The sequence below is a fragment of the Pseudomonas sp. Pseusp88 genome (assembly GCF_047303955.1).
GTDB lineage: Bacteria > Pseudomonadota > Gammaproteobacteria > Pseudomonadales > Pseudomonadaceae > Aquipseudomonas.
On record NZ_JBGLYM010000011.1, the window covers coordinates 113,265 to 156,868 of the forward strand.

The following is a 43,604-nucleotide window of genomic DNA, read 5'->3' on the forward strand; positions in this document are numbered from 1 at the left end:
CAGACCGTGCGCAGCTCACGCTCGACATAGCCAATGGCCTTGAGCTTGCGGCGAATCTGGCTGACGTGCATGTCGAGGCTGCGGTCATGCTGGGAATAGCCGCGTTGCAGCACCTGTTGATAAAGGAAGGGTTTACTCAGGACTTCCTCGGCATTGCGCCAGAGGATTTCCAGCAGGCGGTATTCGCTGCGTGTCAGTTCCGCGCAACACTGCTTGAAACTGACATCGCAGGCTCGCTCGTCGAACGCCAGTTCACCCGAGATAACCTCGGCAGCAGAGTGGGCCGCAGACTCAGCCTGCAGATGACGACGCTCCAGGGCCACCCGCCGTAATACCGCTTCGATACGCACATGCAGCTCGGCGACACTGAACGGTTTGGGCAGGTAGTCATCGGCGCCGTTACGAAAGCCAGTGATGCGATCGGCCTCGGCCCCCAGCGCCGACATCATGATCACCGGAATGCTCTGGTCGCGGCGCAGTTGCAGCAACACCTCCAGGCCGTTCATGCCGGGCAGCAGGATATCCATCAGCACCAGGTCGAAGGCCTGTTGCCGGACCAGCGCCAGGCCGTCGAGACCGTTCTGACACCAGGTCACCTGGAAGCCGCAACGGTCAAGCTGCTCATGCACGTAGGCACCGAGGACGGGATCGTCTTCGATGGCCAGAATGCTGGGCGAGGGGCCGGAACGATGAATGACTTCGGGATTCATTAGCTTTGGCGACTGATTCTCAGTCCGCAATTATTAAAGAATGCGTGAGCGGGAGCAAGCGACACGACCGCACATCCTCGATAACCGTTGCAGGGAACAATCGGCCGCCATTAGGGCCGCGCAAATGGCTACACTGCGCAGACGCGAAAATCAGCGAACATCCCCGGCCGTTGGAGAAAAAGCGTGCTGAACAAGCTCGGAATCAAAGGTCGCGTACTGCTGCTGACCATATTGCCAGCCAGCCTCATGGCGGCCGTGCTCGGTGGGTACTTCACCTGGATGCAGCTGTCGGACCTGCAGGCGCAGCTGCTGCAACGCGGCGAAATGATCGCCGAGGAGCTCGGTCCGCTCTCGGCATCGGCACTGGATCGTGCCGACAAGCCCATGCTTGCGCGCATTGCCGGGCAGGCCCTGGAGCAGGCCGATGTACGCGCCGTGTCATTTCTCGACGCCGACCGCACGCTGCTCGCCCATGCCGGGCCGAGCATGATCAACCAGGCCCCCATCGGCAACAGCACCCATCTGCTGCAACGCACTGGTAACGATGCCACCCGCTACCTGTTGCCGGTGTTCGGCCGCCAGCGTCACCTGACCGGCGACGTCGTGCCGGAAGAGGCCGACCGCCTGCTCGGCTGGGTCGAACTGGAACTGTCCCATAACGGTACCCTGCTGCGCGGTTATCGCAGCCTGTTCGCCAGCCTGCTATTGATCGCCACCGGCCTGGGCCTGACGGCGATCCTTGCCCTGCGCATGAGCCGCACCATTAACACCCCGTTGAGCCGGATCAAACAGGCCGTGGCCCAACTCAAGGACGGTAACCTGGAAACGCGCCTGCCGCCCCTGGGCAGTATCGAACTCGACGAACTGGCCTCGGGCATCAACCGCATGGCCGCGTCCTTGCAGAACGCTCAGGAAGAACTGCAACACAGCATCGACCAGGCCACCGAAGACGTGCGCCAGAACCTGGAAACCATCGAGATCCAGAACATCGAGCTGGACCTGGCCCGTAAAGAGGCCCTGGAGGCCAGCCGGATCAAATCCGAATTCCTCGCCAATATGAGCCACGAGATACGCACTCCGCTCAACGGCATCCTCGGCTTCACTCATTTACTGCAAAAAAGCGACCTGACCCCACGCCAGCTCGACTATCTGGGCACCATCGAAAAATCCGCCGACAGCCTGCTGAGCATCATCAACGAAATCCTCGACTTTTCGAAGATCGAGGCCGGCAAGCTGGTGTTGGACAGCGTGCCGTTCAACCTGCGCGACCTGCTACAGGATACTTTGACCATCCTTGCCCCGGCGGCCCACGCCAAGCAACTGGAACTGGTCAGCCTGGTCTATCGCGACACGCCCCTGGCGCTGCTCGGCGACCCCCTGCGGCTCAAGCAGATCCTCACCAACCTGGTCAGCAATGCCATCAAGTTCACCCGCGAAGGCACCATCGTTGCCCGGGCCATGCTCGAGGACGAAACCGAAGAAAACGTGCAACTGCGCATCAGCGTGCAGGACACCGGTATCGGCCTGTCCAGCCAGGATGTCCGAGCGTTGTTCCAGGCCTTCAGCCAGGCCGATAACTCACTGTCGCGCCAGCCGGGCGGCACGGGTCTGGGCCTGGTGATCTCCAAGCGCCTGATTGAACAGATGGGCGGCGAAATCGGCGTCGACAGCACCCCCGGCGAAGGCTCGGAGTTCTGGATCAGCCTGAATCTGCCCAAGGCCCGGGAAGATGCCGAAGACCTGCCGGCCATCGCCCTGGTCGGTCGCCGGGTCGCTCTGCTGGAAAGCCATCCCCTGACCCGCCAGGCCCTGGAGCATCAACTGGAAGACTGCGGCCTCGACGTGCTGCTGTTCAACAATATGGAGAACCTGCTCAACGGCGTCACCGCCGCGCACCAGACACCCCAGGTCATCGATCTGGCCGTACTGGGCATCACCGTGCACGAGCTGCCGCCGGAGCGTCTGCGCCAGCATGTCTGGGACCTGGAAAATCTCGGTTGCAAGGTGCTGGTGCTGTGCCCGACCACCGAGCAGTCACTGTTCCAGCTGTCAGTGCCGGACATGTACAGCCAGTTGCAGGCCAAGCCCGCCTGCACGCGCAAGATGCGCAGCAGCCTGAGCGATCTGATCAGCCCGCGGCCCTTGCGCAACGACGCTATCGAGCCCCTGTCCAGCCGCGCGCCACGCCTGCTGTGCGTGGACGACAATCCGGCCAACCTGCTATTGGTGCAGACCCTGCTGGAAGACATGGGCGCCGAAGTGGTTGCCGTCGACAGCGGTTACGCCGCCCTGCAAGCGGTGCAGAGCGAAACCTTTGACCTGGTGCTGATGGATGTGCAGATGCCCGGTATGGACGGTCGCCAGGCCACCGAAGCGATTCGCGCCTGGGAACAGGAACGGCAGAGCACAGCCCTGCCCATCGTCGCCCTCACCGCCCACGCCATGGCCAACGAAAAACGCGCCCTGCTGCAAAGCGGCATGGACGACTACCTGACCAAACCCATCAGCGAGCGACAGCTGGCCCAAGTGGTGCTGAAATGGACCGGCCTGGCCCTGCGTACGGTTTCTGCCGAACGCCATGTGGAAAACGTCAGCCACAGGGCCAACCTGCATGTCCTCGACCCTGAAGAAGGCCTGCGCCTGGCGGCAGGCAAGAGCGACCTGGCGGCGGACATGCTGGCCATGCTCCTGGCTTCCCTGGACAGCGACCGCGAAGCCATTCGCCACGCCCGGGAAGCGGATGATATCGCCGCCCTGATCGAACGCGTCCACCGCCTCCACGGCGCCACCCGCTACTGCGGCGTGCCGCAACTGCGCGCCGCCTGCCAGCGCAGCGAAACCCTGCTCAAACAGAACGCCCCGGAAACCCAGGCGGCTCTGGATGAACTGGACAAAGCCATTACCCGACTGGAACAGGAAGCCAGGGTCAGTGCGTGATCGGGATCAAGATGCCTGTCATTAAAGACGCCCAAACTCGACGGTGGGACCGGCTTTAGCCGGGAAGAGGCCAGTAAATCCAATACATATAGTGGGCTTGGAATGCCGCCTTCCCGGCTAAAGCCGGTCCCACACGAATCTCGTCCGCAAGATACCCCGCACTACCCGACAAGGACCCCGCCATGCGCACCCTCCTCTTCAGCAGCCAGACCTACGACCGTGACAGCTTCCTGGCCACCCAGGCCCCCGGCGAGATTGACCTGCATTTCCAGCCGGCGCGCCTGACCCTGGATACCGTCGCCCTGGCCGATGGCTACCCGGTGGTCTGTGCCTTCATCAATGACGACCTCAGCGCCCCGGTACTGGAAAAACTGGCCGCCGGTGGCACGCAACTGATCGCCTTGCGCTCGGCCGGTTTCAACCATGTCGACCTGCCGGCCGCCAAGCGTCTGGGTCTGAGCGTGGTGCGGGTCCCGGCCTACTCGCCCCATGCCGTGGCCGAACATGCGGTGGCACTGATCATGTCCCTCAACCGCCATCTGCACCGCGCCTACAACCGCACCCGCGACGGCGACTTCACCCTGCATGGCCTGACTGGTTTCGATCTGGTCGGCAAAACCGTCGGCGTGGTCGGCACCGGGCAGATCGGCGCCGCCTTTGCGCGGATCATGGCCGGCTTCGGCTGCAAGCTGCTGGCCTATGACCCCTACCCCAACCCCGCGGTCGAAGCCTTGGGCGCGCGCTACCTGAGCCTGCCGCAAGTGTTGGAACAGGCGCAGATCATCAGCCTGCACTGCCCGCTGACAGAACAGAGCAAGCACCTGATCAACGCCGACTCCCTGGCGCGCATGCAGCGCGGCGCCATGCTGATCAATACCGGTCGTGGTGCCCTGGTCGACACCCCGGCGCTGATCGAGTCGTTGAAAAGCGGCCAGCTCGGCTACCTGGGCCTGGACGTCTACGAAGAGGAAGCCCAGCTGTTCTTCGAAGACCGCTCCGACCTGCCCCTGCAGGACGATGTACTGGCGCGGCTGCTGACCTTCCCCAACGTGATCATCACCGCGCACCAGGCCTTTCTGACGCAGGAAGCCCTGGCGGCCATCGCCCGGACCACCCTGGATAACATCCGCGCCTGGCGCCAGGGCACGCCGCAGAACCGGGTCGACGGCTGACAGGCGTCGGTTAATGACGGGCGTGCTAGGATGCGCGCCATTTTGCGGGCTCCTGTCTTTCTGGAAGAACAATGGTCGAACACGATTTTCGCTACAGCATGCTCAACCCCCAGCACACCCTGACGGAATGCCGGACCCTCGGGCCCGGGCGCTATCAGGTCACCGGCAATGGCGGTTCAATCCATAACGACGACACCCTGCTGGTGACGATCAAGGGTGCCAAGACGCTGTTCATGCGTTTGCAGGTAGAGAAGGTCCGTCACTTGATCAACCCGCCGGGGCAATGGGTCGCGGTGGCACGCGGGCCGGTGTTCGATGAACTGGCGATCCACCAGTGGAAGGTCAACTGCGACAGCTGTGGCGCCGAGCTGGATTTCGAGTTTATGGTCGAGAGCAAACTGGGCACCAAAGCGCAGAAACCTGCCGCAGTCGCCCGTATTGCCGAGTTGGGCTGGAAAACCCTCGGCGACAAACACCAGTGCAAGAAATGCCAAGGGACTGCCGCATGAAACGCTTTGCCGCATTAGGGATGATGGGCCCCGCACTCCTGGGGGCGGCACTGCTGGCAGGCTGCACCACCGAGCCGACGCCAAGCCGTGACCATGGCTACCTGCTGGAGTGGATCGGCGAACGACCGCTTATCGACAGCAGCCACCTGACCATGACCCTCGGCGCCGATGGCCGCGCCTACGGCACCGCCGGCTGCAATCACTGGTTCGCGCCGTACACCCTCAAGGACCACAGCATCAGCCTGGGGCCCATCGGCAGCACCCGCAAGCTTTGCGGCCCGGCCCTGATGGAGCAGGAACAGCGTTACCTGCAAGCCCTGGGCAAGGTGCAACGCTGGGATATCTCGCCGATCAACCAGCTGCGCCTGTGGCCTGCCGAAGGCAAGCCGCTGCGGTTCTGGCTGGAAGAATGATCAACCTTCTCCGCGCAGGGCCTTCAGCTTCTGCGTAACCCCGGCGGCGGTCTGCTCGCCGAGCAACTGTTCACGCACCTTGCCCTTGTCGTCGATGATGTAAGTCACCGGCAAGGCTTCGGAGGTGGGCAGGTTGTAGCGCTCGGCCGGGTCCTGGGCGAGCACGGTGAACTTGATGCCCAGGGTATTGCTGGCGTTCTTGAGGTCATCGCCCTGGACATTATCGAAGTTGACCCCCAGCACCGTGACCTTTTGATCCTTGAGCTGTTCGGACAACTTGTTCAGCTCGGGGATTTCCGTACGGCACGGACCGCACCATTCGGCCCAGTAATTGACCACCAGCCAGTGCTTGTCGATACGCTCGCTGGCGACCTTCTGGCCATTCTGATCGGTGCCCAGATCCGCTCCGCAGCCGCTTAGCAGCGCACTGCACAGCAGCGCAAAGGTCGCTGCCCATCGCATTGCCATGTTACTCATCGAACAACCTTTACCCATTTTAAATGTATGAGATTTCACCAAACGACGTGCTTTCTGTTGGACCGGCTTCAGCCGGGAAGGCGTATTCCCGGCTAAAGCCGGTCCCAGATTAATCCTGCGGCATCTGCGACCGATCACCGCGACGGGTTCTGGCGCAGACATCCGGCAGGTAGAATACCCGCCACCTCACGCAAGATGCGACCGCAAATGACCGATCTGACGCTTTATCACAACCCGCGCTGCTCCAAATCACGTGGCGCGCTGGAACTGCTGGAAGCTCGTGGCCTGACCCCGACCATCGTCCGTTATCTGGAAACCCCGCTCGACGCCGCGCAACTGCGTGACCTGCTAGGCAAGCTGGGTGTCAGCGCCCGGCAACTGCTGCGCACCGGCGAAGATGAATACAAGACCCTGAATCTGACCGACGCCAGTCTAAGCGACGAACAACTGATCGCGGCCATGGCCGCTCATCCGAAGCTGATCGAACGACCCATCCTCGTCGTCGGCGACAAGGCCGTGATCGGTCGCCCTCCGGAAAATATCCTGGAGCTGCTACCGTGAGCACACCTTACATTCTGGTCCTGTTCTACAGCCGCAACGGCTCCACCAGCGAAATGGCCCGGCAAATTGCCCGGGGTATCGAACTGGGCGGCATGGAAGCGCGCCTGCGCACGGTGCCGGCGATTTCCAGCGAGTGCGAAGCGGTGGCGCCGAGCATCCCGGAAAGCGGCGCCTTGTACGCCACCCTCGACGACCTGAAAAACTGCTCGGGCCTGGCCCTGGGCAGCCCGACACGCTTCGGCAATATGGCCGCGCCGCTCAAGTATTTCCTCGATGGCACCAGCAATCTGTGGCTGACCGGCGCTCTGGTCGGCAAGCCCGCCAGCGTCTTCACCTCCACCGCCAGCCTGCACGGCGGCCAGGAAACCACCCTGATGTCCATGCTTCTGCCATTGCTGCACCACGGCATGCTGGTCACCGGCCTGCCCTATAGCGAGTCGGCGCTGATCGAGACCGCTGGCGGCGGCACGCCTTATGGCGCCAGTCACCATGCCGGTGCCGACGGCAAGCGTCCGCTGGATCGCCACGAATCGGAACTGTGCCGTGCCCTCGGCCAGCGCCTGGCCAAAACCGCGCTGCTGCTGGAGCCCTCCCGTGGCTAAGAAGCCCAAGGTCCTGCCGCCACTGGAATGGCTGGAACCCCGGGTGCGCATCAGCCGCGTGTTCGCCCTGATCTGCTTTTTTGGCCTGATCGCCCTGCTGTCGATCTATTACCTGCTGATCGCCGATCTGCATGGCGCGCGGCCCTGGGTCATCCTGCTGATCGAACTGGTACCGCTGCTGGTATTGGCGCCGGGCATGCTCAGTGGCAGCCCGCGCGGGCACTCCTGGACCTGTTTCGTGGTCAACCTGTACTTCATCAAGGGCGCCCTGGCGGCCTATGATCCGGGCCGCTCGCTGTTCGGCATCCTGGAAATGCTCGCCAGCCTGGCCGTGTTCATCAGCGCATTGCTGTATGTTCGCTGGCGTTTCCAATACAGCCGCAAACAGGCGGGCGAAGGCCAGCAACCGATTCTGGAGCAGTAATGCACGACTACAAATGGCTGAACGAGTATTGCCTGAACCGCTTCGGTTCGGCCAAAGCCCTTGAAGCCCACTTGCCGGACGCCCGCAGCCCGCAACAACTGCGCGCCATCAGCGACGACCGCTATCTGTCGACCATGGCCCTGCGGGTGTTCCGCGCCGGCCTGAAGCACAGTCTGGTAGACGCCAAATGGCCGGCGTTCGAGCAGGTGTTCTTCGGCTTCGATCCGGAAAAAGTCGTGCTCATGGGCGCCGACCATCTGGAACGCCTGATGCAGGATGCGCGGATTATCCGCCACCTGGGCAAGCTCAAGAGCGTGCCGCGCAATGCTCAGTTCATTCTCGATGTCGCCCACGAACACGGCAGCTTCGGCGCCTTTGTCGCCGACTGGCCGAGCAACGACATCACCGGCCTGTGGCAATACCTGGCCAAGCATGGCAGCCAGATGGGCGGCATGTCGGCCCCACGCTTTTTGCGCATGGTCGGCAAGGACACCTTTATCCCTAGCCAGGATGTGGTCGCGGCTCTCAATGCCCAGGACATCATCGACAAGGTGCCCACCAGCAAGCGCGACCAGGCGGTGGTGCAAGAGGTGTTCAACCAGTGGCAGGCCGAAAGTGGACGCCCGCTCTGTCAGCTGTCGGCGATGCTGGCCTACACCGTCAACCACTGATTTTTGCAATGACTGGCACGGTTTGACATAAATTCGGGCGCACTTCGTATACCATATTCTCCAGTTCCCCTGACCGAGTCATCCGCGTGCCTTTTCGACTGCCTGACGCCCCCAACCTCGGTGTTGCCCCTTCAGCCTCCGAGGTCATCGCCAAACACCTGCGCGAAGCCATAATTTCCGGGCATTTCGCCGAAGATGAGCCGATTCGTCAGGACGACATCGCCAAAGTCTTCAATGTCAGCAAGATTCCCGTGCGCGAAGCCCTCAAACGCCTGGAAGCCGAGGGCCTTGTGCAATTCCTGCGCAACAAGGGCGCGGTGGTCACCCGCCTGTCGGAACCGGAACTGGCGCAGATCTTCGAAGTGCGTGTATTGCTGGAAGTACAGGCGATCCGCCAGGCCGTGCCGAAAATGACTGTCGAGCACATTGCCCGGGCCCGGGCCATCTGTGACGAGTTCGTTGGCGACGATAATGTCGGGCGCTGGTCGGAACTCAACTGGGCCTTCCACACCTGTCTCTATGAGGCGGCACAACGGCCATTCCAGCTCAATCTGATCCGCTCGATCCACGACAAGGTCGAGCGTTATCTGCGCCTGCAGATGAGCTTTGCCGAAGGCAAGCTGCGCGCCGACCAGGAACATCGTGAGATCCTCCAGGCCTGTGCCGATCGCGACGTCGACAAGGCCGCCGAACTGATCGAACACCATATCATCGGCGTTTGCCGGGAGCTGTACGCACACCTGCCCAACGAGTCCATCAGCGAAGCCTGAGGCGCCAACCGGCTGTGCCGATTTCGTCATCGCCCTGGACGAAATCGGTCAAGCCCGACCAGCGCGGCGGCGTCATTCTGTGAGGGTCTTCAAGCCACGGAGTGACCCCATGCAACGCATCAGCATTCTCGACTCCCATACCGGCGGTGAACCGACCCGTCTGGTCCTCGACGGCTTCCCCCACCTGGGCATGGGCAGCATGGCCGAGCGCAAGCAGATCCTCGCCGAGCAGTTCGACGACTGGCGCGCCGCCACCGTGCTGGAGCCCCGTGGCAGCGATGTGCTGGTCGGCGCCCTGCTCTGTGAACCGGTGGACCCGACCGCCAGCGCCGGAGTGATCTTCTTCAATAACAGCGGCTACCTGGGCATGTGCGGCCACGGCACCATCGGCCTGGTGGTGTCCCTGGCGTACCTGGGGCGCATCGATACCGGCGTGCATCGCATCGAGACTCCGGTGGGTACGGTAGAAGCAACCCTGCATGAAGACCGTTCGGTGAGCGTGCAGAACGTGCCGTCCTACCGCTATCGCCAGGCCGTCACGTTGAAAGTCGCCGGCATCGGCAGCGTCACCGGCGATATCGCCTGGGGTGGCAACTGGTTCTTCCTGATTGCCGACCATGGCCTGGCGGTGGACAGCGGCAACCTTGATGCCCTCACCGACTACACCTGGGCGGTGCGCCTGGCCCTGGAAGAGCAAGGCATTTTCGGCGAAGACGGCGGCGTGATCGACCATATCGAACTGTTCGCCGATGACGATGTGGCCGACAGCCGCAACTTCGTCATGTGCCCCGGCAAAGCTTATGACCGCTCCCCGTGCGGCACCGGCACCAGTGCCAAGCTGGCCTGCCTGGCGGCCGACGGCAAACTCGCTGCCGGCGAGATCTGGCGCCAGGCCAGTGTCATCGGCAGCCAGTTCGAAGGCAGCTACGAATGGCAAGGCGAGCGAGTGATCCCGACCATTCGCGGCCGCGCCCATGTCAGCGCCGAAGCCACCCTGTTGCTCGACGCCGATGATCCGTTCGCCTGGGGCATCCGCCCGTGACTGCGCAGCGGGTCGCCGAGGTCATCGTCATCGGCGGAGGCATCATCGGGGCGGCCTGCGCCGATGAACTGGCTCGCCAGGGCCTCGACGTACTGGTCCTCGATTGCCAGCGTCCGGCCGCCACAGCGGCGGGCATGGGTCATTTGGTGGTGCTGGACGACAACCGCGACGAACTGGCCCTGAGCGAATATTCGGTACGCACCTGGCGCGAGTGGGCAGCCGAGCTGCCGCAAGACTGTGCCATGCGCAACAACGGCACCCTGTGGCTGGCCTGCAATGCCGAAGAAATGGCCGCCGCCGAAGCCAAGCACGCGACCCTGCGCGATTACGGCATGGCCTGCGAACTGCTCGACGCCCAGGCCCTGGCCGAGGCCGAGCCGGCCTTGCGCGGCGGACTGTACGGCGCCCTCAGGGTCAGTGGCGACGGTATTCTTTATGCCCCCAATGCCGCACGCTGGCTGCTGCAACGCACCGGCAAGGTCCGCCAGCAACCGGGGCGGGTCGTCGAAGTGCAAGGCAATCGCCTGCGTCTGGACGACGGGCGCTGGCTGCAGGGCGATGCCGTAGTCCTGGCCAATGGCATCTACGCCGCCGAACTGTGCCCGGAGCTGCCCTTGCAGGCGAAGAAAGGCCACCTGCTGATCACCGACCGCTACCCCGTGCAGATCAGCCACACCCTGGTGGAACTGGGCTACGTCACCAGCGCCCATAACGCCAAGGGGCCGTCGGTAGCATTTAACGTGCAGCAACGCCCGACCGGGCAGTTGTTCGTCGGCTCGTCGCGACAGTTCGACAATCACGACCCCGAGGTCGAAGGCTGGATGCTCGGCCGCATGCTGCGCCGCGCCAGTGAATTTCTCCCGGAACTGGGGCAGATGAACGCCATTCGCAGCTGGACCGGTTTCCGTGCCGCCAGCCCTGATGGTCTGCCCCTGATCGGCGAACACCCGCAACAACCCGGCCTATGGCTGGCAGTGGGCCATGAAGGTTTGGGCGTGACCACTGCGCCAGGTACCGCTCATTTACTCGCCGCACAAATGCTGCGCACAGCTGCGCCACTGCCGGTTGAGCCCTATGCGCCGCAGCGGTTTATCGGAGCAGGCCGTCCATGCTGATAGCCTTCATACGCACATTTAGCGCACAACCTGTAAGAGTTGCCGAAGGCTGCGATTCGAGTTGCCTGACACACCGCTTTCGCAGCCTTCGGCAGCTCCTACAGAATCTCATTCCAATTCAGATAGCCCTGTTTGAAAGGAACCCCGCCCATGCCTGAACTAAGCATCGACGGCCACGCCCTGCGCGTCGCCCAAGGCACGACTCTGGCCGCTGCGCTGGCCCTGAGCGGCACCGGTTGCAGTCGTACATCGGTCAGCGGCCAGCGGCGTGCGCCGTTGTGCGGCATGGGCATTTGCCAGGAATGCCGGGTCACCGTGGACGGCCAGCGTCGGCTGGCCTGTCAGACCCTGTGTCGCGACGGCATGCGCGTGGAGACCCGGCCATGAATGCCCATGTCGACCTGCTGATCATCGGCGCCGGTCCCGCCGGCATGTCCGCTGCCCTCGCCGCCGCCAATGCCGACGTGAAAATCGCCATCCTCGACGACAACCCCTTGCCCGGCGGGCAGATCTGGCGCGACGGCCCTCAGGCCAGCGTACCCGTCAAGGCCCGGGACCTGCGTCAGCGCATCCAGGACACCCCCAATATCCAGCTGTACAGCGGCACCAAGGTCATCGCCCGGGCCAAGGCCAGACAGTTGCTGGTAGAAGATGCCGAGCGCGGCTGGCTGATCAGCTACGACACTCTGATCCTTTGCACCGGCGCCCGTGAACTGCTGCTGCCCTTCCCCGGCTGGACCCTGCCCGGCGTTACCGGCGCGGGTGGTTTGCAGGCGCTGATCAAGGGCGGTTTGCCCGTGCAGGATGAGCGCATCGTGATCTCCGGTAGCGGCCCGTTGCTGCTGGCCAGTGCCGCCACGGCAAAAGCCAGCGGTGCGCAGATACAGCACATTGCCGAGCAGGCATCATGGGCTCGAGTGATGGGCTTCGCCGCGCGCCTGGGGCAGTGGCCGAACAAGGCGCTGCAAGCCGTCGGGCTGTTTGACAGCCATTACCGGGCAGGCAGCCACGTTATCGCCGCCCTGGGCCATGACCGCGTCGAAGGCGTGCGCCTGCAAACAGCCAAAGGCATTGAGGAAATTCCCTGTGACCGGCTGGCCTGCGGCTTTGGTCTGGTGCCCAACGTGGAACTGGGGCGCGCCCTGGGTTACGACATCCATCAAGGCGCCTTGAGCGTGGACCAGTGGCAGGCCAGCCCCCTCGCCGATCACTATGCAGCGGGCGAGTGCACCGGTTTTGGCGGCAGCGAACTGGCCCTGGTCGAAGGGCGCATCGCCGGATTTGCCGCCGTCGGCTTGCAATCCCAGGCTCAGGCGTTGTGGCCCGAGCGTCAGCGTTGGCAGCGCTTTGCAGATCGATTGCGCGAGACCTTCGCCCTCAACCCGGCCATCCGCCAACTGGCCAGCCCCGACACCCTGGTCTGCCGCTGTGAAGACGTCTCCTTTGCAGAACTGGCCGCGCACCCGGACTGGAAACAGGCCAAGCTCGCCACCCGCTGCGGCATGGGTGCCTGCCAGGGGAAAATCTGCGCCACGGCCACGCAAACACTGTTCGGCTGGGAACCGCCAATGCCGCGCCCACCGTTCAGCCCGGCACGGGTGTCGACCCTGATTAAACTGGAAGAAATCTGATCCCGTGGGACCGGCTTTAGCCGGGAAGAGGCCGGTACATTCAACACATTCCCCGAATGGCCAAAGACGCCTTCCCGGCTAAAGCCGGTCCCACAATGTCGACGAAGTCTCCTTAAGTACGAAGCACTCGCCAATTCGAATAATATGCCCCCATGATCGAACTCCTGAATTCCCCCGCCCCCGACACCCTCGACCAGTTGCTCGCCACCCTCACCCAGGTTGCGCCGTTATTCGATGCCATTCCGGGGCTGGTGTTTTTCATCAAGGACCCTCAGGCCCGCTACGCTCTGGTCAACCGCACCCTGGCCCAGCGTTGTGGCTTCAAGCACGCCGCAGACATTGTCGGGCGCACCGCCGAAGAAGTGTTTCCAGCGCGCTTCGGCCCGCTGTACACCGAGCAGGATCGCCGGGTCCTGGCCGATGGCCGCCAACTGTCCGATCAGCTGGAGCTGCACCTCTATTACGGCAATCAACCCGTGTGGTGCCTGACCCACAAGCTGGCGCTGCGCAATCAGCAAGGCGCGATCATCGGCCTGGCCGGGATTTCCCGCGATCTGCAAAGCCCACAATCGACCCATCCGGCCTATCACAAGCTCGGCGCAGTAGATGCCTATATCCGCGAGCATTTCGCGCGGCCCATCAGCCTGGCCGAACTGACCGCCATCGCCGGGCTATCCATCGCCCAGCTGGAGCGGCACTGCAAGCGTATCTTTCAGCTCACGCCGCGACAGATGATTCACAAGGCCCGGCTCGGCGAAGCTTCGCGCCTGTTGCAGCACGACCTGTCGATCACCGAGATAGCCCTGCGCTGCGGTTATACCGATCACAGCGCTTTCAGCCGCCAGTTCCGCGCCCTGACCGGGTTTTCACCGAGCCAGTACCGGGAGTCCCATCGCTGAGGCGACTACCCACGATGGCGCAGCCGCCCCACCTTTTGCTCCCTTTTGTAACATGTCGGTGACGGCCTCCTCCCCGTCGCAGCCAACCATCAAATTGCTGCAAGCGCCGCCCCATCACCCTCTCCACCTAAATAACCCGCTGATCAAAAAACAGGCACGCCGGTTGCATAATTAATATCGTATACGAAATTACATATCCGACTTTTTCACTCAGCCCATCACTTGCATATCACGAGGCTTCTATGAAAAACCCAGCTGTTGCCGTAGCCCTCTTTGCCGCAATGAGTGTTTCCCTGATCAACACCGCCCAAGCCGACAAGCTCGATGACATCATCGACTCCGGCAAATTGCGCTGCGCGGTCACCCTGGATTTCCCGCCCATGGGTATGCGTGATGAGAAGAACGTCCCCGTCGGCTTCGACGTGGACTACTGCAACGACCTGGCGAAGGTGCTGGGTGTTACGGCGGAGGTGGTGGAAACACCTTTCCCTGATCGTATTCCGGCACTGGTCTCGGGCCGCGCTGACGTAATCGTCGCCTCGACCTCCGACACCCTGGAACGGGCCAAGACCGTAGGCATGACCGTGCCCTACTTCGCCTTCAACATGGTCGTGCTGACCCGCGACGACACCAAGATCAACAGCTACGACGACCTCAAGGGCAAGCCGGTCGGTAACACCAGCGGCACCTTCGAAGCCATCGCCCTGGAAAAAGACGTGAAAAAATGGGGCAACGGCAGCTTCCGCGCCTACCAGACCCAGAACGACACCATCCTCGCCGTCGCCCAGGGCCATATCGACGCCTCGGTGGTGACCAATACCGTCGCCGCCGCTTCGATCAAGTCCGGTAAATACAAGGGCCTGCGCATCGCCGGTAACGCGCCTTACGTCATCGACTACGTGGCTCTGGCCGCCAAGCGCAACGAATACGGCCTGATCAACTACCTGAACCTGTTCATCAACCAGCAAGTACGCTCCGGCCGCTACGCTGAGCTGTATGAAAAATGGGTTGGCGCCGGCAAGCCTGTGGACCTGACTGTGCCGAACGTTTATCGCTGATAGCCTGAACAGCGCAGACAAGGGTAGGGGCGATCTATGGGCGGCGAATGATGGAGAGAACTCTGCAGGGCCGAATTGTGGGAGCGAATTCATTCGCGAAGAGGCCGGGACATCCGACGCATCTTCGTGTTCTGAAATACCGCTTTCGCGAATGAATTCGTTCCCACTGAATTCGCTCCCACAAATGGTCTCCCACAGAATCTGCTCCTACCCGGTCGCCGCAGTGAGAACAGAAACAGGAACCCACACATGTCAGATGTTTCGTTAACAGGCCGCTGTCTGGTGGCAGGGTCGGCCCAGGGCGAATTGCTCCATGCCGATGTCGGCCTGAGTTTCTGGGGCGGTGTCGATCCCTTTACCGGGGAAGTCATCGACCGGCATCACCCCCTGAGCGGTTCGATCATCAGTGGGCGGGTACTGGCCATTCCCAGTGGGCGCGGCTCCTGCACCGGCAGCAGCGTCATGCTGGAACTTATTCTGAACGGCCACGCCCCGGCGGCGCTGGTCCTGGAACAGATCGACGATATCCTCACCCTCGGCGTATTGATCGCCGAGCAGATGTTTGAGCACTCTATTCCGGTCATCAGCGTCGGCGCCGAGGGCTTTGCCGCCCTGCGCGGGCTGAGCCATGTGCAGGTGGTCGGTGACCAACTGCAGGGTTTCATCGAAAAACCGGTTGCATTGCCGGGCCGGGCCGAAAAACGCCTGCCGTGGACGCCCGACCTGGTCCTCAGTGCCGGCGACCGCGAGATGCTCGAAGGTCGCCAGGGCAAGGCCGCACAGGTGGCCATGGGCATCATCCTGCGCATGGCCGAGCTGCAAGGCGCCAAAGAACTGCTGGACATCAGCCAGGCACATATCGACGGTTGTATCTATACCGGTCCGGCCAGCCTGCGTTTCGCCCAGCAACTGGTGGCCTGGGGCGCCTATGTGCGAGTGCCCACCACTCTCAATTCGATTTCCGTGGACAAACGCCGCTGGCGTGAACTGGGGGTCGCCGCCAGCCTCGGCGAGCCCGCCAGCCAACTCGGCGATGCCTACCTGAACATGGGCGCCCAGGTCAGCTTTACCTGCGCGCCGTACCTGCTGGACAGTGCGCCGACGGTGGGCGAGCAGATCGTCTGGGCCGAGTCCAACGCCGTGGTCTACGCCAACAGCGTGATTGGCGCCCGTACCCTGAAGTACCCGGACTACCTCGATATCTGCATCGCCCTCACCGGCCGCGCGCCCCTGATCGGTTGCCATATCGAACAACAGCGTCTGGCCCGCCTGCGTATCGAAGTGCCGGCGCTGCAGGGCCTGGACGACAGTTTCTATCCGCTGCTCGGCTACCACGTCGGCCTGCTGTGCGGCAGCCAGATCCCGGTGATCTGCGGACTGGAACAGGCAGCACCGACTCTGGACGATCTCAAGGCCTTCGGTGCCGCCTTTGCCACCACCTCGGCCGCGCCGATGTTTCATATCGCTGGCGTTACCCCGGAAGCCGCTACCGCCGAGCAGGCACTCGGTGGTCAGGCGCCTGAGCGGACGTTCCTTGTCACTACAAGCGAGCTGCTGCAAAGCTGGCGCGAACTGGACAGCGCGCCGGACCCGCAGGTGGATCTGGTGTCCCTGGGCAATCCGCATTTCTCCCTGAGCGAGTGCGCAACCCTCGCCGCCCTGTGCCAGGGCCAGCGCAAACACTCGGAAGTTGCCATCGCCGTCACTCTCGGCCGGGCCGTCCTGGAGCAGGCCCGTGCCGCCGGATACGTAGCGACCCTGGAAGACTTCGGCGTGCAGTTCGTCAGCGATACCTGCTGGTGCATGCTCGGCGAACCGGTAGTGCCGGTCAGTGCCCGTACCCTGATGACCAACTCCGGTAAATACGCCCACTACGCGCCGGGTCTGGTCGGACGTCAGGTGCATTTCGCCAGCCTTGCCGAATGCGTCGCCACGGCGTGCAGCGGCCAGGCCAGCGGGCGTCTGCCGGCCTGGTTGAATACCGCGATGGAGCCCGCCCATGTTTGACTACAACTTTCATTGGCGCGCCGCCTTCAAGGCCCTGCCGGACATGCTTGACGGCGCCCTGGTCACCTTCGAGACCGCCGCCCTGTCGATGATCCTCGGCGTGCTGATCGCCCTGTGCCTGACCTTCATGCGCATGGGCAAACAGCCGATATTGCGTGGTTTTGCCGCTGCGTGGATTTCCATTGCACGCAACACTCCGTCGCTGTTTCAGGTCTACATCCTGTATTTCGGCCTCGGTTCGTTCGGCCTGCATATCAGTTCATGGGCGGCATTGCTGGCGGGGATCACCATCAATAACGCCGGTTACCTGGCCGAAAACTTCCGCGGCGGCCTCAAGGCGGTGCCCGACACGCAGTTGCGCGCTGCCCGCTCCCTGGGCATGAGCGCCCCCAAGGCCTACCGGCTGATCGTGATCCCGCAACTGTTGCGCATCGTCTTCTACCCCCTGACCAATCAGATGGTCTGGGCGGTGCTGATGACCTCCATGGGCGTGATCGTCGGCCTGAACAACGACCTCACCGGGGTGACTCAGGACTGGAACGTCAAGACCTTCCGCACCTTTGAATTCTTCGCCATCGCCGCCGTGCTGTATTACCTGATCGCCAAGGCGATCGTGGGACTGGCCCGCCTGCTGTCCTGGCGCCTGTTCCGGTATTGAGGGAGATGACCATGTTCAATACCAGCTTTACCTGGAACGACATGCTGTTCCTGCTCGACGGCGCCAAGGTAACGATCCTGCTGACCATTGTGTCGATGCTGATCGGCACCGTGATGGGTGTCGCCTGCGGCCTGTTCCGTGCCCTGTTGCCCCGTGCATCGATTCCGCTGGCCTGGCTGCTGGATGTGTTTCGCAGCGTGCCGTTGCTGATCCAGTTCGTGCTGTTCAATGCCCTGAAAAGCATTGCCGGCCTGAACTGGAGCGCCTTCAGCGTGGCCTGTGTAGTGCTCGGGCTGTACGTCACCGCCTACTGCACGGAGATCGTCCGTAGCGGCGTGCTCTCGGTGCCGATGAGCCTGCGTCGGGCCAGCCGCTCTCTGGGCCTGACCTACTGGCAGGACATTCGCCGCATCGTCATGCCCATGGCTGCCCGCGTCGCCTTCCCCGGCTGGGTCAACCTGCTGTTGTCGGTGATGAAGGACACCGCCCTGGTCATGTGGATCGGCATCGTCGAACTGCTGCGGGCCTCCCAGACCATCGTTACGCGCATTCAAGAACCGTTGCTGGTGTTGTGCATCGCCGGCGCCATTTACTACGTCATGAGCCTGGTGGTTGCCCGTCTCGGCGCCCGGCTGGAAGCAAGGTGGCAGGAAAATGATTGAGATCGACAACGTACACAAATCATTCGGCGAACTGGAAGTGATCAAGGGCGTCAGCCTGTCGGTGAACAAGGGCGAAGTGGTGTCGATCATCGGCGGCTCCGGCTCGGGCAAATCGACGCTGCTGATGTGCATCAACGGCCTGGAATCGATCAAGAGCGGCAGCATCCGCGTCGACGGCACCGAGGTGCATGCGCCGGGCACCGACATCAACAAGCTGCGGCAGAAGATCGGCATCGTGTTCCAGCAGTGGAACGCCTTCCCGCACCTGACCGTACTGGAAAACGTGATGCTGGCGCCGCGCACCGTACTGGGTAAAAGCAAGGCCGAGGCCGAAGCGCTGGCGGTCAAGCAGCTGACCCACGTGGGCCTGGGTGACAAGCTCAAGGTGTTTCCCGGCAAGCTCTCCGGCGGCCAGCAACAGCGCATGGCCATTGCCCGCGCACTGGCCATGTCACCGGACTACATGCTGTTCGACGAAGCCACTTCGGCCCTGGATCCGCAGCTGGTGGGGGAGGTATTGGACACCATGCGCATGCTCGCCGAAGACGGCATGACCATGGTTCTGGTGACCCACGAAATTCGTTTTGCCCGGGATGTGTCCGACCGCGTGGCGTTTTTCCGCAACGGCCTGATTCATGAAATCGGCACGCCGGAGCAGGTGATTGGTAATCCGCAGCGACCTGAAACCGCTGAATTTCTCAAGTCCATCAATTAGCGCTTATGACAACAATCGTGCGGGCCAATTGTGGGAGCGAATTCATTCGCGAAAGCGGTTTATCCAACGACGAAGATGCGCCGAATGTACCGGCCTCTTCGCGAATGAATTCGCTCCCACAGAAAACGCCATTCAATATTTGACAAGAGGACCATCACTCATGCGTTCATCGAAAGTGATTCACGTGGTCAGCTGCCACGCCGAGGGCGAGGTCGGCGATGTCATCGTCGGCGGCGTCGCGCCACCGCCGGGCGATACGATCTGGGAGCAATCGCGCTGGATCGAGAAAGACAACGTGCTGCGTAACTTCATGCTCAATGAACCGCGAGGCGGTGTGTTCCGTCACGTCAATCTGTTGGTGCCGCCGAAGAACCCCAAGGCGCAGATGGGCTGGATCATCATGGAACCGGCGGACGTGCCGCCCATGTCCGGCTCCAACTCCCTGTGCGTGGCCACAGTGCTGCTCGACAGTGGCATCCTGCCCATGACCGAACCGGAAACCCGACTGGTACTGGAAGCCCCCGGCGGCCTGATCGAAGCCGTGGCCCAGTGCCGCGATGGCAAGGTGCAAAGCGTGGAAGTGCGCAACCACCCGTCCTTCGCCGACAAACTCAATGCCTGGATCGAAGTACCGGGCATCGGCTCGATCCAGGTCGATACCGCCTATGGCGGCGACAGCTTCGCGATTGTCGACTCGACCAGATTGGGCTTTGCCCTGACCGCCGACGAAGCCAGGGACCTGGTTGAGACCGGTCTGAAAATCACCCTGGCGGCCAACGAACAACTGGGCTTCAACCACCCACTGAACGCCGACTGGAAACACATTTCCTTCTGCCAGATCGCAGCGCCCGTGCATTACGAAGACGGCGTTGCCACAGCGGCCAACGCCGTGGTCATCCGCCCCGGCAAGATCGACCGCTCGCCCTGCGGCACCGGCTGCTCGGCACGCATGGCGGTGTTGCATGCCAAAGGACAGCTAGCCGTGGGCGAACGCTTTATCGGCCGCTCGATCATCGGCTCGCAGTTCAACTGCCGGATCGACAGCCTGACCGAAATCGCCGGCCGCCCGGCCATTATCCCGGCCCTGTCCGGCCGCGCATGGATCACCGGCACCCATCAACACATGCTTGACCCGAGCGACCCGTGGCCGGAGGGCTATCAGTTGTCAGATACCTGGCCGGTGGGTTTGCAGCTGGATAAGTAAGGATCCGTGCGAGGAGCATTGCAGGAGCGAGTTGTGGGAGCGAATTCATTCGCGAAAACGGTTTATCCAACGACGAAGATGCGTCGAATGTACCGGCCTTTTCGCGAATAAATTCGCTCCCACATTGGAATATCGAACAACCCGAATGATGTGAAATGAAATCCGCAACCGGGCATTTTTTTGCCCAAACACAAACGTATACGAAATACCCTTTAATCGAACTGGAGTAACTCATGAGCAAACACGTTAACTGGAGCGGCGTCTTCCCGGCCGTCACCACCCAATTCAACGCTGACTTCTCCCTCAACCTGGAAGCCACCCACAAGGTCATTTCCAATCTGGTACGCGATGGCGTGTCGGGTCTGGTGATTTGCGGCACCGTCGGCGAAAACACCTCCCTGAGCGTGGCCGAGAAAATCAGCCTGGTAGAAGTCGCCAAGGACGCCAGCGCCGGTCGTGTGCCGGTGATCTCCGGCATCGCCGAATTCACCAGCGCCAACGCCAGCGACGTCGCCCGTCAGGTAGCCAAGGCCGGTGCGGATGGCATCATGCTGATGCCTGCCCTGGTCTATTCGGCCAAGCCGTTCGAGACCGCCGCGCACTTCCGCACCGTGGCCGCTGCCACCGACCTGCCGCTGATGGTCTACAACAACCCGCCAATCTATAAAAACGACGTAACGCCGGACATTCTGATTTCCCTGGCCGACTGCGAAAACATCGTCTGCTTCAAGGATTCCTCGGGCAACACCAACCGTTTTATCGACGTGCGCAACGAAGTCGGCGACCGCTTTGTACTGTTCGCCGGCCTCGATGACGTCGTCGTAGAAAGCATCGCCGTGGGCGCCGTGGGTTGGGTGTCGGGCATGTCCAACGCCTTCCCGAAAGAGGGCGAGACCCTGTTCCGCCTGGCCAAGGCCGGCCGTTTTGCCGAAGCCATGGCCATCTACGAATGGTTCATGCCGCTGCTGCACCTGGACGCGCGTCCGGACCTGGTGCAATGCATCAAGCTGTGCGAAGCCATCATGGAACGCGGCAGCGCCCTGACCCGCCCACCACGCCTGGCCCTGCCGGACGCTGATCGCGAGTATGTCGAGCGGCTGATGAAGACGGCGTTGGCCAATATGCCGGTATTGCCGGAGGTTGGGCTTTAAGCGATGTAAGACTTACTCAAACCTGTGGGAGCGGATTTATCCGCGAAGACGGTATTCCAGACGACAGCGATGCATGGAATGTACTGACCTCTTCCCGGCTAAAGCCGGTCCCACAAACGCATACATCAGGCCATCAATGCCTGCAAATCTTCATACAGCTTCTCGGTAATTTTCACCCCACCCTTTAGGCTCCTTTCCCGCGCGTCATAACGCCGTTGCGACGGCAACCGCGCGCCCTGCCCCTGAATTCCTTCGAACAAGCTTTCCGCCCGCGCCAGGTGGTGGTCGACGGTATCGCCGAGAAAGCGCTTGGGATCAAGGGCAATGATCAGCTCACCGTGATAAGGCGACGACTTGCTGCCAGCATCGTATTGCTGCGACTCGACGCTCGTCAGGTCGCCAATCAACGGCCCGGCAATCAACTCGACCATGGCCGACAGCGCAGAGCCCTTGTGCCCGCCGAAGGTCAGCATGGCACCGTTGAGCACGGCACTGGGGTCGGTGCTAGGTTGGCCTTCGGAATCGATGCCCCAACCCAGGGGGATCTCCTTGCCCGCACGTTCATGCAGCTGGATTTCGCCACGGGCCACAGCACTGGTGGCAAAGTCGAAAATAAACGGCGATTTGCCCGCTCGCGGCCAGCCAAAGGCGATGGGGTTAGTGCCGAACAGGGGCTTGCTGCCGCCCGCCGGAGCGACCCAGGAATGGCTTGGGGTAAAGGCCATGGCCACCAGTCCGGCCTCGGTCAGCACTTCGATCTCGCTCCACAGCGCCGAGAAGTGCACGCAGTGGTTGATCGCCATGGCAGCAATGCCGCTGTGCCGGGCTTTTTCCACCAGTACCGGTGTGCCCAACTGAAAGGCGCGCTGGGAGAAACCGCCCTTGGCATCAACCCGGACAATCGCCGGGGCCTGATCGATCAACTCGGGCTCGGCATCCGGCACCACCTTGCCATTGCGCAGGGTGGCGATACAGCCAAGCAAACGCCACAGACCATGGGATGCACACTCATCCCGCTCCCCCGCCCAGACCACCTCGGCCACTGCCTTTACATGGGGCTCGCTGAAACCGTTGTGGCGCAGAATCGACTCGGCCAGCGTTCTTGTTTCATCCAGTGTCAGAGCAATCACGACGCAACCCCTTGGCTTATGGCAAAAGCCAAGGGTGGCCTGTTGTGACGGGGGTTTCTTGTCGGCAATCGTCTAGTGGAGTGACGAATTCGGCATAGCATGACGCACGCGAACCTGTAGGAGCTGCCGAAGGCTGCGAACCGGTTGGCCTGACACTCCGCTTTCGCAGCCTTCGGCAGCTCCTACAGGACCGCATCGCTCTGGGTGTTAGATATTCACCACATTGACGAACCGCGACGCCGCCGTCTCGTCAATCCGCAGATTGGTGAAGTCGAACAGATTACGGTCAGCCAGCTGAGAAGGCTGTACGTTCTGCAACGCGCGGAAGATGCTTTCGGTACGGCCCGGCGTCTTGCGCTCCCAGTCCTGAAGCATTTCCTTGACCACCTGGCGTTGCAGGTTTTCCTGGGAACCGCAGAGGTTGCACGGGATGATCGGGAAGCCCTTCATGTCCGAATAGGCCTGGATGTCCTTCTCATGGCAGTAAGCCAAGGGGCGAATCACCACGTTGCGCCCATCGTCGGCGCGCAGCTTCGGCGGCATGGCCTTGAGCGAACCATTGAAGAACATGTTGAGGAAGAAGGTCTCGACAATATCGTCGCGGTGATGCCCCAGGGCCATCTTGGTCGCGCCGATTTCATCGGCAAAGGTGTAGAGGGTGCCGCGACGCAGACGCGAGCACAAAGAACAGGTGGTCTTGCCTTCCGGAACCAGTTCCTTGACCACCGAGTAGGTGTCCTTCTCGACGATGTGGTACTCGATGCCGAGGGTTTCCAGGTAGGCCGGCAGCACGTGCTCGGGGAAGCCGGGCTGCTTCTGGTCCATGTTCACGGCGACGATATCGAACTTGACCGGCGCGACCTTCTGCAGGTGCATCAGCACGTCGAGCATGGTGTAGCTGTCCTTGCCGCCGGACAGGCAAACCATGACCTTGTCGCCCTCTTCAATCATGTTGAAATCGCTGACGGCCTCGCCGGCCAGCCGACGCAGGCGTTTTTGCAGTTTGTTCTGATTGACTGAGAGGGTGCCCATGGCGCTGATATCCGCTAGCGGTGACTCGGGAAAAGGCCGGTATTTTACGCATAAACCTTCGGCGAGGATAACCGGGCGTCCAGAGGTATGAACGGTCATTTTATGATCATGCGGCTATGAACCCGCCCGCTTACATCGCCAAACACTCTAAGCACGCCGGTTTTACACCGGTCTGACTTCCTATACTCGATAAGGTCGCAACCTTGTCACATAAAACGCAATCGAGGCTGTGGCTGTGCCCTGCAAGGCCAATGGTCAGGCAAGGGCAACGGGCCTAACCGAGATAAAGGAGTCAACGCCATGATCAATCACGTCTGGGGTCTGTTCACTCACCCCGATCAAGAGTGGCATCAGATCCGCGAAGAGAAGGAAGAAAGCATCGGCCACATGTACCTCACTCACACCCTGATCCTGGCAGCGATTCCGGCGATTTCCGCCTATATCGGTACCACTCAGATCGGTTGGGTGATCGGCGATCGCGCTGCGGTGATGCTTACCCACGGCAGCGCTGTCTGGATGGCCGTCATGTCCTATATCTCCATGCTCATCGGCGTGGGGGTCATGGGCGGGTTTATCCACTGGATGGCCCGCACCTATGACGCCACTCCAAGCATGGCCCGCTGCATTGCCTTTGCCACCTACACCGCAACGCCGCTGTTCATCGGCGGGCTCGCGGCGTTGTATCCGCATATGTGGCTGGGTCTGGTGGTGGGCACGGCGGCCATCTGCTACACGGTCTATCTGCTGTACGTCGGGCTACCGACTTTCATGAATATCCATTCGGACGAGGGTTTCATGTTCTCCAGCTCCGTACTGGCAGTCGGCCTGGTGGTACTGGTGGCGATCATGGCCTTTACTGTCGTGCTGTGGGGCATTGGCGTCGGCCCCGAGTACACCAACTAAGCACCGGCGGTCGGGTCGCTGCAATGGACGGCGACCCATTCCGTGTATCGGCTTGAGTTTTCGCAATACACCCTCACTACGGCATACTTGGCGCCTCTGGAGAACCAGCAAGCATGCCCGAGCACATCAACGCCCGCGTCGAAAGCTGTTATCAGCAAGCCGAAGCCTTTTTCAAACGCCCCTTCAAACGTCCCGTGGTCAGCCTCAAGCTGCGTGGGCAGAAGGCTGGCGTCGCACACCTGCACGAAAACCTGCTGCGCTTCAATCCGCAGCTGTACCGGGAAAACAGCGAAGACTTCCTGCGCCAGACCGTGGCCCATGAAGTGGCGCACTTGGTCGCCCATCAATTGTTCGGCGGCAGCATCCAGCCCCATGGCGAGGAATGGCAACTGATCATGCGCGGCGTCTATGAGCTGCCGCCCAATCGCTGCCATACCTACGAAGTGAAGCGCCGTAGCGTGACCCGTTACATCTACCGCTGCCCCTGCGCCGACAGCGACTTCCCCTTCTCCTCCCAGCGTCATCAACTGGTGCGCAAGGGCCGCCGGTATCTGTGCCGGCGCTGTCGCGAGACGTTGGTGTTCAGTGGAGAAGTGCGGGTGGAATAATCATCCACATGGGCATGTGAATGATCCTGTGGGAGCGAATTCATTCGCGAAAGCGGCATTTCAAACGCAACACATTCATTGGGTGTACCGACCCCTTCGCGGATGAATCCGCTCCCATAGGACCTAACCCGCTCCATAAAAACAAAACACCCCGCCAAAGCATCGCTCTGGCGGGGTGTCGGGTGACGCGCGGTCTAAGGCTTAGGCCTTCTCGGCAACACCCAGGTCGTCTTCAGGACCCATGGTGGTGAGAGGAGTACCGCCAGAAGCCAACTCGGCAGTCATCTTGTCGCTGTCCAGCTCGCCAACCCACTTGGCCACAACCAGGGTCGCAACAGCGTTGCCCACCAGATTGGTCAGGGCGCGGGCTTCGGACATGAAGCGGTCGATACCCAGGATCAGCGCCAGACCGGCAACCGGCAGGTGGCCGACAGCAGACAGGGTCGCAGCCAGGACGATGAAGCCACTACCAGTCACGCCGGCAGCGCCTTTGGAGGACAGCAGCAGCACCAGCAGCAGGGTGATCTGGTGAGTGATGTCCATGTGGGTGTCAGTTGCCTGGGCAATGAACACGGCCGCCATGGTCAGGTAGATCGAAGTACCGTCGAGGTTGAACGAGTAGCCGGTAGGAATCACCAGACCGACAACCGACTTCTTGGCACCCAGACGCTCCATTTTCACCAGCATGCGTGGCAGAGCCGACTCCGACGAAGAAGTACCCAGTACGATCAGCAGCTCTTCACGGATGTAGCGAACCAGACGCAGCACGCTGAAACCGTGGGCACGGGCGATGGCGCCCAGCACGACCAGTACGAACAGCACACAGGTGATGTAGAAGCACAGCATCAACTGACCCAGCTGCACCAGCGAACCAACGCCGTAGGCACCGATGGTGAAGGCCATGGCACCCAGGGCACCCAGTGGCGCCAGCTTCATGATCATGTTGATGATGTTGAACATCACGTGGGCGAAGCGATCGATGAAGTCCAGAATCGGCTTGCCGTAGGCACCCAGGCGATGCAGGGCGAAACCGAAGATCACCGAGAACATCAGCACTTGCAGGATATCGCCGTTGGCGAAGGCGCCGACGATGGTGTTCGGAATGACGTTAAGGATGAAGCCGATAACGCTCTGGTCCTTGCCCGCAGTGACGTAGGCAGCGACTTTCGAAGCGTCCAGGGTCGCCACGTCGATGTGCATGCCGTCGCCCGGTTGCACGACGTTGACCACGACCAGACCGATCAGCAGGGCCAGGGTGGACACGATTTCGAAGTACAGCAGCGCGTAACCGCCAGTCTTGCCGACCGACTTCATGCTCTGCATGCCGGCGATGCCGCTGACGACCGTACAGAAGATGATCGGCGCGATGACCATTTTGATCAGTTTGATGAAGCCATCACCCAGTGGTTTGAGGGCAACACCGGTCTGCGGATAGAAGTGACCCAGCAGAATGCCGATCACAATGGCAACGATGACCTGGAAATACAGGGATTTGTACAAGGGCTGACGAGTCGTCATGGCAATGATCCTCAAGGGCATCGTCGCGCATCATCCATCTGACGCTCGCGATACCTGTGGCGCTAACCCTCCTGCGTTGGAGGGATTTGTTTTGTCGAGCTGCGGTGGGCAGTCCTGGCTCTGTGCATCGCAAGGCGCGTGCCAGTTCTCGAAAAAACCCTGTACCCCCCTGAATCCGGACCTGCGCGGTGAAAAGACTTGAAGAGGCCGCTTGGGTATGTGGCGGTTTTCCGCCTGATCCCGAAAAAAACGCCCGGGCATTGGCGGGTATCCGCCGTCATCCCGGCGAATGGGGCTCATTAAGTGATAGCACAATGGGTGGAAAATGATGGCCCGCAGGTCAGGCCGCGAGGAAATGAATGCGGAACGCTGCGCCACCCAGCTCCGAGTCGCCCAATGTCAGGCGCGCGCCGTAGCTTTCGATGATGTCCTTGACCACCGCCAGCCCGATGCCCTGGCCAGGGTGCTGGCGATCCAGTCGTTCACCACGCTCGAGAATGCGGGCGCGCTGGCTCTGGGGTACCCCGGGACCGTCGTCTTCTATACACAGCTCGTCGCCCTGGAGGGAAGAACGCTGGGTGACGCGAACTTCGCTCAGGCACAGGCGATAAGCGTTTTCCAGCAGATTGCCGAGCATCTCCAGCAAGGCACCCTCCTCCATGGCCACCATGCTCTGCTCGGGCAGATCCAGGCTGACCTTGACCTGCTTGTCGCGGTAGACCTTGTCGAGGGTGTTACACAGGCTTTCCACCACCGGGCGCAGGGCCACGTGATGGCGGACCAGACCACTCTTGCGCAGGCTGGCGCGCTGCAACTGATAGCCGATCTGCTGGCTCATGCGTTCTATCTGGGTCTGCAGGACCCGCGCCTGTTCCAGATCCTCGGGGCGCTTGGCGATGGTCTCGCTGACACCCTGCAATACCGCCAGTGGCGTCTTCAGGCTGTGGGCAAGGTCGCCCAGGGAGTCGCGATAACGGATACGCTGCTCACGCTCACTGGACAGCAGGCGGTTCAGCGAGCCGGTCAGGCGCAGCAATTCGCTGGGATGCTGCTCGCTAAGACCATCACGATTGCCCGCCTCCACTTCGTCAAGTTCCTGACTCAGGCCGCGCAGGGCCCGCAGGCCCCAGGTCATACCGAGCCAGAGCAGCGCCATCAGGGCCAGCAAGGCGCCACCGAAGCCCAGGTAGAGCTTGCGCCGCAGATCGGAAATGGTTTCCTGATACTCGCGTACCGGCAGCAGCGAGACGATGCTGAATGCGGCATTGCGCCCGCCGAGCAACTGGATCTCGACGTCGTTGACGAAAAACTCTTCGCCATTGATATCCCGCAGCTTGCTGAACTGATCGCCCTTGCCGTCATAGCGCGGCACATAGTTGATGTCTTCGGCCTCGGCAGCCCGTGAACGCCAGACCAGGTGCCCCTGGCGATCATAGATGTAGCCGATCAGGCGGCTGCCGGGCAGGTTGAACTGCTCGCCGGGCAACACCGTGGGCATCAACAGGTGATCATCCTCGATGCGCGCCGCCGAGATCAGCGTGGTGACATCCGAGGCCAGGCGTTGTTCGATGGAGCTGCGCAGCGCCAGGCTGAAGGTTCCCTGCAGGGCCGGGAGCAGCATCAGCATGAAGATCACTGCCAGAATAGCGGCAGCCAGCATCAGACGCAGGCGCAGCGAACGAATCATGTACAGCGCTCGGTAAACAGATAGCCCAGGCCGCGTACGGTATCGATGGGCTTGAAGCCCGACTGACCTTCGAGTTTGCGTCGCAGCCGCCCGACCAGCACTTCGATCACATTCGGATCGCGCTCGTCATCGTCGGGGTAGAGCTGTTCCATCAGACGCTCCTTGGGCACCACCTGCTGATGATGGCGCATAAGGTATTCGAGAATCCGGTATTCGTAGGCCGTCAGCGCCAGAGGCTGCTCGTCGAGAGCGGCCTGCTTGCGATTCAGGTCCAGCAGCAATGGCCCGGCGACAATCGTCGACTGGGTAAAACCACTGGAACGGCGCAACAAGGCGTTGAGCCGTGCTTCCAGCTCTTCGAACTGGAATGGCTTGACCACATAGTCGTCAGCCCCGGCAGCCAGGCCTTCGACCTTATCCTGCCAATTGCCCCGTGCGGTAAGAATCAGGATGGGGAAGGTCTTGCCTTCGGCACGCAGGCGACGGATCAGATCCAGGCCACCCATGCCCGGCAAGCCAAGGTCGATCACCGCCAGATCGTGATTGAACTGCCCGACCTGATACAAGGCCTCGTCGGCATTGCCAACAGCCTCGACCACATGGCCGCTTTCCCGCAGTCGGGTTTGTAAGTGATGACGCAACAGCGCCTCATCTTCAACCACCAACAATTTCATGTCGCTCTCCCAGGCAAACCAGCGCCCCGCTGCAACAGATTAACAATAAAGCCGGGCCTGAAGCTCAGGCCCGGCCACAAGTACTTGAAAATGATCAGAACAGGAAGTTGGCAGCCAGGTACGTCTGCGCACTGCTGTTGAGGCTCAACGAACCCAGTTTGGGACCGCCGTGGCTGGAAACTTCATGACCGGCATTACCCCGCAGATAACGGTAGCCAAGTTCCAGCGAGGTATTTTGCGAAAGGTTATGCATGACGCCTGCTTGCGCGCCGAAGGCATAGCCCAAGTCAGTGCCGCGGCTCATGCCGGGGGCTTCGAGGCTCAGCTTGGTCATGCCCAGGGTGCCGCCGCCAAACAGCTGAGTATTGCCGCTACGACCGACCGGCACGAAGACGTCGTAGCTGCCCAACAGGTTTTCATGGCGCAGCTTGATACCGTTGTGGGCACCGGAGACGTTGTCGTAGGTGACGTAGTAACGGTTATCGGCGGTCTGTTGGCCGGCGCGCACGCCCCAGGTGGTGTCCTTGCCGATGACGCCATCGGTATTGGGGCGATTCAGATTGTCGTTGAGGGCGCGAGAGTGCTGGATCTTGTCGCTGGTGTTGCCCAGGGTGACGCTAGCGAAATTACGAACACTTTCATTGGCTTGCAGCGCGGTGCTGCTGCCCAGGAAAGCCAGTGTCAGAAGAGTCTTGTTGAATGCGTGCATGGTGATGTCCTTATGCGCCAGGCGCGTTGTGAGTACGCTGCAAAGACTATTCGCGACGCCCTGAACCCACCCTGAACACCCACTGAACCTGTACTGAACGAATAACTCAGCAAAGCAGTCACAATGACACCATCGCTGAACTACTCTTCGTCATCTACCCCCGATGCTGCATTCGATATTAAGAAGGAGCTGACCATGCGTTTCTGGATCGCAGTCATGATGATGAGCCTGGCAGGTATGGCCCAGGCCGAAATCAGAACCCAGGTATTCAATTATCAAAGCGCCGACGGCACGCCACTGGTGGGCTACTACGCCTACGATGACGCCATTATCGGCATCCGCCCCGGTGTAATCGTGGTCCATGAATGGTGGGGCCTGAACGACTACGCCAAGAAACGCGCCCGCGACCTCGCCGCTCTGGGCTACAGCGCCCTGGCCATCGATATGTATGGCAACGGCAAAAACACCGAGCACCCCGCCGACGCCATGTCCTTCATGAAAGCCGCCACCGCCAATAGCGTGGCCTCGGCTCAGCGCTTCGAGGCGGGCGTGACTCTGCTCAAGCAACAGCCCCAGACCAACCCCTATAAAATCGCTGCCATCGGCTATTGCTTCGGCGGCGGCGTGGTTCTGGATGCGGCGCGCCGTGGCGATCCCCTCGCTGGCGTGGTGAGTTTCCATGGTGCGCTGAATCCAAGGCCAACTGCAGTTCCTGGCAGTATCAAAGCGCCGATTCTGGTTGAGCATGGTGGCAAGGACAGCATGGTCCCCGAGGCTAAAGTAGATGAGTTCAAGGCTGAGATGAAAATGGCTGAGGCCAGCTACACCATCGACACCTTCAAGGGCGCCAAGCACGGCTTCACCAACCCCGACGCCGACCGCCTGAGCCACGGCGAACATGGCGGCCCGGATATTGGCTACAGCAAACAGGCTGATGAGATGTCGTGGGCGAATATGAAAACGTTTCTTGCTCAGGTATTTGCCGACCAATAGGTCGAATTTCGGGCCTCATCAAACACAACACGGCTGCGAGTGGGCTGGAATGAAATTTCTGTAGGAGCTGCCGAAGGCTGCGAAAGCGCTGTATCAGATAGATCCATTCGCAGCCTTCGGCAGCTCCTACAGGACAGCCTGCTCATTCAGTTGATGAGCGCGAGCTTCCCTCAGCCCCCATCCCCCGGCAAAATGCCGTCCATGAACCCATCGATGCCCCTCCCCGCCTGCTGCCCGACCCTCAGCCGCCACTGGCCCTTGCCGCAACCTTTGGCAGACGTGGTACTGGTCAGTAGCCCCTTTGACCCGCAGCAACTGCAGCCCGGCGACTTCCAGCACTGCGCCATTGCGCCCCCGGCAAGCATTCAGCGCTCGGTGGCCAAGCGCCAGACCGAGTTCCTTGCCGGACGGCTCTGTGCCCGGGAAGCCATGCGTCAACTGGATGGACGCCTGTGCGTGCCGGAATTGGGCGAAGACCGCGCGCCGATCTGGCCGGGCGACCTGTGCGGCTCCATTACCCACAGCCAGGGCTGGGCCGCAGCCATCGTCGCGTCCCGCCAGCAATGGCGGGGGCTGGGGCTGGATGCCGAGCATCTATTGAGCCATGAACGCGCCACACGGCTGGCCGGGGAAATCCTCACCGCCGATGAATTGGCCCATATGGCGAACGAACCCGCCGACCAGCACGCGCTGCGCGTGACCCTGACCTTCTCGATCAAGGAAGCACTGTTCAAGGCGCTCTACCCGTTGGTGCACACGCGCTTCTATTTTGAAGACGCACAATTGGTGGAATGGTCCGCCGACGGCCATGCGCGCCTGCGTTTGCTGATCGACTTGTCCAGCGAATGGCATCAGGGCAAGGAGCTGGAGGGGCAGTTCAGTGTGCGGGATGGGCAGTTGCTCAGTCTCATCGCGGTCGCGCCGCACTAAGCGGTAGAAGCGATTTGTGGGAGCGAATTCATTCGCGAAAGCGGTATTGCGGACAAGAAATATGCCTCGGATGTACCGGCCTATTCGCGGATAAATCCGCTCCCACACCGCCTGAGCCTGACTTGAACGCGATGGCGATGTTACTGGCTGAATCCGCTCGATACATCGCTGGCTGCAACAACTACCGTCGCTCCCACAACCATCATCTCATTCCAAATAGTCCTGTCAGCCATCATCGTTTCTCCCCTGCCGACTCGGCCACGCCAGACTGAAACACGCCCCGCCCAATGCTTCGCTGTCGGCAATCAACGCCCGGCCGCCATGCCAGTTGATAATCCGCCGCACAATCGACAACCCCAGCCCATGCCCGCCCGACGCCCGGGTACGGCTGTCGTCCAGGCGCATGAACGGGGTAAACAGCCGCTCCCAGGCACTTTCAGGGATACCGGGGCCGTCGTCTTCGATATCGATGCGACACCGCTGGGCATCCACCGCGAAGCTGACCAGCACCCGTGATTCGGCGTGGCGCATGGCGTTGCTGATCAGGTTCTGCAAGGCCCGGTGCAGGTAGCGCGGCTCGGCCTCGACCCAGGCGCCGTCACAGTCTGCGGCGACCCGGCACAGGCCACGGCTGATCTGCACCACCGCCCGCAGCGCTGCCAGTTCGGCAATCACCTGATCGATCATCTGCTCCAGATTCACCCGTTGGAAATTCAGGGTCGGCGCGCCCTGCTCAAGACGCGCGTAAATCAACATCTCGTCGACCAACTTATCGAGGTCCTGAATATCGTGGTCCATGCCCAGCAGGTATTTCTGGCGCATTTGCGGGGTGGTCGCGTCGTTGACCATTTCCAGGCCAAAGCGCAGCCGCGCCACCGGCGTGCGCAGCTCGTGGGACACCGCCCGCACCAGTTCGCGCTGGATCATCAGCGAGCGCTGCAAGTGCTCGGCCATGCCATTGAACGCCGCCGCCAGTCGCCCCACCGAGTCGGCGCCAGTCTCCGGCACACGGGTTTGCAGGCTGCCCTGGGCAATCTGGGTGGCAGCGGCTTCCAGGGTCTGCACTCGCCGCTCCAGCCGCCTTACAAGCAAATAGACCACCAGACCGATAAAGCACAGGCCGACCAGGGCGATGAGAATCAGCAACTCCGGCGGATACGGGTTGAGCGGGTACAGCGGGCCGATTTCCAGCATCCACGGGGTGTTGGCGATGCCGGCGAAGACCCGGATCGCATCACCGCCCCTGGCCAGGGCCATCACCGTGTCGCCCTCGGCAATGCGGCGGCGCTGATCGTCGTCGATATCGGCCTTTTTCAGCGCCACCAGCCGCAGATCGAAACCAAACCCCTTGCTGATGCGCAGCATTTCCAGGCGCTGCGGCTGCTCCTGTACCGGAAAGCGCACCAGTTCATCGATCAGCAGATAAATCGTCGCCCGGGCCAGTTGCTCGCTGATCTGGCGTACCTCGCCGGTCAACAGCAGCGGCTCCTGCACACTGAGCTGGCGATAGACCTTCGCCGCATGGGGCCCCAGTTGCTCTACGACCACCTGGCCGCGGCTCAGGCGGCTGCGGGTGCTGCTGCTCAGTTGCGCCTGATCGGGGGTCTGCAGCTCCAGGGGAATGCCCAGCAGCCGCTCCCAGACAGCCATGGACCGTCGCCGCTCGATGGCATCCATGGGTTGCAGGTTATCGGCCATCAGGGTGAAGGTGCCGTGGGCCAGTTGCTCGCGGTATTGGTCGCTGCGCACCTGATTGAGCAGATGCAGGGTCAGCACGCCGAGCAGCGCCACCAGTACCAGAACGCCAAGCATGCCGCCGTAGATGCGCAGGAAGATCGAATTCATGGCTCAGAGGCTCCGGTTCGGACCGGACATGTCCTGGGCCGCTTCCGGGACAAACAGATAGCCCTTGCCGCGCACCGTTTTGATCAGGCGTGGATGTTCGGGATCGTCGCCGATCCGGGGGCGAATGCGCGAGATTCTTACATCAATGGAACGATCCTGGCCGTCATAGCCGATGCCGCGCAGAGCGGTGAAGATCTCTTCGCGAGAAAGAATCCGCCCGGCATTACTGACCAATAGCCAGAGCAGATCGAATTCGGCACTGGTCAGCTCGATGCTCTGCTCGCTGAGCCAGGCTTCGCGCAGGGCGTTATCGACGACCAACGGGCCAAAGACCAGGCGCCGCGCCTCGGCGGCCGGTGACTGGGGCGGTTCGCTGCGGCGCAGCAAGGCATGGATCCGTGCCAACAGCACCCGCGGATGCACTGGTTTGCAGACAAAATCATCGGCACCGATATCCAGGCCCTGGATCTGATCGCTGTCGTCAGTACGCGCGGTAAGCATCAGGATCGGCCCGTCATAGCGCGAGCGCACCGAGCGACAGATGCTCAGGCCGTCTTCGCCGGGCAGCATCAGATCGAGGATCACCAGGTCCGGCTGCTCATCAATGATGCGCTGGGCGGCCAGGGTGCCATTGCCCTCGATGGCCACCTTGAGGCCGTTGTTCTCCAGGTAGTCGCGGGTCAGCTCGGCCAGACGCTGATCATCCTCGACAATAAGTACCTGCCAGGTTTCGTTTGCCACGGAGCCATCCTTTAGTTGTTCTTATATGAATGAATACAACATGCGCATCACACCGATATCGTTGGATCTACTTTCCCCTATCCCAAACCGTTTTTTTGTGATCCGCATCCCGCTCCAAAAACCCCGCCCTGGCCCGACACAAGACTGTAAAAATCCATGACCAACGGTCGACGCCAGTAGTTTCGCGGCCTACACGCGACCGGGAGGTTTCACACACAAATTACACACAGTTTTATCCACAGGTCATGCGTTGCAATTGGTGTCCAAAACGCATTATCTTGTAGCCCGCCGCAGAAAAAACCCTACATGTAGGGTTTTGATCAAAAAGCCAAACACATTTCAAATGGAAAACTCAAGGGTTTTTCTTGCGTCTTTGGGGTTGAACCAAACCCCTGTTTCATGGCCAAACCGCTCGCGCGAATGGTTGACGTTGCCACCCCACACCATCGGGTGGAACGGTACATGTGTTGCAACATAAATAACGCATTCTGTAACAGATTTCCGAGCACCGGGCGTTGACCCGGTCTCCTTCGACTTCAAAGCCTTCCTCGAGTCCGTTTTGAAGTCCTTATTGGCCGACGTTTGTCGGCCAACTGCCTCAAGACGGAACGGTGGGCACCCTGACAGTGCCCAAATAAACATAGAGAACGTGGAGACACCCATGCAAACAGACACAACTCGCGAGAATCCGCAGGCCATCGCGCCGCAGACAGGCGACTCCCTGCAGGACCTGTCCGCAACCGCGCCTGGCCAGCTGCGCGTGATCAAGCGTAACGGCACTGTTGTTTCCTACACCGATGACAAGATTACCGTCGCCATTACCAAAGCGTTTCTTGCAGTTGAGGGCGGCACCGCTGCCGCTTCGTCGCGCATCCACGATACCGTTGCCCGCCTGACCGAACAGGTCACCGCGACCTTCAAGCGTCGCATGCCCTCGGGCGGCACCATCCACATCGAAGAAATCCAGGATCAGGTAGAACTGGCGCTGATGCGCGCCGGCGAGCAAAAAGTGGCTCGCGACTACGTGATCTACCGCAACGAGCGCTCCAAGGAGCGTGCCGTGCGTGGTTCCGATACTCCGGTCCAGGCGCACCCGTCGATCCGCATCACCCGTGCCGACGGCAGCACCGCGCCACTGGACATGGGTCGCCTGAACACCATCGTCACCGAAGCCTGCGAAGGCCTGGCTGAAGTCGATGCCAACCTGATCCAGAACGAAACCCTGAAGAACCTGTACGACGGCGTGGCGATGAAAGACGTCAACACCGCCCTGGTGATGACCGCCCGTACCCTGGTCGAGCGCGAGCCGAACTACTCGTTCGTCACCGCCCGCCTGCTGATGGACACCCTGCGTGCCGAAGCCCTGAGCTTCCTGTCCGTCACCGAAAGCGCCACCCACCACGAAATGGCCGACCTGTACGCCAAGGCCCTGCCTGCCTACATCGCCAAGGGTATCGAGTACGAACTGCTGAACCCTGAGCTGGCGGCCTTCGACCTGGAAAAACTGGGCAAGGCAATCAACCACGAGCGCGACCAGCAATTCACCTACCTGGGCCTGCAGACGCTGTACGACCGCTACTTCATCCACAAGGATGGTATCCGTTTCGAACTGCCGCAGATCTTCTTCATGCGCGTGGCCATGGGCCTGGCGATCGAAGAGAAACAGCGTGAAGACCGCGCCATCGAGTTCTACAACCTGCTGTCGTCCTTCGACTACATGTCGTCGACCCCGACCCTGTTCAACGCCGGTACCCTGCGTCCTCAGCTGTCCAGCTGCTACCTGACCACCGTGCCGGATGACCTGTCGGGCATCTACCACGCGATCCACGACAACGCCATGCTGTCCAAATTCGCTGGCGGCCTGGGCAACGACTGGACCCCGGTCCGTGCGCTGGGCTCCTACATCAAGGGCACCAACGGCAAGTCCCAGGGCGTCGTGCCTTTCCTGAAAGTGGTCAACGACACCGCCGTAGCGGTCAACCAGGGCGGCAAGCGCAAGGGCGCTGTCTGTGCCTACCTGGAAACCTGGCACATGGACATCGAAGAGTTCATCGAGCTGCGCAAGAACACCGGTGATGACCGTCGTCGTACCCACGACATGAACACCGCCAACTGGATCCCTGACCTGTTCATGAAGCGCGTCTTCGATGACGGCAAGTGGACCCTGTTCTCGCCATCGGAAGTTCCGGACCTGCACGACCTGACCGGCAAGGCCTTCGAAGAGCGCTACGAGTACTACGAAGCGCTGACCGAATACCCAGGCAAGGTCAAACTGTTCAAGACCATCCAGGCCAAAGACCTGTGGCGCAAAATGCTCTCCATGCTCTTTGAAACCGGCCACCCATGGCTGACCTTCAAGGACCCGTGCAACCTGCGCAGCCCGCAGCAGCACGTGGGCGTGGTCCACAGCTCGAACCTGTGCACCGAGATCACCCTGAACACCAACAAGGACGAGATCGCGGTCTGCAACCTGGGCTCGATCAACCTGCCGAACCACATCGTCAACGGCAAGCTGGACACCGCCAAGCTCAAGCGCACCGTGGACGTAGCCGTACGCATGCTCGATAACGTTATCGACATCAACTACTACTCCGTGCCGCAGGCGAAGAACTCCAACTTCCGTCACCGTCCGGTCGGCCTGGGCATCATGGGCTTCCAGGATGCGCTGTACCTGCAACACATCCCGTACGGTTCCGACGCTGCCGTCGACTTCGCCGACAAGTCCATGGAAGCGGTCAGCTACTACGCGATCCAGGCTTCCTGCGACCTGGCCGACGAGCGCGGCGCCTACGAGACGTTCCAGGGTTCGCTGTGGTCCAAAGGCATCCTGCCACTGGACTCGCAACAGATCCTGATCGAACAGCGCGGCCAGAAGTACATCGATGTTGACCTGAACGAATCCCTGGACTGGGCACCGGTTCGTGCCCGCGTACAGAAAGGCATTCGTAACTCCAACATCATGGCCATCGCACCGACCGCGACCATCGCCAACATCACCGGCGTATCGCAGTCGATCGAACCGACCTACCAGAACCTGTACGTGAAATCGAACCTCTCGGGCGAATTCACCGTGATCAACCCGTACTTGGTCCGCGACCTCAAGGCCCGCGGCCTGTGGGACTCGGTCATGATCAACGACCTCAAGTACTACGACGGTTCGGTACAACAGATCGAGCGCATCCCGCAGGAACTCAAAGAGCTCTACGCGACCGCCTTCGAAGTGGACACCAAGTGGATCGTCGACGCCGCCAGCCGCCGTCAGAAGTGGATCGACCAGGCTCAGTCGCTGAACCTGTACATCGCCGGCGCCTCGGGCAAGAAACTGGACGTGACCTACCGCATGGCCTGGTACCGTGGTCTGAAAACCACCTACTACCTCCGTGCCCTGGCCGCGACCAGCACCGAGAAATCGACCATCAACACCGGCAAGCTCAACGCCGTTTCCAGCGGTGGCCACGGCCCGGACGACTCGGCAATCGCCGCCCCTCGCCCAACCGAAGCCGCCCCGGCCGGTCCGGCGCCAGTGCCTAAAGCCTGCGCCATCGACGAGCCGGACTGCGAAGCCTGCCAGTAAGCAACACCCCGGCAACCTCGCTCCAGTGGGAGCAAGGCTTGCCCGCGAAAAGGCCCGCAAGGGCCTTTAACCGCAGCCCGATCTGACCTACCTGCTATGCCAAACCCTACCCTCGCAAGCAAAAAAGCCTACTGCGCCAAAACACGCAGATCCAACTACGCAGCCAGCCTGCGCCTTTCCGGTTTTCCCTGCACACCACTAGACGCCGAACGCCCTTTGCCATCCCGCGAACAACTGCTTAACACCTACCGTAATACCCCTACCTGATGCGCACCACTTGTGTACAAGCCGGCTTGCTGGCGATCGATTGAGCGACAGAAAATGGTTTTTTTGTGGGAGGTTTCGCAGTGCCCCTGACACTGCGCTGTCGCGCAGCAAACACAGAACCGTGGGACCGGCTTTAGCCGGGAAAGCGCAGGCGAGATCGATACATTTCTATCGCCTGTCCCACAGTCTTCCCGGCTAAAGCCGGTCCCACGGTCTGTTTTCCGGGCCGCGGCCAGGCTATCAAAGACGAGACGAAATCTTCTGCCACCCACAACCACTCGTCGCCTCCCAAAACCAATTCCCCCCAAAATCCGGTCCAAATAAAACACCCTAAACCCCACAACCCCCAACAACCGCTGCCCCGACAAAAATTGACCCGAATCAAGCCAATAATCCTTATCCAAAAACCTTCTCAACAACGATTGCCGACAACCGCCACACACTATATCCTGCGTTTCGAAATGTAAAAAAACACCAGATAAGGGATTTCCGCTCCGTTTTGGCCCATTCGCCCTGCACCATGAATGACCACCCGAAACGCCCGAGAAAAAAGCGAAAATCACACCTCAAACGTCGTCACGGATGAACAAGTGCCGGGCAAAATCTGTATAATCCCGCGCTCGCTCCAGGGTACTCAAATGACCATTTGCACACGCAATGCTGTCTTACCTGAAAGCAACCTCTACTACCCGTTTTGTTCGCCTGTGTGGCCCTGCGCCGCGGCGGCAAATCCGTTGATCGAACTGCAGCCCCACAAGCCAGTCGATCCCGAGTAAATCTCGAAATCCGTTGCCAACGTTAGCGATACGACGCGGGCACTACATCCTTTGAAATTCAGGAGCTTCCACCATGCTGAGCTGGGACGAATTCGATAAAGAAGACGGCGAAGTAGTCGCCAAGGCAACCAACGCCGGTCATGCCAACGAAGCCAACATGGACCGCCTCGACAGCGCCGGTGGCGCCGCGGCCCTGGAAGCTCGCAACATCACCGCCAACGACTCCGCCGCCCTGATCCGCGCGAAAAAAGCGCTGGACGCCCTGGACGTCGCCGAAGGCCTGGCCGAACTCGAAGGCGCCAGCGCCCGTGTCGCGGTCGATGAAAAGCGCATGATCAACTGCCGCGCCGACCTCAACCAGCTCGTACCTTTCAAATACGACTGGGCCTGGCAGAAATACCTCGACGGCTGCGCCAACCACTGGATGCCGCAAGAGGTCAACATGACCGCCGACATCGCCCTGTGGAAAGACCCCGAAGGCCTGACCGACGACGAACGCCGCATCGTCATGCGCAACCTGGGCTTCTTCTCCACCGCCGACTCCCTGGTGGCCAACAACCTGGTCTTGGCCGTGTACCGCCTGATCACCAACCCGGAGTGCCGCCAGTACATCCTGCGCCAGGCCTTCGAAGAAGCGATCCACACCCACGCCTACCAGTACTGCATTGAATCGCTGGCCATGGATGAAGGCGAAATCTTCAACATGTACCACGAGATCCCATCGGTCGCGAAAAAGGCAGCCTGGGGCCTGAAATACACCCGTTCCATCTCCGATCCGAAGTTCGAAACCGGCACCGTCGAAACCGACAAAGAACTGCTGCGCAACCTGATCGCCTACTACTGCGTACTGGAAGGCATCTTCTTCTACTGCGGCTTCACCCAGATCCTCTCCATGGGCCGCCGCAACAAGATGACCGGCGTCGCCGAGCAGTTCCAATACATCCTGCGCGACGAATCCATGCACCTGAACTTCGGCATCGACGTGATCAACCAGATCAAAATCGAAAACCCACACCTGTGGGACGCCGAAATGAAGGAAGAAGCCAGCCAGATGATTCTGCAAGGCACCCAGCTGGAGATCGAATACGCCCGCGACACCATGCCACGCGGCGTACTGGGCATGAACGCCGCGATGATGGAGGACTACCTCAAATTCATCGCCAACCGTCGTCTGTCGCAGATTGGATTGAAGGAAGAGTACCCAGGCACGACTAACCCGTTCCCATGGATGAGCGAGATCATGGACTTGAAGAAAGAGAAGAATTTCTTTGAGACGCGGGTTATTGAGTATCAGACTGGGGGGGCTTTGAGCTGGGATTGATGGCTTAGGTTGACTCGGTAGTAGTAAAAAGCCAGGGGCACATGCTTCCTGGCTTTTTTCTGCAACTGAAAAATAGATGTATGTACTCGTAAATAACCAACGAGGCGTACTGAAATAATTATTTAAATCACGTAGGCCAACATGATAATATCAAAATGACACCCCTAAACTTAGGGATAAAATAGAAAGGACTTTCTGAAAAGTGAAAATAGTTAAATTCCGTATAAAAAATTTTTGTTCCATTATAGATACTGACTGGCGTAGTTTTTCTACAGATGGGGTAACCGTTTTGGTAGGGCAAAACGAGTCTGGGAAAAGCGCGATTCTTGAAGCTTTAAGCCTGACATTTAGTCAAAAACACATAACGGATGATGATCTACGATATGGATGTGACTTGCCTGAAATATGGTTGGAAGTGGAATTTAGCAAAGAAGAGTTTTCAGAAAGCCTAAAACATCGTGCTCATCCGGATGATCTAGAGAGAATTTCAAATCACTTTGGTAGAGTCGGACATTTCACTAGGACCGTTTTTCGATGGGAACTAAATGATTCAACAACAAAAAGAACTTTTTCTTGTGATATCGATATTGAAGAGCCTGAGCTATTCATCCCAGCCACAGACTTAATAGATGCGAACGACGTCAATGTTACAGAGGGAATAACATTATCTCACATTGCCGCTGACGCAATTTTCAATATCGCGCCGACTTTCACCTTATTCCAATCAAACTCTGGATTATTGCCAAATACAATAGATATTGACACGGATTTTAACCTGACTGGCGAAGGAAAAACAGCAGCAGAAAACTTGCTAACGATTGCAAACATCAACCTCAAGTCACTTTTAAAGCAAGACAGCCGAACACAAGAATCAAAGATAGCCCGTGCTATTAGCGAAATAAATCACGACCTCAAAGATTTTTGGAATCAAACTATAGGAACCAACAACAAGATAAAAATTGAGTTCAATCTTAAACACCATGACAACTCCTCTGAAAAGCCAGGAGCCCCATACTTAATATTCTGGGTAACCGATGGATTACATAAGCTGCACCCAAAACAACGGAGTGCTGGAGTCCGTTGGTTTATATCATTTTACCTACAGTTGAAAGCATCACAAAAAAGCAATAACAAATTATATTTCTTGCTTGACGAACCCGGTGCAAACTTACATGCAAACGCTCAGAAAGATGTACTAAAACTAATAAACACCCTAAGCAAAGAAATATCAATTACATATAGCACCCATAGCCCTACCCTTATAGAGTACGAGAAGCTTTACCGGGTCTACGCCGTACAAAGAGGCAATGACGAATTGGAAACACCGACAGAGATGATTGAGGCTCTTCATTTGGGGGCCGCCTCAAGCGATACTCTTTCTCCAATTCTGACCGCTATTGGTACTGATTTTTCACATCAAAATGTCATACAAAAATACAACAATATAATACTAGAAGAACCCAGCGGTTACTATTACTTTCAGGCATTCTGGCATCTACTTAACAAGCAAGATAGCGTCAATTTTATATCCGCCACAGGAGTAAACAAAATAGTTCCACTAGCATACATGTTTACCGGATGGGGAATAAAATACTCAATAATCATAGATGATGACAAACAAGGCAGATCCGTTTATAACCAGTTAAAGAAAGAGCTTTGGGGTGACGAAGATTCTATAGCTATAAAAATGGCTTATAAAATAAAGGAGTGCAACGGAATAGAAGACATCTTTTCTTTGGACTCGTTCAAAGAAAACGTTTTAGAGGACGCATATACTGGTGAATTAGAACTTCCTTCTGAAATCGTTAAGCTTCCAAAGTACTCAAAACCCATTTTAGCTTATAAATTTTACATGAATGTCAAAGAAGGAAAAATAAGCACTGAACACTTGGACTCCAGCACATTGCAGAAAATCACATCTACTACGAATAAAATTAGCGAACTTATATCATTACAAAAACCTGAATAAACAGATTCGACGCAACTGACGGAGGGACATGAGCCCTCCACTTCAGCAAAGACAAACACTAAATATCATCACATTCAAAAACGTCTTACATCTCAGGGCATAAATACATTATCGCGATGAAACTTTAAATATACTCTCTGCCGAAAATCAAATTCTCTATGAGATCTATCGCGAGCACTATCAAATCCTAAAAGCTTTAAATCCGTTGCACACAGCCGTGAAGATACTAAAACACTTCCATCATCGCAAAAACTAATAAGCCCTCTATCAAAAAGAAAATCTGCAGATGGCGTTAAAAGTAAACCATTCGCGCCATCAAGCCTTTCGCTTGCGTTATCACAAAGTCGCCACGGTTTAATATGGCTAGCTATAAGCAAACCAGAGTTTGTTACATGTGTAAGCCGACAAGCTTTTTCAAATTGCAAAATATTTTTTTTAAATATACCTTGCCCCCTACGAGCATCTATCAATTGTTTTTTCGTGGTAGAATCAAGGTTTTGATCTTTGATTATCTCGAATTGTATATAGTCGTCTATATCTGATGAAAATTTTAGCGCAGGAAAAATAAATGAGGATTTTTCATACTCGAGCTTGGCTGTACCCATAAGCAAATCAAAAACGGATTTACTTACCTCTGCGAGATAAGCATTTTGCCCTCCATTGCCGGTTGCAGGATGGATTGGAGAATACTTTAAAGGTAATATGCTTCGCAATTCAGTAATCCGTGACTTAGGTCTTACTGGCTCAATCAATCGCTCCCATTTCACAGGGAGTAGCCACCCTTGCTGACTCCAATACTCCCCGGCATTTCCAAATGAAGGAGGCTTAGGTGAGGGGAACGCAAACTCAGTTACCCTTCCGACATGCTGAATTTTCGCATGAGAAAAAGACATTACGGCATCACCAGGTGAAGCCAAACGCATATTTTCATAAAACTTATTATTCTTACCGTTTGCCTTACGCATCGGAGACCAAAGAAAGCCACCTGCAATTTCGTGCTTTGACGTTTGCTTGTGATTAACCCACCAGTACTTCATCGCTCAGCCTTATTCCTTTATGCCGTTCGGACAGAGAAGCTGTCGTCAGACCTACCCGAGTCGAACCAACGAAGTATTCGTCGCGCATTCGTGTAGGAATACTCCCACACAGTAGCCAGATGGCCACTACAGGTAAAGTGCCAGCACATTGAGGCCGAAAAATTTTCAGAAATGCCCTACAACATTGAGGCTTGCCTGCTCAGGCAACGCTCCCTACCCTTGCACCGCGCCTAAGAAACGCACCAAAAACTCAAAAGCAGCGGCCTGACCGCTCCCGATAAAATGCGGCTTTTTTGTACCTGCGGCCTTCGGCTGCGCGTCTTAAAATCTCTGTTATGTCGGGAGTGGACCAATACAAGACCCGCAAGGGAAATACGTCCGGCCTCTTTCTCTGCTTTTGGGGTTTCTTAACTCCCGACGCCTTAGCCCTACGAAGGCTAACCAATGCAGAGATAACAAAAATGCTGAATCCCTTAGCTACTCGAAGGCCCGCCCCCCACAC

At 59.5% G+C, this 43,604-nt stretch carries 40 protein-coding genes (1 of these 40 only partly in view); 29 read left to right on the top strand and 11 right to left on the bottom strand.

Features of this window, described 5'->3' with window-relative positions; translation table 11 throughout:
- On the bottom strand, window positions 1-710 hold the 5' portion of the coding sequence (locus tag ACCD02_RS16370; protein WP_413303702.1) for a response regulator transcription factor. Its footprint begins 43 nt before the window's first position; the window shows 710 of its 753 coding nt (coding positions 1-710); it begins with the start codon at window positions 708-710; the stop codon falls past the left edge of the window.
- A 183-nt stretch (window positions 711-893) separates the two neighbouring features.
- On the opposite strand from ACCD02_RS16370, the gene ACCD02_RS16375 reads away from it, so the two are divergent.
- The 4 genes from ACCD02_RS16375 (at window position 894) to ACCD02_RS16390 (ending at window position 5,741) form a co-directional block, all read left to right on the top strand.
- Entirely contained in the window at window positions 894-3,647 is a 2,754-nt protein-coding gene (locus ACCD02_RS16375) for a response regulator (protein ID WP_413303705.1), read from the top strand.
- 182 nt (window positions 3,648-3,829) lie between these two features.
- Complete coding sequence (locus ACCD02_RS16380) at window positions 3,830-4,819, top strand: 2-hydroxyacid dehydrogenase (protein ID WP_413303707.1); 990 nt, start codon at window positions 3,830-3,832, stop codon at window positions 4,817-4,819.
- Window positions 4,820-4,890: 71 nt separating this feature from the next.
- Window positions 4,891-5,328 carry a hypothetical protein gene (locus ACCD02_RS16385; protein ID WP_413303709.1) on the top strand — a complete coding sequence of 146 codons (438 nt, stop codon included), beginning with the start codon at window positions 4,891-4,893 and terminating at the stop codon, window positions 5,326-5,328.
- Window positions 5,325-5,741 (top strand): META domain-containing protein, encoded by a 417-nt coding sequence (locus ACCD02_RS16390; RefSeq protein ID WP_413303711.1) that lies wholly within the window; start codon window positions 5,325-5,327, stop codon window positions 5,739-5,741. Before ACCD02_RS16385 ends, ACCD02_RS16390 begins: the two co-directional genes overlap by 4 nt.
- On the opposite strand, the gene ACCD02_RS16395 is transcribed toward ACCD02_RS16390, so the two are convergent.
- A complete protein-coding gene (locus ACCD02_RS16395) occupies window positions 5,742-6,209 on the bottom strand; it encodes a TlpA disulfide reductase family protein (protein WP_413303714.1) in 468 nt (155 codons plus the stop codon).
- Window positions 6,210-6,425: 216 nt separating this feature from the next.
- Here ACCD02_RS16395 and arsC point away from each other — a divergent pair, with 216 nt between their 5' ends.
- From arsC to ACCD02_RS16480, 17 genes are all read left to right on the top strand, one after another.
- Complete coding sequence (arsC, locus tag ACCD02_RS16400; RefSeq protein ID WP_413303716.1) at window positions 6,426-6,779, top strand: arsenate reductase (glutaredoxin); 354 nt, start codon at window positions 6,426-6,428, stop codon at window positions 6,777-6,779.
- Window positions 6,776-7,381, top strand: coding sequence for an NAD(P)H:quinone oxidoreductase (wrbA, locus tag ACCD02_RS16405; RefSeq protein ID WP_413303719.1), 606 nt, complete (start codon window positions 6,776-6,778; stop codon window positions 7,379-7,381). Before arsC ends, wrbA begins: the two co-directional genes overlap by 4 nt.
- Window positions 7,374-7,805, top strand: a complete 432-nt coding sequence (locus ACCD02_RS16410; protein ID WP_413303721.1) for a DUF2069 domain-containing protein — start codon at window positions 7,374-7,376, stop codon at window positions 7,803-7,805. Before wrbA ends, ACCD02_RS16410 begins: the two co-directional genes overlap by 8 nt.
- Window positions 7,805-8,476, top strand: a complete 672-nt coding sequence (locus ACCD02_RS16415) for a DNA-3-methyladenine glycosylase I (protein ID WP_413303724.1) — start codon at window positions 7,805-7,807, stop codon at window positions 8,474-8,476. The genes ACCD02_RS16410 and ACCD02_RS16415 overlap by 1 nt, the downstream gene beginning before the upstream one ends.
- A 98-nt stretch (window positions 8,477-8,574) precedes the next feature.
- The gene (locus ACCD02_RS16420) at window positions 8,575-9,246 is read left to right on the top strand and encodes a GntR family transcriptional regulator (RefSeq protein WP_413303817.1); all 672 of its coding nucleotides are present in this window, start codon (window positions 8,575-8,577) and stop codon (window positions 9,244-9,246) included.
- Window positions 9,247-9,355: 109 nt separating this feature from the next.
- Window positions 9,356-10,288, top strand: coding sequence for a 4-hydroxyproline epimerase (locus tag ACCD02_RS16425; RefSeq protein ID WP_413303726.1), 933 nt, complete (start codon window positions 9,356-9,358; stop codon window positions 10,286-10,288).
- Window positions 10,285-11,403 (top strand): NAD(P)/FAD-dependent oxidoreductase, encoded by a 1,119-nt coding sequence (locus ACCD02_RS16430; protein WP_413303728.1) that lies wholly within the window; start codon window positions 10,285-10,287, stop codon window positions 11,401-11,403. Before ACCD02_RS16425 ends, ACCD02_RS16430 begins: the two co-directional genes overlap by 4 nt.
- 150 nt (window positions 11,404-11,553) lie before the next feature.
- Window positions 11,554-11,790 carry a (2Fe-2S)-binding protein gene (locus tag ACCD02_RS16435; protein ID WP_413303730.1) on the top strand — a complete coding sequence of 79 codons (237 nt, stop codon included), beginning with the start codon at window positions 11,554-11,556 and terminating at the stop codon, window positions 11,788-11,790.
- A complete protein-coding gene (locus ACCD02_RS16440) occupies window positions 11,787-13,034 on the top strand; it encodes an FAD-dependent oxidoreductase (protein WP_413303732.1) in 1,248 nt (415 codons plus the stop codon). Before ACCD02_RS16435 ends, ACCD02_RS16440 begins: the two co-directional genes overlap by 4 nt.
- A 152-nt stretch (window positions 13,035-13,186) precedes the next feature.
- The gene (locus ACCD02_RS16445; RefSeq protein WP_413303734.1) at window positions 13,187-13,933 is read left to right on the top strand and encodes a helix-turn-helix domain-containing protein; all 747 of its coding nucleotides are present in this window, start codon (window positions 13,187-13,189) and stop codon (window positions 13,931-13,933) included.
- A 242-nt stretch (window positions 13,934-14,175) separates the two neighbouring features.
- The gene (locus tag ACCD02_RS16450) at window positions 14,176-14,991 is read left to right on the top strand and encodes a transporter substrate-binding domain-containing protein (protein WP_259099222.1); all 816 of its coding nucleotides are present in this window, start codon (window positions 14,176-14,178) and stop codon (window positions 14,989-14,991) included.
- 249 nt (window positions 14,992-15,240) lie between these two features.
- Window positions 15,241-16,998, top strand: a complete 1,758-nt coding sequence (locus tag ACCD02_RS16455; RefSeq protein ID WP_413303736.1) for an aconitase X — start codon at window positions 15,241-15,243, stop codon at window positions 16,996-16,998.
- Window positions 16,991-17,656 (top strand): amino acid ABC transporter permease, encoded by a 666-nt coding sequence (locus ACCD02_RS16460; RefSeq protein WP_413303739.1) that lies wholly within the window; start codon window positions 16,991-16,993, stop codon window positions 17,654-17,656. Before ACCD02_RS16455 ends, ACCD02_RS16460 begins: the two co-directional genes overlap by 8 nt.
- Window positions 17,657-17,667: 11 nt before the next feature.
- Complete coding sequence (locus ACCD02_RS16465; RefSeq protein ID WP_413303742.1) at window positions 17,668-18,318, top strand: amino acid ABC transporter permease; 651 nt, start codon at window positions 17,668-17,670, stop codon at window positions 18,316-18,318.
- A complete protein-coding gene (locus ACCD02_RS16470; protein ID WP_413303745.1) occupies window positions 18,311-19,033 on the top strand; it encodes an amino acid ABC transporter ATP-binding protein in 723 nt (240 codons plus the stop codon). Before ACCD02_RS16465 ends, ACCD02_RS16470 begins: the two co-directional genes overlap by 8 nt.
- Window positions 19,034-19,193: 160 nt before the next feature.
- Window positions 19,194-20,237, top strand: a complete 1,044-nt coding sequence (locus ACCD02_RS16475; RefSeq protein WP_413303748.1) for a trans-3-hydroxy-L-proline dehydratase — start codon at window positions 19,194-19,196, stop codon at window positions 20,235-20,237.
- Between the two features lie 233 nt (window positions 20,238-20,470).
- A complete protein-coding gene (locus tag ACCD02_RS16480) occupies window positions 20,471-21,388 on the top strand; it encodes a dihydrodipicolinate synthase family protein (protein ID WP_413303751.1) in 918 nt (305 codons plus the stop codon).
- A 125-nt stretch (window positions 21,389-21,513) separates the two neighbouring features.
- Here ACCD02_RS16480 and ACCD02_RS16485 read toward each other — a convergent pair whose 3' ends face one another.
- Window positions 21,514-22,518: an Ldh family oxidoreductase gene (locus tag ACCD02_RS16485; RefSeq protein ID WP_413303754.1), complete on the bottom strand. Its 1,005-nt coding sequence runs from the start codon at window positions 22,516-22,518 to the stop codon at window positions 21,514-21,516.
- Window positions 22,519-22,725: 207 nt separating this feature from the next.
- The gene (ttcA, locus tag ACCD02_RS16490) at window positions 22,726-23,550 is read right to left on the bottom strand and encodes a tRNA 2-thiocytidine(32) synthetase TtcA (RefSeq protein ID WP_413303758.1); all 825 of its coding nucleotides are present in this window, start codon (window positions 23,548-23,550) and stop codon (window positions 22,726-22,728) included.
- Window positions 23,551-23,850: 300 nt separating this feature from the next.
- Between ttcA and ACCD02_RS16495 the strand changes: the two genes are divergently transcribed.
- Together ACCD02_RS16495 and ACCD02_RS16500 are read left to right on the top strand one after the other, a co-directional pair.
- On the top strand, window positions 23,851-24,453 hold the full coding sequence (locus tag ACCD02_RS16495; protein ID WP_413303761.1) for a Yip1 family protein: 603 nt from the start codon (window positions 23,851-23,853) through the stop codon (window positions 24,451-24,453).
- Between the two features lie 113 nt (window positions 24,454-24,566).
- On the top strand, window positions 24,567-25,061 hold the full coding sequence (locus ACCD02_RS16500; protein ID WP_413303763.1) for a SprT family zinc-dependent metalloprotease: 495 nt from the start codon (window positions 24,567-24,569) through the stop codon (window positions 25,059-25,061).
- Window positions 25,062-25,262: 201 nt separating this feature from the next.
- Here the strand turns inward: ACCD02_RS16500 and ACCD02_RS16505 are convergent, their stop codons facing one another.
- The 4 genes from ACCD02_RS16505 to ACCD02_RS16520 all read right to left on the bottom strand — a co-directional run bounded on the left by ACCD02_RS16505 (window position 25,263) and on the right by ACCD02_RS16520 (window position 29,649).
- Window positions 25,263-26,579, bottom strand: coding sequence for a dicarboxylate/amino acid:cation symporter (locus ACCD02_RS16505; RefSeq protein WP_413303766.1), 1,317 nt, complete (start codon window positions 26,577-26,579; stop codon window positions 25,263-25,265).
- Window positions 26,580-26,919: 340 nt separating this feature from the next.
- Complete coding sequence (locus tag ACCD02_RS16510) at window positions 26,920-28,266, bottom strand: ATP-binding protein (protein ID WP_413303769.1); 1,347 nt, start codon at window positions 28,264-28,266, stop codon at window positions 26,920-26,922.
- Window positions 28,263-28,940, bottom strand: a complete 678-nt coding sequence (locus ACCD02_RS16515; protein ID WP_413303772.1) for a response regulator — start codon at window positions 28,938-28,940, stop codon at window positions 28,263-28,265. The genes ACCD02_RS16510 and ACCD02_RS16515 overlap by 4 nt, the downstream gene beginning before the upstream one ends.
- A 94-nt stretch (window positions 28,941-29,034) precedes the next feature.
- Window positions 29,035-29,649 carry a hypothetical protein gene (locus tag ACCD02_RS16520; protein WP_413303774.1) on the bottom strand — a complete coding sequence of 205 codons (615 nt, stop codon included), beginning with the start codon at window positions 29,647-29,649 and terminating at the stop codon, window positions 29,035-29,037.
- 195 nt (window positions 29,650-29,844) lie between these two features.
- On the opposite strand from ACCD02_RS16520, the gene ACCD02_RS16525 reads away from it, so the two are divergent.
- Together ACCD02_RS16525 and ACCD02_RS16530 are read left to right on the top strand one after the other, a co-directional pair.
- Entirely contained in the window at window positions 29,845-30,642 is a 798-nt protein-coding gene (locus ACCD02_RS16525; protein WP_413303777.1) for a dienelactone hydrolase family protein, read from the top strand.
- 213 nt (window positions 30,643-30,855) lie between these two features.
- Entirely contained in the window at window positions 30,856-31,572 is a 717-nt protein-coding gene (locus tag ACCD02_RS16530; RefSeq protein ID WP_413303779.1) for a 4'-phosphopantetheinyl transferase family protein, read from the top strand.
- Between the two features lie 225 nt (window positions 31,573-31,797).
- On the opposite strand, the gene ACCD02_RS16535 is transcribed toward ACCD02_RS16530, so the two are convergent.
- Both ACCD02_RS16535 and ACCD02_RS16540 read right to left on the bottom strand, forming a co-directional pair.
- Window positions 31,798-33,417 carry an ATP-binding protein gene (locus ACCD02_RS16535; protein WP_413303781.1) on the bottom strand — a complete coding sequence of 540 codons (1,620 nt, stop codon included), beginning with the start codon at window positions 33,415-33,417 and terminating at the stop codon, window positions 31,798-31,800.
- A gap of 3 nt (window positions 33,418-33,420) precedes the next feature.
- Window positions 33,421-34,158: a response regulator gene (locus tag ACCD02_RS16540; protein WP_413303783.1), complete on the bottom strand. Its 738-nt coding sequence runs from the start codon at window positions 34,156-34,158 to the stop codon at window positions 33,421-33,423.
- Between the two features lie 661 nt (window positions 34,159-34,819).
- Here ACCD02_RS16540 and ACCD02_RS16545 point away from each other — a divergent pair.
- The 4 genes from ACCD02_RS16545 to ACCD02_RS16560 all read left to right on the top strand — a co-directional run bounded on the left by ACCD02_RS16545 (window position 34,820) and on the right by ACCD02_RS16560 (window position 42,065).
- Entirely contained in the window at window positions 34,820-37,732 is a 2,913-nt protein-coding gene (locus ACCD02_RS16545) for a ribonucleoside-diphosphate reductase subunit alpha (protein WP_413303785.1), read from the top strand.
- Window positions 37,733-37,828: 96 nt separating this feature from the next.
- Window positions 37,829-37,999: a YhfG family protein gene (locus ACCD02_RS16550; protein WP_413303788.1), complete on the top strand. Its 171-nt coding sequence runs from the start codon at window positions 37,829-37,831 to the stop codon at window positions 37,997-37,999.
- An 849-nt stretch (window positions 38,000-38,848) separates the two neighbouring features.
- Window positions 38,849-40,096: a ribonucleotide-diphosphate reductase subunit beta gene (locus tag ACCD02_RS16555; protein WP_259099185.1), complete on the top strand. Its 1,248-nt coding sequence runs from the start codon at window positions 38,849-38,851 to the stop codon at window positions 40,094-40,096.
- Between the two features lie 202 nt (window positions 40,097-40,298).
- On the top strand, window positions 40,299-42,065 hold the full coding sequence (locus ACCD02_RS16560; RefSeq protein WP_413303791.1) for an ATP-dependent nuclease: 1,767 nt from the start codon (window positions 40,299-40,301) through the stop codon (window positions 42,063-42,065).
- A gap of 92 nt (window positions 42,066-42,157) precedes the next feature.
- Here the strand turns inward: ACCD02_RS16560 and ACCD02_RS16565 are convergent, their stop codons facing one another.
- Window positions 42,158-43,102, bottom strand: a complete 945-nt coding sequence (locus tag ACCD02_RS16565) for an HNH endonuclease (protein ID WP_413303794.1) — start codon at window positions 43,100-43,102, stop codon at window positions 42,158-42,160.
- Between the last annotated feature and the right edge of the window lie 502 nt (window positions 43,103-43,604).

Coding starts and splice junctions, on each gene's coding strand:
- ACCD02_RS16435 (WP_413303730.1), top strand. CDS start 11,554: ATGCCTGAACTAAGCATCGACGGCCACGCCCTGCGCGTCGCCCAAGGC.
- ACCD02_RS16535 (WP_413303781.1), bottom strand. CDS start 33,417: ATGAATTCGATCTTCCTGCGCATCTACGGCGGCATGCTTGGCGTTCTG.
- ACCD02_RS16565 (WP_413303794.1), bottom strand. CDS start 43,102: ATGAAGTACTGGTGGGTTAATCACAAGCAAACGTCAAAGCACGAAATT.
- ACCD02_RS16520 (WP_413303774.1), bottom strand. CDS start 29,649: ATGCACGCATTCAACAAGACTCTTCTGACACTGGCTTTCCTGGGCAGC.
- ACCD02_RS16475 (WP_413303748.1), top strand. CDS start 19,194: ATGCGTTCATCGAAAGTGATTCACGTGGTCAGCTGCCACGCCGAGGGC.
- ACCD02_RS16440 (WP_413303732.1), top strand. CDS start 11,787: ATGAATGCCCATGTCGACCTGCTGATCATCGGCGCCGGTCCCGCCGGC.
- ACCD02_RS16525 (WP_413303777.1), top strand. CDS start 29,845: ATGCGTTTCTGGATCGCAGTCATGATGATGAGCCTGGCAGGTATGGCC.
- ACCD02_RS16460 (WP_413303739.1), top strand. CDS start 16,991: ATGTTTGACTACAACTTTCATTGGCGCGCCGCCTTCAAGGCCCTGCCG.
- ACCD02_RS16455 (WP_413303736.1), top strand. CDS start 15,241: ATGTCAGATGTTTCGTTAACAGGCCGCTGTCTGGTGGCAGGGTCGGCC.
- ACCD02_RS16385 (WP_413303709.1), top strand. CDS start 4,891: ATGGTCGAACACGATTTTCGCTACAGCATGCTCAACCCCCAGCACACC.
- ACCD02_RS16470 (WP_413303745.1), top strand. CDS start 18,311: ATGATTGAGATCGACAACGTACACAAATCATTCGGCGAACTGGAAGTG.
- ACCD02_RS16550 (WP_413303788.1), top strand. CDS start 37,829: ATGCCAAACCCTACCCTCGCAAGCAAAAAAGCCTACTGCGCCAAAACA.
- ACCD02_RS16515 (WP_413303772.1), bottom strand. CDS start 28,940: ATGAAATTGTTGGTGGTTGAAGATGAGGCGCTGTTGCGTCATCACTTA.
- ACCD02_RS16505 (WP_413303766.1), bottom strand. CDS start 26,579: ATGACGACTCGTCAGCCCTTGTACAAATCCCTGTATTTCCAGGTCATC.
- ACCD02_RS16445 (WP_413303734.1), top strand. CDS start 13,187: ATGATCGAACTCCTGAATTCCCCCGCCCCCGACACCCTCGACCAGTTG.
- ACCD02_RS16395 (WP_413303714.1), bottom strand. CDS start 6,209: ATGGCAATGCGATGGGCAGCGACCTTTGCGCTGCTGTGCAGTGCGCTG.
- ttcA (WP_413303758.1), bottom strand. CDS start 23,550: ATGGGCACCCTCTCAGTCAATCAGAACAAACTGCAAAAACGCCTGCGT.
- ACCD02_RS16495 (WP_413303761.1), top strand. CDS start 23,851: ATGATCAATCACGTCTGGGGTCTGTTCACTCACCCCGATCAAGAGTGG.
- ACCD02_RS16500 (WP_413303763.1), top strand. CDS start 24,567: ATGCCCGAGCACATCAACGCCCGCGTCGAAAGCTGTTATCAGCAAGCC.
- ACCD02_RS16555 (WP_259099185.1), top strand. CDS start 38,849: ATGCTGAGCTGGGACGAATTCGATAAAGAAGACGGCGAAGTAGTCGCC.
- ACCD02_RS16380 (WP_413303707.1), top strand. CDS start 3,830: ATGCGCACCCTCCTCTTCAGCAGCCAGACCTACGACCGTGACAGCTTC.
- ACCD02_RS16425 (WP_413303726.1), top strand. CDS start 9,356: ATGCAACGCATCAGCATTCTCGACTCCCATACCGGCGGTGAACCGACC.
- arsC (WP_413303716.1), top strand. CDS start 6,426: ATGACCGATCTGACGCTTTATCACAACCCGCGCTGCTCCAAATCACGT.
- ACCD02_RS16465 (WP_413303742.1), top strand. CDS start 17,668: ATGTTCAATACCAGCTTTACCTGGAACGACATGCTGTTCCTGCTCGAC.
- ACCD02_RS16510 (WP_413303769.1), bottom strand. CDS start 28,266: ATGATTCGTTCGCTGCGCCTGCGTCTGATGCTGGCTGCCGCTATTCTG.
- ACCD02_RS16450 (WP_259099222.1), top strand. CDS start 14,176: ATGAAAAACCCAGCTGTTGCCGTAGCCCTCTTTGCCGCAATGAGTGTT.
- ACCD02_RS16545 (WP_413303785.1), top strand. CDS start 34,820: ATGCAAACAGACACAACTCGCGAGAATCCGCAGGCCATCGCGCCGCAG.
- ACCD02_RS16415 (WP_413303724.1), top strand. CDS start 7,805: ATGCACGACTACAAATGGCTGAACGAGTATTGCCTGAACCGCTTCGGT.
- ACCD02_RS16480 (WP_413303751.1), top strand. CDS start 20,471: ATGAGCAAACACGTTAACTGGAGCGGCGTCTTCCCGGCCGTCACCACC.
- ACCD02_RS16390 (WP_413303711.1), top strand. CDS start 5,325: ATGAAACGCTTTGCCGCATTAGGGATGATGGGCCCCGCACTCCTGGGG.
- ACCD02_RS16530 (WP_413303779.1), top strand. CDS start 30,856: ATGCCCCTCCCCGCCTGCTGCCCGACCCTCAGCCGCCACTGGCCCTTG.